The organism is Paraburkholderia sp. BR10872 (assembly GCF_040965835.1).
GTDB classification, from domain to species: domain Bacteria; phylum Pseudomonadota; class Gammaproteobacteria; order Burkholderiales; family Burkholderiaceae; genus Paraburkholderia; species Paraburkholderia nodosa_A.
On sequence record NZ_JBFRCN010000048.1, the window covers coordinates 1 to 56548 of the forward strand.

General features: G+C 65.3%; 51 protein-coding genes and 1 pseudogene (1 of these 52 cut by a window edge). 26 read left to right on the forward strand and 26 right to left on the reverse strand.

Annotated elements, in window-relative coordinates:
- The 7 genes from AB4Y43_RS29915 to AB4Y43_RS29945 form a co-directional block, all read left to right on the forward strand.
- A partial coding sequence (locus tag AB4Y43_RS29915) for an MnhB domain-containing protein (RefSeq protein ID WP_368729446.1) occupies positions 1–740 on the forward strand: 740 nt, incomplete at its 5' end.
- Complete coding sequence (locus AB4Y43_RS29920; RefSeq protein WP_133184712.1) at positions 737–1087, forward strand: NADH-quinone oxidoreductase subunit K; 351 nt, start codon at positions 737–739, stop codon at positions 1085–1087. The genes AB4Y43_RS29915 and AB4Y43_RS29920, both read left to right, overlap by 4 nt.
- Complete coding sequence (locus tag AB4Y43_RS29925) at positions 1084–2598, forward strand: complex I subunit 5 family protein (RefSeq protein ID WP_368729447.1); 1515 nt, start codon at positions 1084–1086, stop codon at positions 2596–2598. The genes AB4Y43_RS29920 and AB4Y43_RS29925 overlap by 4 nt, the downstream gene beginning before the upstream one ends.
- The gene (locus AB4Y43_RS29930) at positions 2595–4235 is read left to right on the forward strand and encodes a proton-conducting transporter membrane subunit (protein ID WP_368729448.1); all 1641 of its coding nucleotides are present in this window, start codon (positions 2595–2597) and stop codon (positions 4233–4235) included. Before AB4Y43_RS29925 ends, AB4Y43_RS29930 begins: the two co-directional genes overlap by 4 nt.
- Positions 4236–4305: 70 nt before the next feature.
- A complete protein-coding gene (locus AB4Y43_RS29935; protein ID WP_368729449.1) occupies positions 4306–5772 on the forward strand; it encodes an efflux transporter outer membrane subunit in 1467 nt (488 codons plus the stop codon).
- Positions 5773–5891: 119 nt separating this feature from the next.
- Positions 5892–7463, forward strand: coding sequence for an alpha/beta hydrolase (locus AB4Y43_RS29940; RefSeq protein WP_368619055.1), 1572 nt, complete (start codon positions 5892–5894; stop codon positions 7461–7463).
- A 213-nt stretch (positions 7464–7676) separates the two neighbouring features.
- Positions 7677–8459 carry a hypothetical protein gene (locus tag AB4Y43_RS29945; protein WP_342946635.1) on the forward strand — a complete coding sequence of 261 codons (783 nt, stop codon included), beginning with the start codon at positions 7677–7679 and terminating at the stop codon, positions 8457–8459.
- Positions 8460–8555: 96 nt separating this feature from the next.
- On the opposite strand, the gene AB4Y43_RS29950 is transcribed toward AB4Y43_RS29945, so the two are convergent.
- Both AB4Y43_RS29950 and AB4Y43_RS29955 read right to left on the reverse strand, forming a co-directional pair.
- The gene (locus AB4Y43_RS29950) at positions 8556–9512 is read right to left on the reverse strand and encodes a cation diffusion facilitator family transporter (RefSeq protein WP_368729450.1); all 957 of its coding nucleotides are present in this window, start codon (positions 9510–9512) and stop codon (positions 8556–8558) included.
- A gap of 98 nt (positions 9513–9610) precedes the next feature.
- Positions 9611–11020 carry a basic amino acid/polyamine antiporter gene (locus tag AB4Y43_RS29955; RefSeq protein WP_368729451.1) on the reverse strand — a complete coding sequence of 470 codons (1410 nt, stop codon included), beginning with the start codon at positions 11018–11020 and terminating at the stop codon, positions 9611–9613.
- 292 nt (positions 11021–11312) lie between these two features.
- Between AB4Y43_RS29955 and AB4Y43_RS29960 the strand changes: the two genes are divergently transcribed.
- The 4 genes from AB4Y43_RS29960 to AB4Y43_RS29975 all read left to right on the forward strand — a co-directional run bounded on the left by AB4Y43_RS29960 (position 11313) and on the right by AB4Y43_RS29975 (position 15718).
- The gene (locus AB4Y43_RS29960; protein WP_254315497.1) at positions 11313–11774 is read left to right on the forward strand and encodes a hypothetical protein; all 462 of its coding nucleotides are present in this window, start codon (positions 11313–11315) and stop codon (positions 11772–11774) included.
- A gap of 89 nt (positions 11775–11863) precedes the next feature.
- Positions 11864–13288 carry a basic amino acid/polyamine antiporter gene (locus AB4Y43_RS29965; RefSeq protein ID WP_069267100.1) on the forward strand — a complete coding sequence of 475 codons (1425 nt, stop codon included), beginning with the start codon at positions 11864–11866 and terminating at the stop codon, positions 13286–13288.
- Between the two features lie 21 nt (positions 13289–13309).
- Positions 13310–14680, forward strand: coding sequence for an arginine deiminase (gene arcA, locus AB4Y43_RS29970; protein WP_368729452.1), 1371 nt, complete (start codon positions 13310–13312; stop codon positions 14678–14680).
- 186 nt (positions 14681–14866) lie between these two features.
- Positions 14867–15718 (forward strand): mechanosensitive ion channel family protein, encoded by an 852-nt coding sequence (locus AB4Y43_RS29975; RefSeq protein WP_368729453.1) that lies wholly within the window; start codon positions 14867–14869, stop codon positions 15716–15718.
- 20 nt (positions 15719–15738) lie between these two features.
- Here AB4Y43_RS29975 and AB4Y43_RS29980 read toward each other — a convergent pair whose 3' ends face one another.
- Complete coding sequence (locus AB4Y43_RS29980) at positions 15739–16509, reverse strand: IclR family transcriptional regulator C-terminal domain-containing protein (RefSeq protein ID WP_069267098.1); 771 nt, start codon at positions 16507–16509, stop codon at positions 15739–15741.
- Positions 16510–16606: 97 nt separating this feature from the next.
- A complete protein-coding gene (shiA, locus tag AB4Y43_RS29985; protein ID WP_069267097.1) occupies positions 16607–17914 on the reverse strand; it encodes a shikimate transporter in 1308 nt (435 codons plus the stop codon).
- Between the two features lie 327 nt (positions 17915–18241).
- Here shiA and AB4Y43_RS29990 point away from each other — a divergent pair, with 327 nt between their 5' ends.
- Positions 18242–19369 (forward strand): 4-hydroxyphenylpyruvate dioxygenase family protein, encoded by a 1128-nt coding sequence (locus AB4Y43_RS29990; protein ID WP_368603553.1) that lies wholly within the window; start codon positions 18242–18244, stop codon positions 19367–19369.
- An 18-nt stretch (positions 19370–19387) separates the two neighbouring features.
- Here the strand turns inward: AB4Y43_RS29990 and AB4Y43_RS29995 are convergent, their stop codons facing one another.
- The 8 genes from AB4Y43_RS29995 to AB4Y43_RS30030 all read right to left on the reverse strand — a co-directional run bounded on the left by AB4Y43_RS29995 (position 19388) and on the right by AB4Y43_RS30030 (position 26306).
- Complete coding sequence (locus tag AB4Y43_RS29995; RefSeq protein WP_176732959.1) at positions 19388–19552, reverse strand: hypothetical protein; 165 nt, start codon at positions 19550–19552, stop codon at positions 19388–19390.
- On the reverse strand, positions 19549–20298 hold the full coding sequence (gene hutC, locus AB4Y43_RS30000; protein ID WP_342946251.1) for a histidine utilization repressor: 750 nt from the start codon (positions 20296–20298) through the stop codon (positions 19549–19551). The genes AB4Y43_RS29995 and hutC overlap by 4 nt, the downstream gene beginning before the upstream one ends.
- Positions 20299–20311: 13 nt before the next feature.
- Positions 20312–21925, reverse strand: a complete 1614-nt coding sequence (gene hutH, locus AB4Y43_RS30005; RefSeq protein WP_368729454.1) for a histidine ammonia-lyase — start codon at positions 21923–21925, stop codon at positions 20312–20314.
- A 19-nt stretch (positions 21926–21944) separates the two neighbouring features.
- Entirely contained in the window at positions 21945–22736 is a 792-nt protein-coding gene (locus AB4Y43_RS30010) for an ABC transporter ATP-binding protein (RefSeq protein ID WP_368729455.1), read from the reverse strand.
- A 25-nt stretch (positions 22737–22761) separates the two neighbouring features.
- On the reverse strand, positions 22762–23508 hold the full coding sequence (locus AB4Y43_RS30015) for an ABC transporter permease subunit (RefSeq protein WP_342946249.1): 747 nt from the start codon (positions 23506–23508) through the stop codon (positions 22762–22764).
- Between the two features lie 17 nt (positions 23509–23525).
- Positions 23526–24257: an ABC transporter permease gene (locus AB4Y43_RS30020; RefSeq protein WP_069267091.1), complete on the reverse strand. Its 732-nt coding sequence runs from the start codon at positions 24255–24257 to the stop codon at positions 23526–23528.
- Between the two features lie 71 nt (positions 24258–24328).
- Entirely contained in the window at positions 24329–25180 is an 852-nt protein-coding gene (locus AB4Y43_RS30025) for a transporter substrate-binding domain-containing protein (RefSeq protein WP_342946248.1), read from the reverse strand.
- Positions 25181–25571: 391 nt separating this feature from the next.
- Positions 25572–26306, reverse strand: a complete 735-nt coding sequence (locus AB4Y43_RS30030) for an ArsR/SmtB family transcription factor (protein ID WP_368729456.1) — start codon at positions 26304–26306, stop codon at positions 25572–25574.
- Between the two features lie 142 nt (positions 26307–26448).
- On the opposite strand from AB4Y43_RS30030, the gene AB4Y43_RS30035 reads away from it, so the two are divergent.
- The 3 genes from AB4Y43_RS30035 (at position 26449) to AB4Y43_RS30045 (ending at position 29907) form a co-directional block, all read left to right on the forward strand.
- On the forward strand, positions 26449–27879 hold the full coding sequence (locus AB4Y43_RS30035) for an MFS transporter (protein ID WP_368729457.1): 1431 nt from the start codon (positions 26449–26451) through the stop codon (positions 27877–27879).
- Between the two features lie 117 nt (positions 27880–27996).
- On the forward strand, positions 27997–28401 hold the full coding sequence (locus AB4Y43_RS30040; RefSeq protein WP_069267088.1) for a DUF302 domain-containing protein: 405 nt from the start codon (positions 27997–27999) through the stop codon (positions 28399–28401).
- 174 nt (positions 28402–28575) lie between these two features.
- Positions 28576–29907, forward strand: a complete 1332-nt coding sequence (locus tag AB4Y43_RS30045) for a multidrug efflux MFS transporter (protein ID WP_368729458.1) — start codon at positions 28576–28578, stop codon at positions 29905–29907.
- A 106-nt stretch (positions 29908–30013) separates the two neighbouring features.
- On the opposite strand, the gene AB4Y43_RS30050 is transcribed toward AB4Y43_RS30045, so the two are convergent.
- Positions 30014–30271 (reverse strand): hypothetical protein, encoded by a 258-nt coding sequence (locus AB4Y43_RS30050; RefSeq protein WP_368729459.1) that lies wholly within the window; start codon positions 30269–30271, stop codon positions 30014–30016.
- A gap of 660 nt (positions 30272–30931) precedes the next feature.
- On the opposite strand from AB4Y43_RS30050, the gene AB4Y43_RS30055 reads away from it, so the two are divergent.
- Positions 30932–32365, forward strand: coding sequence for a cytochrome-c peroxidase (locus tag AB4Y43_RS30055; RefSeq protein WP_368729460.1), 1434 nt, complete (start codon positions 30932–30934; stop codon positions 32363–32365).
- A gap of 93 nt (positions 32366–32458) precedes the next feature.
- Here the strand turns inward: AB4Y43_RS30055 and AB4Y43_RS30060 are convergent, their stop codons facing one another.
- From AB4Y43_RS30060 to AB4Y43_RS30095, 8 genes are all read right to left on the reverse strand, one after another.
- Complete coding sequence (locus AB4Y43_RS30060; protein WP_069267084.1) at positions 32459–32797, reverse strand: cupin domain-containing protein; 339 nt, start codon at positions 32795–32797, stop codon at positions 32459–32461.
- Positions 32798–32806: 9 nt separating this feature from the next.
- Complete coding sequence (locus AB4Y43_RS30065; protein WP_042260258.1) at positions 32807–33235, reverse strand: OsmC family protein; 429 nt, start codon at positions 33233–33235, stop codon at positions 32807–32809.
- Positions 33236–33314: 79 nt separating this feature from the next.
- Positions 33315–34112, reverse strand: a complete 798-nt coding sequence (locus tag AB4Y43_RS30070; RefSeq protein ID WP_368729461.1) for a cytochrome c — start codon at positions 34110–34112, stop codon at positions 33315–33317.
- Positions 34109–35734, reverse strand: a complete 1626-nt coding sequence (locus AB4Y43_RS30075; protein WP_368729462.1) for a b(o/a)3-type cytochrome-c oxidase subunit 1 — start codon at positions 35732–35734, stop codon at positions 34109–34111. The genes AB4Y43_RS30070 and AB4Y43_RS30075 overlap by 4 nt, the downstream gene beginning before the upstream one ends.
- Complete coding sequence (locus AB4Y43_RS30080; RefSeq protein ID WP_342946241.1) at positions 35724–36299, reverse strand: cytochrome C oxidase subunit II; 576 nt, start codon at positions 36297–36299, stop codon at positions 35724–35726. Before AB4Y43_RS30080 ends, AB4Y43_RS30075 begins: the two co-directional genes overlap by 11 nt.
- A gap of 28 nt (positions 36300–36327) precedes the next feature.
- Positions 36328–36510, reverse strand: a complete 183-nt coding sequence (locus AB4Y43_RS30085) for a hypothetical protein (RefSeq protein ID WP_028206326.1) — start codon at positions 36508–36510, stop codon at positions 36328–36330.
- A 7-nt stretch (positions 36511–36517) separates the two neighbouring features.
- On the reverse strand, positions 36518–37801 hold the full coding sequence (locus AB4Y43_RS30090; RefSeq protein ID WP_342946634.1) for a cytochrome c: 1284 nt from the start codon (positions 37799–37801) through the stop codon (positions 36518–36520).
- Between the two features lie 94 nt (positions 37802–37895).
- Complete coding sequence (locus AB4Y43_RS30095) at positions 37896–38501, reverse strand: c-type cytochrome (RefSeq protein WP_133184702.1); 606 nt, start codon at positions 38499–38501, stop codon at positions 37896–37898.
- Positions 38502–39033: 532 nt separating this feature from the next.
- Here AB4Y43_RS30095 and AB4Y43_RS30100 point away from each other — a divergent pair.
- Positions 39034–39774, forward strand: a complete 741-nt coding sequence (locus AB4Y43_RS30100) for a FadR/GntR family transcriptional regulator (RefSeq protein ID WP_368729463.1) — start codon at positions 39034–39036, stop codon at positions 39772–39774.
- 77 nt (positions 39775–39851) lie between these two features.
- Here the strand turns inward: AB4Y43_RS30100 and AB4Y43_RS30105 are convergent, their stop codons facing one another.
- Complete coding sequence (locus tag AB4Y43_RS30105; protein ID WP_342946239.1) at positions 39852–41435, reverse strand: aldehyde dehydrogenase (NADP(+)); 1584 nt, start codon at positions 41433–41435, stop codon at positions 39852–39854.
- Positions 41436–41716: 281 nt separating this feature from the next.
- On the opposite strand from AB4Y43_RS30105, the gene AB4Y43_RS30110 reads away from it, so the two are divergent.
- The 4 genes from AB4Y43_RS30110 to kdgD all read left to right on the forward strand — a co-directional run bounded on the left by AB4Y43_RS30110 (position 41717) and on the right by kdgD (position 46560).
- Positions 41717–43048, forward strand: a complete 1332-nt coding sequence (locus AB4Y43_RS30110) for an MFS transporter (RefSeq protein ID WP_368603541.1) — start codon at positions 41717–41719, stop codon at positions 43046–43048.
- Positions 43049–43087: 39 nt separating this feature from the next.
- Positions 43088–44176, forward strand: coding sequence for a lactonase family protein (locus AB4Y43_RS30115; protein ID WP_368729464.1), 1089 nt, complete (start codon positions 43088–43090; stop codon positions 44174–44176).
- Between the two features lie 65 nt (positions 44177–44241).
- Complete coding sequence (gudD, locus tag AB4Y43_RS30120; RefSeq protein ID WP_368729465.1) at positions 44242–45591, forward strand: glucarate dehydratase; 1350 nt, start codon at positions 44242–44244, stop codon at positions 45589–45591.
- 51 nt (positions 45592–45642) lie between these two features.
- Complete coding sequence (gene kdgD, locus AB4Y43_RS30125; protein ID WP_028206318.1) at positions 45643–46560, forward strand: 5-dehydro-4-deoxyglucarate dehydratase; 918 nt, start codon at positions 45643–45645, stop codon at positions 46558–46560.
- Positions 46561–46663: 103 nt separating this feature from the next.
- Here the strand turns inward: kdgD and AB4Y43_RS30130 are convergent, their stop codons facing one another.
- Complete coding sequence (locus tag AB4Y43_RS30130; protein ID WP_069267075.1) at positions 46664–46915, reverse strand: H-NS family nucleoid-associated regulatory protein; 252 nt, start codon at positions 46913–46915, stop codon at positions 46664–46666.
- An 85-nt stretch (positions 46916–47000) separates the two neighbouring features.
- Complete coding sequence (locus AB4Y43_RS30135) at positions 47001–47705, reverse strand: cytochrome b/b6 domain-containing protein (protein ID WP_368729466.1); 705 nt, start codon at positions 47703–47705, stop codon at positions 47001–47003.
- Between the two features lie 174 nt (positions 47706–47879).
- On the opposite strand from AB4Y43_RS30135, the gene AB4Y43_RS30140 reads away from it, so the two are divergent.
- The gene (locus AB4Y43_RS30140; protein ID WP_069267073.1) at positions 47880–48479 is read left to right on the forward strand and encodes a TMEM175 family protein; all 600 of its coding nucleotides are present in this window, start codon (positions 47880–47882) and stop codon (positions 48477–48479) included.
- A 54-nt stretch (positions 48480–48533) separates the two neighbouring features.
- Here AB4Y43_RS30140 and AB4Y43_RS30145 read toward each other — a convergent pair whose 3' ends face one another.
- Positions 48534–49103, reverse strand: a complete 570-nt coding sequence (locus tag AB4Y43_RS30145; protein WP_368729467.1) for a DUF4142 domain-containing protein — start codon at positions 49101–49103, stop codon at positions 48534–48536.
- A gap of 406 nt (positions 49104–49509) precedes the next feature.
- Between AB4Y43_RS30145 and AB4Y43_RS30150 the strand changes: the two genes are divergently transcribed.
- Positions 49510–50838 carry an MFS transporter gene (locus AB4Y43_RS30150; RefSeq protein WP_368729468.1) on the forward strand — a complete coding sequence of 443 codons (1329 nt, stop codon included), beginning with the start codon at positions 49510–49512 and terminating at the stop codon, positions 50836–50838.
- A gap of 86 nt (positions 50839–50924) precedes the next feature.
- Here the strand turns inward: AB4Y43_RS30150 and metE are convergent, their stop codons facing one another.
- Positions 50925–53219 carry a 5-methyltetrahydropteroyltriglutamate--homocysteine S-methyltransferase gene (metE, locus tag AB4Y43_RS30155; RefSeq protein WP_368729469.1) on the reverse strand — a complete coding sequence of 765 codons (2295 nt, stop codon included), beginning with the start codon at positions 53217–53219 and terminating at the stop codon, positions 50925–50927.
- Between the two features lie 127 nt (positions 53220–53346).
- Between metE and AB4Y43_RS30160 the strand changes: the two genes are divergently transcribed.
- From AB4Y43_RS30160 to AB4Y43_RS30170, 3 genes and pseudogenes are all read left to right on the forward strand, one after another.
- Positions 53347–54255 carry a LysR family transcriptional regulator gene (locus tag AB4Y43_RS30160; protein ID WP_368603534.1) on the forward strand — a complete coding sequence of 303 codons (909 nt, stop codon included), beginning with the start codon at positions 53347–53349 and terminating at the stop codon, positions 54253–54255.
- A 217-nt stretch (positions 54256–54472) separates the two neighbouring features.
- On the forward strand, positions 54473–55423 hold the full coding sequence (locus AB4Y43_RS30165) for a choline ABC transporter substrate-binding protein (RefSeq protein WP_368603533.1): 951 nt from the start codon (positions 54473–54475) through the stop codon (positions 55421–55423).
- Positions 55424–55597: 174 nt separating this feature from the next.
- A pseudogene (locus tag AB4Y43_RS30170) lies at positions 55598–56548 on the forward strand (APC family permease) (its annotated part continues 621 nt past the right edge of the window); the annotation flags it as partial.

Here is a 56548-nt window from a genome sequence, read left to right on the forward strand (position 1 = left end):
TCCGCGCGGCGTCGCGGCTCGAGATCACTGAAGCGGCGGCCCAGGCAGAAACGCCGGGCCTCGCGATGCGTGTCGCGGCAGGCGTGGCCGCCACGGCGGTCGCCGTCGTGATTGCCGTGAGCCTGTTGAGCTTGCCGGACCCCGCGCCGACCCTGGCGCCCGAGGTGGCGCGACACATTCAGGCCACTGGCGTCGGCAACCCGATCACGGCCGTCCTGCTGTCATTCCGCGCGATCGACACGCTGCTGGAAGCCATCGTGTTGCTGTTCGGCGTGGTCGGCGTCTGGTCGCTGGCGCCGGACCGCTGCTGGGGCGGCAGGCCGGGACTGGCGCAGGGGGTGAGTCCCAACGACATTCTGGTGTATCTCGCGCGTGTATTGCCGCCGATCGGCGTCGTGATCGGCATCTACATTTTCTGGGTCGGCGCCGATCATCCGGGTGGCAAGTTCCAGGGCGCCACGGTGATTGCCGCCATGTGGCTGCTCGTCATGATGTCCGGTTTGCGCGATGCGCCGCCGGTCAGCCGGCGCTGGCTGCGCGCCGTCCTTATCGTCGGGCCGGCGGTGTTCATCGCGCTTGGCCTGCTCGGCGCCGTCGTGGCGGGAGCGTTTCTCGCGTACCCCGATGGCTGGGCGAAGCTGTGGATCATCATCATTGAAGCCGCGCTGCTGCCTTCGCTTGCCGTGACCCTGGTCCTCCTGCTCGTCGGTCCACCGCAGCGGCCGGAGGTGAGCCCATGAACGTCTCGCAGTTGTTCGGCTTGACCGCCGCTGCCCTCGTGGGTCTCGGCCTCTATGGCCTGATCGTCAACCCGCAGCCCTTGCGCAAGGTGCTGGCCTTCAACCTCACGGGCAATGGCGTCTTTCTGGCTTGTGCCGTGATCGCGCATCGGGGAGCTGGCGCCGGCATGTCCGGCGACCCGGTGCCGCAGGCACTATTGATCACGGCGATTGTCGTGTCGTTCGCCGCTTCCGCGCTCGCAGTCGGACTCATGCTGCGCAGGTTCGCAGAAACGGGCTCGAATTCTCTGTCGGCGGACGGTGATGCGGCGTCGGGCGGGGCGCGCGCCAATACGGAGGCGAGGTGACGACGCTGGCGCTCACGGGGCAATCGACGCCGGGCGGCCTGCTGCTGACGCTCGCCGTGTTGTTGCCTTTTGCCGGGATGCTGGCAGGGTTGGCGCTCGGCGGACGCCACGCGCAACGCGTGGCCTGGGTGACGATCGCCTTCGGTTTCGGCCTCGTGCTGGAGATTGCGGCGAGGCTGCTGGTCTCGGGCGACGCATTGCGCTATCTGCTGGGCGGCTGGGCGCCGCCGCTGGGCGTCATGCTCCGCGCCGACGGCCTCTCGGTGTGCATGATGCTGGTGGTTGCCGTGGTGGTGGGGGCGGTGGCGATTTACGCCAATGGCGACTTCGGCACACCGTCCGGCACGAACGAGGCACGCGCGCCGCTGGCGTTCTGGCTGCTGCTGCTGGCGGTATGGGGAGCGCTCAATCTGGTGTTTGTGAGCGCAGACATTTTCACGCTCTACGTCGCGCTCGAACTGCTGACTTTTGCGGGCGTTCCACTCGTGTCCCTCGATGGCCGCGCCGAAACATTGCAGGCTGCGTTGCGTTATCTGTTATACGCGCTGATCGGCTCGATGCTTTATTTGCTGGGGGTTTTTCTGCTCTATGGCGCCTATGGCACGCTGGACATTGCGCTGCTTGCCGCGAGGATCGGGGCGCAGCCGCTAGCCTGGGCCGCGTTGGGGTTGATGACGGCCGGCATGCTCGCCAAAACCGCGCTGTTCCCGCTGCATCTGTGGTTGCCGCCTGCGCACGCGGGCGCACCGGCCGCCGCGAGCGCGCTGCTGTCGGCATTGGTCATCAAGGGATCGTGGTTCGTGGTGGTGCGGTTGTGGGTCGACGTCTTCGCCGGCATCGCAAGCGGGTCCTGCTCGCAACTCCTCGCAGGCCTCGGGGCGCTCGCGATCCTCTTCGGCAATGTGGTGGCGCTGCGCCAGGTGCGGCTGAAGCTCTTGATCGCTTACTCGACGGTCGCCCAGATCGGCTATCTGTTCCTGCTGTTCCCGCTTGCCGTGCAGCACGAAAGTGCTCGGGCCGTCACGGGTGGCCTGTTGCAGGCCGTATCGCACGCGAGCGCAAAAGCGGCCATGTTCCTCGCGGCCGGTCTGATCTATAGCACGCTGGGGCATGACCGTCTGGCCGACCTGCGCGGCGCGGGGCGCGCCCTGCCCATGACGCTGACCGCTTTCGCGCTGGCCGGCGCCACGTTGATCGGCTTGCCGCCTTCCGGGGGCTTTCTGGCCAAGTGGCTGCTGATGTCGGCGGCACTCGCGACGGGGCAATGGTGGTGGGCGCTGGTCATGCTGATCGGCGGCCTGCTCACGAGCGTCTACGTCTTCATGGTGGTCGTGCGTGCGATGGAGCCCGCTGCGCCCGGCTGGTCGCCGCAAAAGCAGGTGCCTCGTTACCAGCAGCTCGCCGTGCTTGGCCTCGCAACGTGTTCGTTCCTGCTTGGCCTCGCCGTGCTGCTGCCGGTCGACGTGGCCCAGATTGGCCGCACCGTGATGCCGCCAGCGGGGCTGCCATGAACGTTTCCCAGGCTCTGCTCGTCGCAGCCGTCGGGTTGCCATTGCTGATGCTGCTGCTCTGTGCGTCGGCGCCGGTTCGCAGGCGCCTGCCGTCATGGTTCGCGGTCGCTGCGCTGCCCGCGCTGGCCGCGGCCGTCGGCGCCAGCCAGAGCGAAACCCTGATGCTCGGCCACAGCCGGTTCGCCCTCAGTTTCGCGCTCGATACGCCAGGCGCGGTGTTGCTCGGCACGGCGGCGCTGTTGTGGTTCTTCGCCGGAATCTATGCCGCACGATATGTACGCGGTCGCGAAGATATCGATGGGTTCGTCGTCTGCTGGCTCATGGCCTTGACCGGCAGCGTGGGCGTGTTCCTGACGGCCGACCTGATTGGCTTCTATCTGATGCTGGCGGTGTTGAGTGTCGGCGCCAGCGGGCTGGTGCTCCAGGGCGATGGGCCCGAAGCCCGATACGCGGGCGCGCTTTATCTTGGCGTTGCATTACTGGCCGAGGCTTTCGTGCTGGGAGGATTGGTCCTGCTCGCACAGGCCACGCCTGGCGGCAGCCTGCTGATTCGCGATGCGGCTGCAGCCTTGCCGGGCTCGCCCTGGCGCAACGCCACGCTGCTATTGCTCCTGGTTGGCCTCGGCATGAAGGCCGGGATGGTGCCGCTGCATGTCTGGATGCCGCACGCCTATCGCGCGGCGCCTGTTCCGGCGGCGGCGGTGCTCAGCGGCGCGGTGGTCAAGGCCAGCGTAATCGCATTGGTTCGTTTTCTGCCATTTACTTTCAACGACGCATGGCCGCACTTTGGCATCCCTTTCGCGGCGCTGGGCATGGTCGGCGCGTTCTACGGCGTGGCGATCGGTATCACTCAGGCCCAGCCGAAAGTCGTGCTTGCATACTCGAGCGTCAGCCAGATGGGCTTCCTGATGGCCGTGATCGGCATGGGGCTCGCCGCAGGCGACCCCGCTACCGTCGTGGCAGCCGCTTACTATGCCGCGCACCATCTGCTCGTCAAAGGCACCTTGTTTCTGGCCGTGGGCGTGGTCGCGTTGACGGGTGCCGGATCGTTGCGACGAGTGCTGCTGCCCACGGCGGTCATCGCGCTTGGACTGGGCGGATTGCCGTTGACGGGCGGCGCACTGGCCAAGTACGCGGCCAAGGATCTGCTGGGCGGCGATCTGGCCGGGTCGTTGGCTGCGGCGTCTTCAGCCGCGACCACGTTGCTGATGCTTCATTTCGTGCGCTGTCTGGGTGCAGTGGCCGCGACCGATTCCCACGCGCGCGCGCCGGGGCCGTTCAGGGGGGCATGGCTGGCAATGGTCGTGGTCTCGCTCGCCGTTCCGTGGGTGTTGTATCTGCGTATCCCGGCAGGCTCGCTACCCGAGGCCCTGGCGCCCGCGGCGCTGTGGTCGGCACTCTGGCCGGTGCTCGTTGGCGCGGCGCTCGCGATTGGCTGGAACCGATGGGGCAAGACGGTGCCGTCCGTGCCTGTGGGAGATATCTCTGGCTTCCTGCGCGGACTGCAACGCGGCAGCACGGGGGCCGCACGAATTGCTGTGTGTACGGATGCGTTCGTACGCGGATGGGCCGTCTCCTGTCTGACGCTGTTGCTCGCGGCGCTGCTGCTCGGCGGCCTGCTCGCGGTGGCGGCGTGATGTGTGTGGCGCAACCGACCGCACCGTCTGCGCATACGGGACGCGGTCGCAGCAGAACCTGGAGTACGTCATGAGAACGCTGACGCGTGCTGCGATATTTGCCGCCGCTACCAGTTGCCTGGCCGGCTGCATTAGCGTGGGGCCCGATTACAGTCGCCCCGAGGTGGCGGTGCCCGCAACGTGGCGGGTCGATTTGCCCGCGGCTGAAGAAGTCGTCGACACGGCGTGGTGGGAGCAATTCGACGATCCGGTGTTGAACGACCTGATTCAAACCGCACTGCAGGGCAATCTGGACGTGCGTATCGCAGCGGCGCGTATCGACCAGTTCATCGGCTTGTTGCGCGCTGCGCGCTCGCAGGGTCTCCCGCAGATCGGCTATGGCGCCAACGTGAGCCGCAACCGGACCAGCGAGGTCGGGATGCCACCGCTGTCCCCCTTGCTCGATCCCGTATTCAATCTTTATCAGGGCATGCTATCCGCTTCCTGGCAAATCGACCTGTTCGGCCGGGTAAGACGCCTGACCGAAGCCGCGCAGGCGCAGGTCTATGCCAGCGAACAGGCCCAGCGGGGCGTCGTGCTTTCGCTGGTGACAGGCGTGGCGACCAGCTACATCACGCTGCGCGGGCTCGACCGGCAACTCGAAGTCGCACGGGCCACGGCGAGTAACTTCGGCGAAACATTACGCATATTCGAGTTGCGGTATCGCGACGGCCTGGTTTCCCAGACGGAGCTGTCCCAGGTGCGCTCGCAGTACAAGCTGGCTCAATCCGCGATACCGGCCGTCAAACAGCAGATCGCCATCGTGGAAAACGGCATTTCTATTCTGCTGGGACGTAATCCCGGGCCCATTGCGCGAGGCAAGTCGGTGAGCGAGCTGGTGCTTCCTGTCATTCCGGCGGATCTGCCTTCGACATTGCTCGAGCGGCGGCCCGATATTTTGCAGGCCGAACAGAATCTGGTCGCGGCCAATGCGAATGTCGGCGCCACGCGTGCGCTTTACTATCCCACCCTCTCGCTGACGGGGGCGCTGGGTTCGGTCAGTACCGCGTTCGGCGACTTCCTTTCCGGGCCCGCCTCGCTCTGGTCGGTCGCAGCAGGACTCACCGGGCCGATCTTCACGTCGGGTGCGATTGGTGGCCAGGTGCAGTCAGCCGAGGCACAAAAGCGCCAGGCCGAACTGGTCTACAGGCAGACGGTGCTGGGCGCGTTCAACGACACCAATAATGCGCTCGTCAGCTCACAAATGACCATCGAGCAGACCGCGCTTCAACAGCAGCGCGTCGATGCCTTGCGCGAATATGCGAGGTTCTCGCGGCTCAAGTTCGAAGACGGGTTGATCGGCTATCTCGAAGTGCTGATAGCCGAAAACGACCTGTTCTCCGCCGAGCTTGCGCTCGCCAACTTGCAGGCCTCGCGCTATAACCAGGTGATCAGCGTGTATCAGGCCATGGGCGGCGGCTGGGTGGATATCGCCGATTCGCATACGCCCGTGTCCCTGAGCGCCGACCGAAAGGGAAATGCATCGCAGGGCAGGTGACAGAGGCTTTAAAGACATAGGGCCAGGCTGCGCATCACGAAGCATCCGGTCGAATTGATACGCAGCAGAAGAAGGTCAAGGTCACTCTGTGTTTTGAAGTTGCTTCCAAGAGAAAACCCATGCTACGTACGTCGCTGAAGGTAATAAAAATATGCGTGTCGATCCTGGTCGTGCTCGCGTTACTCGCATTGGGTTTGCGGGCATGGTCTTCGCTGCGCGGCCCGCAACTATCGGTCTGGCACACCTACGTGCCGCGGGAGATGACCGTCGAAGCAATAGACGCCGGCGACTGGAGTGCGTACATGCGGGAGGAGTCGCGGCTTTTCGAGGATGTGCGCGTCAACGTCGTCGAAAAGATCGACGCATCCGAGCGTGTCCCGTCGAACCGATACTACGAAGGCTCACCGATCTATCCAGAGCACTTCGCTCAGGACTGGAACCGCTCGTACATACTGGAACCTCCCGGACCGCCGGTGGGAGCGGTCGTGCTGCTGCACGGCATGACGGACTCGCCCTACAGTTTGCGGCACATCGCGCGCAACTATCGTGACCGGGGCTTTGTCGCGATCGCCATCCGTTTGCCTGGACACGGTACCGTGCCTGCGGGACTGACCAATGTCACATGGCAAGAATGGGCCGCAGCAACGCGACTCGCGGTTCGCGAAGCGCGCCGGCGCGTGGGCCCGGACAAGCCGCTCGAACTGATAGGCTTCTCGAACGGCGGCGCGCTTGCCCTGCAATATGCAATGGACGCCATCGAGAACCCCGCGCTCACGCGTCCCACCAGGCTCGTGCTCATTTCGCCGATGATCGGAGTCACGCGTTACGCGCGGTTTGCGGGCCTCGTGGGACTACCCGCGATGTTGCCCGCGTTCGCGCGGGCCGCCTGGCTTGGCATCGTGCCGGAATTCAACCCCTTCAAATTCAACTCGTTCCCGGTGAACGCAGCGCGTCAGTCCTGGTTGCTTACCCGCGCGATCCAGGAGCAGATGGCGAGGCTCGAGCGTGAGAATCGGTTGAATTCGCTCCCTCCCGTGCTGACGTTCCAGTCGGTGACCGATTTCACGGTCAGCACCCCTGCTGTCATGTCGTCGTTGTATGACAAGCTTCCCGCAAACGGCAGCGAAATCGTGTTGTTCGATGTGAACCGCAGCGTGAGTTTCAGAACCTTCCTGCGCGTCGCGTCCTATTCGGCGCTCACACGGCTGCTGCGCATCGGGCCGCAGAACTATCGCACCACGGTCATTGCCAACGCCTCCCAGGATTCGGCTCATACGGTCGAACGCAGTGTCGATGCCGGCAGTGTGGCAACTCACGTTCGCCCTTTGGAAATTGACTATCCTCCGGATATTTTTTCCTTATCGCATGTCGCGATTCCATTTCCCGTGACGGACGCACTCTACGGCATCGAGCCGGGCGACGACGAGAACTTCAATGTCAACCTTGGTACGCTCGCGCCGCGCGGAGAACGCGGCACGTTGATTCTGACGCTCGACTCGATGTTCCGGATTGCATCGAATCCGTTCTTCCCGTATCTCCTGCAACGCGTCGACGAGGGCATCGGCAAGATGCCTCCTCCAGTTGTCGATTCACCGAGGCGCACTCATGAGACCGCTGCCGGGAAGCCGGAGGATCCCGCAGAAGCGTTGAGGGAACTGGAGCAGGCCGGAGATGATTACGTCGAGCCGTAAGCCGACGCCTGCAACAGCAACTCGACTGGAAGAATCGACAGCATCCAGATACCGGGTCGGCCGACCTTGTTACTGAGCCCGGTTTGTCCGATGATACGGGCAGGGTGCGCAAGCTCGCATGGGGCCGCCGCGGCCACCGGCTGGCCAGACGTACTCGTGGAGCACCGGCACCTGTTGAGTGTTGCGTCATACCCGGAGACGAGCACCGTGAACATGACCCGATTGCTGCTCGGCAGCATCATGCTCTTCGTGGTGGGTACGGTGTTGCAGCTGGTATGGCCGCTGGCGCAGGCGGCGTCGTATCACCACTTCGCCGACCAACGCGCGCTGGGTTTGATACCGCATGCCGCGGACGTGCTGTCGAATCTCGTCATCCTGGCGGCAGGGATCGCCTGCCTCAGTTGGGCGAAGCGCAATGCGTCGCGGCAGCCGCCAAAATTCCCCGGCATGGTAGTCGCCGGATTCGGGCTCGTGCTGACCGCAATCGGGTCGGCCTACTATCACTGGGCACCTTCCGACGCGACGCTCGTCTGGGACCGCCTGCCGATGACGATCGTCTTCGCCGGCATACTGGCGATGGTCTGGACGTCGAACACCGGGCAGCGCGTAGGCTGGGTGCCGTTGCTGATCCTGGTTGCGGTATCGCTAGGCACGATCGAGTACTGGCTCGCACTCAACAGCCTGTGGCCGTACGCGATCCTGCAGTTCGGCGGGCTCATGTTCATCGTCGGCTTGACGCTTACGCGCAAGGTGGACAGCGTATTCGGCTGGACGATGGTGATCGTTTTCTACGGGCTGGCCAAGATCTTTGAGAGCCTTGACTGGCAGGTATGGGAGCTCACTCGCCATGTGATCGCGGGGCATGCGCTGAAGCACGTATCGAGCGGCCTGGCCGGTGCCGCCCTGATTCTGGTGGCGAACGCGGCACCGCGCTTTGCAGTCGGCCCGGTTCCACCGCAGCCGGGAGCGATCGATCATTCCCAGTCGCCGCGCTGACGTGTTCGGATGACAAAGTTTCCAATGGCCGCCAGGAAGGAGCCGGACACGCCGCTGGAATACTCGCCTTCCTCGGGCGCTCTGGTGAGGCGCGCGTTATCCTGGCTGGCGTCCGTCTTCCCAGCGCGGGTCCGCGGTAATCTGCACAATGAGCCGGCTTTCCAGCGGATTAGCGCTGAGCGTTTCCCAGATGCGTTCGCGCAATTCGTCCTGCGAGGCGAGATCGCTTAGCGTGGACGTTGCGCCGACGAGCACGCTGACTTCGACAAAATTGCGCCGGCCCGCCTGGATGACGTGTGTGTGATGGCGCAGAATGCCAAGTTCGCGTTCGAGCTTCGAAAGCGCCATCTCGATCTCCGAACGCGGATTGTTCTCTTCGGGGCTCATGTGCAGCAATTCAGCAAAGCTCGTGCTCACGATCTTCACTGGCGCAAAGAAAAAAATCAGTGAGAGGCCCGCGGTCATTGCACTGTCGACATAGCGCGCCCATAGACAGTGAAAGCTTTCGGGCAATATCGAGTACACGAAAAAGCCGAGCAGTGTGGCTGCGCTGAACGAGAATTTCATGATCCATTTCCAGCCGTCGGTTTTGAGCAGCTTGGAATTGATCTGCGCGGCCGCGCGCTTTTTATAGACCACCATGGCAAAGCTGATCACGCAACTCGCGGCGCTGATCAGCATGACGCCTTGCGCATTCACCACGTGGCCGCCCGAACGTATCCCCTCAATCCCGTTCACGAAGCCATATACGCAAACGAGCAGCATCATGAGCCCGTTTATGCCGTTCACGAGCGGCTCGAGGAACCAATACCCGTATTCGAAGCGAGTCGTCGCGGGCCGGCTCACCACGGTGGCCACGAGCAATCCAAGCGCGGAACTCGCGAGATTGAGCAGATAGAAAATGGCGGTGAGCAGCAGCGTATCGGATTGCACGAAGAAGCCATAGCCGACGTTGGCCGCGAAACCGAGGCACACGACGTAAATGGAAACCTTCATCGTGCGCTGCTCGACCGCTGCGAGCCGCGCCTTGCGGAGCGCGTAGCTGATAGGCATGGTTCCTCGCTGTCGAACTTTGGAACGTTTGGATGGCAGCGGTGAGGCGAAACGCAGTCACGAGGCCGATGGATGCGGGCAGGCGCCGTGGCGCGCGGCTAACGCCACGCCGGGGTGCTCAGCCCAACGATCGCGGCGAGTCCGCCGCCCATCACCACGAGAAACGCGCACCACTCGGGCCGCGAAAATAGCGCCTCGCCACGCTCGCGACGCGCCCACATGTACAGCAGGCTGCCGGGTCCATAGAGCAGTGCGGACATGACGAGCAGTTCCAGCCCGCAAGCGTAAAGCAGGAACAGTGTATAAATCGTGGCGATGCCCGCTGTGGCATAGCGCAGTGTGCGCGTTCGCGCGCTCATGGCCGCTTGCGGCAGTGCGCGGATGGCCTTGAGCCCGAAGGTCGCCACGAAGAAGTAGGGGATGAGTGCCATCGCGCTCGTGAGGCGCAGCATGAGCGAGAAGGCGTCGGTGGACCAGTAGGTGCTGATGACGAAGGCCTGTACCACGCCGCTCGTGAGCCAGATCGCGGCGGTGGGAAGCTGCCGGGCGTTGCGGCGCGCGAAGATGGCTGGCATGGCGTCCGCTTTCGCGCTCGCATACAGCACTTCCGCGCAGATCAGCGACCACGCGAGGTAGGCGCCGAGAACGGAGACGATGAGCGCACCGCCGATGAACACCACGCCCGGCGAGCCGATTACGGCGCCAAGCACCGACGCCATCGAAGGTTGCCGCATGACGGCGATATCCACGCGCGGGAGATGCGCATAGGGCAGCAGCGTCACGAGCACGAGCAGCAACAGCACGAAGGCGAAGCCGAGTACCGTTGCCGCGCCCACGTCCGAGCGCTTCTTCGCGTAGCGCGAATAGACGCTTGCGCCTTCGATGCCGAGAAACACGAATACCGTCACGAGCATGGTCCCTTTGACCTGCGGGGCAAGCCCTCGAGCGCTTTCCGCGAGATTGTCCGTGAACGGCTCCGCACTCGCATAGACGCTCAAAATGCCGATAAAAACGAAAATGGGCAGAATCTTGACGACAGTAAGAATCGCATTGATGAGCGTGGCCTGCTGAATGCCGCGCAACAGCATCCAGTGAAATGCCCATATGCCGACCGACGAAACGGCAATGGCAATCGGTGTATTGCCGTTTCCAAACGCCGGCACGAATGCGCCGAGCGTGGATTTGATCAGCACCCAATAAGAGACATTGCCGAAGCAACCTGCCATCCAGTAGCCGAACGCGGAGAGAAAGCCGGCGTAGCCGCCGAAGCCGTCACGTGCATAAGCAAAGATGCCGGAGTCGAGGTCGGGCCGGATTTCGGCGAGAAGCTGGAAGACGCGGGCCAGCATATACATGCCGCCTCCCGCAATGCACCATGAGATGACGGCGGCCATTGGGCCCGCTTCGAGCGCGAAGTTGCGCGGCAGCGAATAGATGCCGGCGCCGACCATGGAGCCCACGACCATGGCCGTCAGGACCGGCAGCGACAATTTCTGGTCATCCGTCATGTTCGAGCCTTTTTCTGATCTTTGACCGGTCGTAATGCAAGCGCGGGAAATCGCGGATAAAAAATGCGCGCCACATTGAATCGATGAACTATTCTCGAACGAATGTCACGTTGAATACATCATGTGCGAATCGTATTCCATAATGTTCGTCAGGTGTCCGGAGGATGGAAAGCAAAAGGAGAATTACCGGGAACGTATTGGTTGAATGTTCGCTAATGACCCTATGTGAATCGTTAGCAAACAGGTCGAATGAATTAGCGAATCCGCAATGCGCCGCATTAGGGGAAATCTCATGCGATATCTCGCAGCAACACTTCTTGGCTCCGCAGTTGCTTCGCTCGCGCTTTCCGGCTGTGAGGCGCCGACTTCTGGCTCTGTCTTCACGCCAGCCCAGGCGCAGCAGGTGTTCGTGGTCGAACTCGGTGCGGTCGAATCGGTTCGGCCCGTCACGATCCAGCCGGGCCCAACGGGCATCGGCGCGATCACCGGAGGCGCGCTTGGCGGCATCGCGGCAGGCAGCAACATCGGGCGCGGCACCGGCGCCGTTGCAGCGGGCATTGGCGGCGCCGTGCTGGGCGGCGCGGCAGGCAATGCCGTGGAGCAGCGCGTCACGCAGCGGCAAGGCCTTGAAATCGTCGTGCGTCTGGATTCGGGACAACTGATATCGGTGGTCCAGGATTCGGATCAGCAATTCGTCCCCGGTGATCGTGTGCGTGTGCTGATGGGCAACAACTCGGTGCGCGTGACGCGGTGACCCTGCAGGCGCCCGAAGCCTGAACGGCGGCGCAGCGGTGCGCCGGCCGCCCGATAAAGCGAAGTTCCAAACAAAAAGCGAGGAAACCGATGGCCGATACCGAGCAGAAGATGAGTCGCGTGCAGTTGACCGCGATGGTAGTCGGGGGCATGGTGGGCGCCGGGATCTTTTCTCTGCCGCGAACCTTCGCCAATGCAACGGGGCCGGTCGGCGCGGCGATTGCGTGGCTCGTGGCGGGCGTGGGCATGTACACGCTCGCGCGCGTGTTTCAGGCGCTCGCGGAGCGCAAGCCGAATCTCGACGCCGGTGTGTTCGTCTATGCGAAAGAGGGCTTTGGCGATTACCCCGGCTTCCTCTCGGCGTTCGGTTACTGGATCGGCAGTTGCATCGGCAACGTTTCGTACTGGGTGCTGATCAAGTCCACGCTGGGCGCGTTCTTCCCGATTTTCGGCGACGGCAACACGGTCACGGCCATCGTCGTCGCGTCGATCGGCATCTGGCTGTTTCACTTCCTCATTCTGCGCGGCGTGAAGCAGGCCGCATTCATCAACACTGTCGTGACCTTCGCCAAGGTCATTCCGATCGTGGTGTTCATCGTCATCCTCCTGTTCGTATTCAAATACGGGACCTTCCACCTGAACATCCAGTCCGCGGCGCAAGAGGGCGGCCTCATCCAGCAGATTCGCGCGACGATGTTCGTCACCGTGTTCGTGTTCATCGGCATCGAAGGGGCGAGCGTGTATTCGCGCTATGCGAAGGAGCGCACGGACGTGGGTCGTGCAACGATCTTCGGCTTCGCCGGCGTGACCACGCTCATGGTGCTCGTTTCCATGCTGCCTTTCGCCGTGCTGCCGCGCGCGGACGTGGCGGGCATGCGCCAGCCCTCCATGGCGGCCGTGCTCGAGAGCGTGGTCGGTCCGTGGGGCGGGATTTTCGTGAGCATCGGGCTGATCGTTTCCGTGCTCGGCGCGTATCTGGCGTGGTCGCTGATCTGCGCGGAGGTGATGTTCGCGGCGGCGCGCAATCAGGACATGCCGGCCGTGTTCGCGCGCGAAAACGCCAACAACGTGCCGGCCAATGCGCTCTGGATCACCAATATCGTCGTGCAGTTGCTGGTCGCGAGCACGTATTTCTCGCGCGATGCGTTCTCGCTGATGCTCAACCTCACGAGTTCGATGTCGCTGATTCCGTATCTGTTCGTCGCCGCCTACGGGTTCATGGTCTCGAACCGCGGCGAGAGCTACGAGGTTCGGCCCGAGGAGCGCAGGCGCGATCTCGCGCTGGCCACGGTCGCCGTGATCTACACGTTGTTCATGATCGTGGCCGGCGGTCTCAAGTTCATCCTGCTATCGGCGATTCTTTACGCGCCTGGCACGGTGCTGTATTTCCTCGCGCGGCGCGAGCGCAAGCTGAAGGTTTTCCAGCGTACGAGCGACTGGGTCATTTTCATCGTGGCGGCCGTAGCGGCCATCGTAGGCGTCGTTGCGCTGGCCACGGGCACCATGGCGGTCTAACGAGAACGAGCGGAGATCGATATGTCCAAATCGAAGGGCGGTGGCAAGAGTGAAAGGGGCGAAAAGGTAGAAAAGGTAGAAAAGGTAGAAAAGGTAGAAAAGGTAGAAAAGGCGGAGAAAGCCGCGAAGGGCGGCAAGGGCAAGGCGAAGGAAGGGAGCGCGCTTGGCGTGTACTCGGAGGTCGGGCAACTGCGCAAGGTGATGGTGTGTGCGCCCGGCATGGCGCACTCGCGTCTCACGCCGAGCAATTGCGACGAGCTGCTGTTCGACGACGTGCTGTGGGTCGACAACGCGAAGCGCGACCATTTCGACTTCGTCACGAAGATGCGCGACCGCGGCGTCGAGGTCGTGGAAATGCACAACCTGCTCGCCGAAACCGTTGCCGTGCCAGAAGGCAAGAAGTGGATTCTCGACAACCAGATCGTGCCGAACCAGGTCGGGCTGGGGTTCATCGACGAACTGCGCAGCTATCTGGAAGGGCTCGACGATCGCAAGCTGGCCGAGACCTTGCTCGGCGGCCTCTCGATCCACGATTTCCCCGAATCGCATGGCGGCGCGGCGCTCAAGGTCGTGCGCGAAGCGGCCGGGTCCACCGAATATCTGCTGCCGCCGCTGCCGAACACGATCTACACGCGCGACACCACCTGCTGGATTTACGGCGGCGTGACGCTCAATCCGCTGTACTGGCCCGCGCGGCACGAGGAAACGATTCTAGCCGCGGCGATTTACCAGTTTCATCCGGATTTCGCGGGCAAGGTCAACGTGTGGTGGGGCGACCCCACGCAGGACCACGGCATGGCGACGCTCGAAGGCGGCGATGTCATGCCCATCGGCAACAAGACCGTGCTGATCGGCATGAGCGAGCGCACCTCGCGCCAGGCGATCAGCCAGCTCGCCGCCACGCTCTTCAAGAAGGGCGCCGCCGAGCAGGTGATCGTGGCGGCGATGCCGAAAATTCGCGCGGCCATGCACCTCGATACGGTCTTCACGTTTGCCGATCGCGACTGCGTGCTGATCGCGCCGGATTTCCTCGCACGCACGCGCACCTTCACGTACCGGCCCAGCGATCAACCGGCGGGTGTGGAGCTGCGTCAGGAGAAAAAGTCCTTTGTCGAGGTGGTGAGCGCGGCGCTCGGCATCAAGAAAATGCGTGTGGTGGAAGCGGGCGGCAACGACTACCAGCGTGAACGCACACAATGGGACAGCGGCGCGAACCTCGTTTGCACCTCGCCCGGCGTGGTGTTCGCTTACGACCGCAACACCTATACGAACACGCTGCTGCGCAAGGCCGGCATCGAGGTCGTGACGATTGTGGGCGCGGAACTGGGGCGCGGGCGCGGCGGCGGCCATTGCATGACGTGCCCGATCATTCGCGACGCAGTGGACTTCTAGCGTCGCAGGGCGAGGAGATCGTTGCGGGCGCAAGCAGCGGCGGCATCTCCGCGCCGCAATGGTGCCGGATCGATGGGGCGTGGAAGTCGAGACTTTCAAAGCTTACGGGCATGCGGACTGCTGCGCACTCCTGTGGGGTGCGCCATGCGCGCACCTCGCCCCATCGCAACCATCTGATCCCCGATCATGGACGATTTCCTCAACCGCCTTTTCCATCTGCAGCCCTCGCTGCTCGCCACGATGACGCACGACGTGATGAATGTGATCGTCGCCGTGCTGATTCTGGTGGTCGGCTGGTGGGTTTCCAATCGCGTGGCGCACGTATTCGCGAGCATGCTCGCGCACTCGCACGCCGACCCCACGCTCGCACCGATGCTCGCAGGGATGGCGGCATGGACCGTGCGCGTCATTGCGCTCGTTGCCGCGCTCAGCGAGGTGGGCATCGCCACGGCTAGCGTGCTCGCCGCGCTGGGCGCCGCCGGTCTCGCCATTGGCCTCGCATTGCAAGGCACGCTGCAAAACATCGCTGCCGGCATCATGCTGCTGATGCTGCGCCCGTTTCGCGCGGGCGACGTGATCGAAGGCAGCGGCGCGGCGGCGGGCATCGTGTGCGAAGTGGGGCTGTTCACCACGCGCATCGAGCGCGGCGACGGCAACGTCGTCTTCGTGCCGAACAGCCAGATCTGGAGCAATCCCGTCATCAACTACAGCAGCGGCGGCACGCAGCGTATCGACGTCACGGTCGATCTCGCGCGGCGCGACGAGGTGGACGCCGCCATCGGCAAGCTCAAGGAGATGGTTTCCGCCGAACCGCGCGTGCAGAACGGCACGACGCTCGCGCCGACGGTCGCCGTGGACAGCTACCCGTCCAGCGGCGGCGCGCGCTTGCTGGTGCGCGCCTGGGTGCGCAACGCCGACGCGCAATACGCCGTCGACGACATCCGCGGACATGCGCGCGAAACACTCGCCACAGCGGGACTCGCCGTGACCGGCAACGCGCGCATGGCGGCCGACCATGCGGCGCTCACGCGCTCGTGAGCCGTTGTTCAAACGTAGCGTTAAAGCACATTGAGCATGGCGAGCGCGCTTTCCTGCAGATGCGGCAGAACGCGCTGAAGGGCCGCCTCGGGACTTTCCTCGCCCATCGGCATGTTGGTGCTGAGCGCGGCGACGACTTCGCCGTTGCGATTCCTGAGCGGCACGGCAATGCCGCGCACGCCCACCTGCAACTGCTGCTCGATGAGCGCATAGCCGTCCACGCGTGCGCGCCCGATTTTCTCGCGCAGGCGCGCGCCGCTCGTGATCGTATGCGGCGTGAAGGGCGACAGTTCGACCGTATCGAGCCACGCTGAAACTGCGCTTTGATCGGCCTCGTGCGCGAGCAGCACCACGCCCGGCGAGATGAGCGGCGCGGGCACGCGCGCGCCGAGTACGAAGCCAGTCGTCATGACGCGCGACACGCCATTGCGCGCGATCACGACGAGGTCCCAGCCGTCGAGCACGCTCACATAGGCCGACTCGTTGAGCGTCGCGCTCAACTGCTGCAGATAGGGCTGCACGGTGCGCGGCAGACGCGCCGAATCGAAATAGGACCAGCCTACCCGCAGCACGCGCGGCGTAAGGCCGTACAGCCGGCCGTCCGTGTACACATAGCCCAGCGATTCGAGCGTGAGCAGATAGCGGCGCGCGGCGGTGCGCGAGAGGCCGGTGCGCTCGGCCGCCTGGGTGGGCGTCATGCGCGCGTGCTCGCTGTCGAAGGCTTCGAGAATCGCGAGGCCTTTTTCGAGCCCGGCGATCCAGTCGCGCCGGTCCAGTGGCGGTTTTTTCATCGGCGCGCAAGACCCTGTGCTGCACGGTGGCCAAAACAATGGAAAAAGCCGCCAGCGCGAAACGCCTGCGGCTTGCGAGCGAACGATCGGCTCTTGCTCACTCCGGCTTCATGCGCGCCGCCACGATCAGCGAGATCAGGCAGCCAATCGCGAGGTACGCGGCAACGAGGTGCCACGAACCGCCGCCGAAGCCCACCAGCGCCACGGCGATGAACGGGGTGAAGCCGCCGCCCACCACGCTCGCGAACTGGTAGCCCACGCCCGCGCCGCTGTAGCGGTACTCCGCGCCGAACAGCTCGGTGAAGAGCGGTTGCTGCACGCTCACGACCATGTCGTGGGCGATGTTCGCGAGCATCACGGAGAAGATCACGATCCAGATCGTGGCCCGCGCTTCGAGCGCGAGGAAGAACGGCACGGCGCTCAGGAGACCGATGAACGCGCCGATCAGATAGATGCGGCGCAGCCCGAGGCGATCGGCGAGCCACGCGAAGCAGGGGATCGTCACGCAGGAGAGCGCGCCGACGAACAGGCCGATGCCGAGAAAGAGATCGCGCGACATGCCGAGGTTGGTGGTCGAATAGCTCAGCGCGAAGGCGGTCACGATATACATCGTGAAGAGTTCGGCAAGGCGCAGCGCGATGATGTACAGGAAGGCCTTCGGGTGACGCGTGAGCGCTTCGAGCACCGGCATCTTGAGCTTGCGATGACCGTGCTCGACTTTCTCGACGAACTCGCGCGACTCGTCCATGCTCGAGCGCACCCACAGGCCGACGAGCACCAGCACCACGCTGAAGAGGAACGGCAGACGCCAGCCCCACGAACGGAACGCCGCGTCGCCGAGCAGGTGGCTCAGGAGCGCCACGAGGCCGGTGGCGAGCACGAGGCCCACGCCATAGCCCACCTGCACGCCGCTGCTATAGAACGCCTTCTTGCCGCGCGGCGCGCTTTCCACGGCCATCAGCGCCGCGCCGCCCCATTCGCCGCCCACGGCGAAGCCTTGCAGCGCGCGCATCGTGACGAGCAGCACGGGCGCCCACCAGCCGATGGTCGCAAAGGTCGGCAACAGACCGATGGCCACGGTGGAAAGGCCCATCATCATGACGGTCAGAACGAGCATGCGTTTGCGGCCGAGCCGGTCGCCGAAGTGGCCGAACACGACGCCGCCGAGCGGCCGGAAGAGAAAGCCCACACCGAAGGTCGCGAACGCGGCGAGCGTGCCCATGGTCCTGCCGACCTGCGGGAAGAACGCCACGTTGAACACCAGCGCGGCGACGATGCCGTAGAGCAGGAAGTCGTACCAGTCGACGACCGCGCCGACGAAGCTGCCGAGCGCCGCCTTGCGGGCCTGGCTGCGCGACGGGGCGAAAGGGGCGGCGTCGCCGGTGGTGTCGAGGCTTGGGGTCATCAGTTGTCTCCAGACTGTTGCGCATGTGCCATGCTGCTGCAGTATTCAGGATGCGCGCTAAACGTGAGACGCAGCATAGGGCGGCCCTCGCGGTCCGGCAATGCGTGGTGGCGCCGTTTTGCGCGATTATCGCCCAAGTGCGTGCGATTATCGAACGCTTTGCGGGTTTGCACCGAGATGGCGCGTGGACCGACCGCGCACGGCGGTCTTCGTCAAAATGAACGAAATGGTTAAAATCGGCCTGCCTCATATGCCAGATTCGCGGCCTCGAAGTCGCGACGGGGCGGCGAGGTGTCCGTTTCAGCGCTTGCGTCAGGAGCCCACTGCATGTCCAGCCCCTCTAATCCTCCGCCGCAGGCGGACAATCCGCTCGGCATGGCGGGACTCGAGTTCGTCGAGTTCGCCGCGCCCGAACCCGCCGATCTCGGCCGCCGTTTCGAGCAGTTCGGCTTCAAGGCGATCGCACGCCACGTGAGCAAGGCGGTCACGCTCTACCGCCAGGGCGAGATGAATTTCCTGCTGAACGCCGAGCCCGACTCGTTCGCCGCGCGTTACGCGCAGGAGTACGGCATGGGCGTCTGCGCGATCGGCGTGCGCGTCGACAATGCCAGGCGCGCCTTCGAGCACGCCATCTCGCTCGGCGCGTGGGCGTTCGAAGGCGAGCGTCTCGGTCCCGCGGAGCTGCACATTCCCGCGATCCAGGGTATCGGCGACTCGCACCTCTATTTCATCGACCGCTGGCGCGGCCGCGGCGGCCAGCGCGGCGGCGTGGGCGACATTTCGATCTTCGACATCGACTTCCGGCCCATCGACGTCGCCACGGCGCATACCGATCTCGATCACGGCGGCACCGGCCTCACGCGCGTCGACCATCTCACGCAAACGGTGGGGGCGGGGCGCATTGCCGAATGGCTCGACTTCTATCGCGACCTGCTGCATTTCCGCGAGATCCACGAAATCAACGCGAACTGGCACGTGTCCGAGGAGTCCCGCGTGATGGTGTCGCCCGATGGCGAACTGCGCATTCCTGTTTATGAGGAAGGCACGCGGCGCACGCAGCTATTGCACGACTATCTGCCCGAGCATCCCGGCGAAGGCGTGCAGCACATCGCGCTGGCGAGCAACGACATCCTCGCGAGCGTCGATGCGCTCAAGGCCAATGGCGTGGAGTTCGTCGAACCGCCGCCCGCTTACTACGACACCGTGGATGCGCGTTTGCCAGGCCACGGCGTGGATCTGGAAGCGCTGCGCAAGCGCCATGTGCTGATCGATGGCGAGATTGGCGAAGACGGCGTGCCGCGGCTCTTTTTCCAGACCTTTGCCAAACGCCATCCCGGCGAGATCTTTTTCGAAGTCGTGCAGCGCAGCGGCCACCACGGTTTCGGCGAGGGCAATCTCGACGTGCTCGCGCGGGCGCGCGAGGCGGGTGCGAAGCTGGGCCAGGCGCCCGGCTAAGTCCCACCGTGCACGACGTCAGCGTTCCACGCGTGACTTCGCGGCTGCGCCCGTTGTCCTGCGCGTGCGCGCGGTAGCGAGCGCGGCGGCGCGCGGCGAGACCATCGTGCGGCAGCGATGGCGAATTTCCTTGCTGAACTCGGTGCACGCCTGGGTCATCAGGTCCGTGGCACCCCGTGTCATGTCGAGACTTTGCCGACCAGATGAAAACGCGACGAGGGATGCCAAAGCTCGACGGCGGTCGCCACGGCACTGCCGACCCACGTACGCCGCCACATCAGCAGGCAGGGCTCGCCAATGTTCATCGCAAGATGGCGTCGTATATCCGCATCCGGTTTTTGCGCGTAGATCCGGAACTCCGCCCGTTGAACCGGCGCGAGCCGCATCATGTAGTGGTTCGGTGTTTCCCGTGTGAAGTCCTGTTCGAGATAACCCGGAAACACGTGGGGGTTCACGTAGCGGTCCTCGTACAGAATCGCTTCGTCTTCCTCGTAGTGGACGATACGCGAATGGAACACGGGACCGCAGCCGAGCTCGAGCGCGGCCATCGCCTGATCGTTCGAGCTCGCGCCCAGCGTCAGCACCCGCGCGCTGTGCCGGTGACCGCGCGCGGCGATTTCGTCGGCGATGTTGCGAACCTCGAGGACGGTCGATTCGACGTCGCGCGAGGCGACGAACGTTCCCGCGCCCTGAACGCGTCTGAGCACATGCTCGGCCGACAGTTCGCGCAGCGCGCGCGATACGGTCATTCGCGCGACGCCGAATTCCTTGACGAGCTCTGTCTCCGACGGAATGGCCTCACCGGGCTTCCAGGTCCCGTCCGTGATTCGATCGACCACGTAGCGCTTGATCTGCTCATACGCTGGAGCGACCTTATGCGCTGTCGCGGACTGCGTCGAGTTGTCGATCAGCGAAGATGGCGCGTTCATATATGACCTCGCTTCAGACGCCGACCGTGCCGGGAACCGCGCGGCTCGCCGGGGCCGCCGTACTGCGCGCGATTGGCGGCATGTCCAGCGCCGGTTCCCGCGAGACAGTCCCGGTGTCGTCTCGTGCCGTGCCGGGAAGTGGCGGTGGGGCGCCGTCGGCAACGAGGCGAAACGCGAAAGTCATGTCGTCGGAAAGTGGGCGGTCGTCGCGATAGGTCGGCAGCGTGGCGCGCACGCCGGCGTAGAGCGCGTCCGTATAGGGCGCGCGCGCCGCGTCGAGCGGCTGCAGATCGTAGGCTTGTGCCGCGGCGAGCAGTTCGATGCCGAGGATGCGGTTGCTGTTCTCGATGACCGCGAGCGCCTTTAGCGCGGCCGGCGTCGCATGGCACAAATGGTCTTCCTGCAGCCCCGATGTCACGCCGCCGTCGAGACTCGCGGGAGCGGCTTCACGGCGGTTCTGCGCGACGAGCGACGCGGCCGTGTACTGCGCAATCATGAAGCCCGAACGCGTGCCGCATGCGTGCGCGAGGAAGGCCGGCAGGCCGCTCACGAGCGGGTTGACCAGACGGTCGAGGCGGCGTTCGGCCATCGCCGCGACCTGTGCGATCGCGGTAGCGAGACTGTCCATGGCGAGTGCGATCGAGGCGCCGACCGCATGCGCCTGCGAGTACACCCGGGGCGACTCCGGCGTGCCCGCAACGATCGGATTGTCCGTCACCGAGGCAAGCTCGCGGTTCACGACTTCGGCCGTTGCCGCGAACGTGTCTCGCGCGGCGCCGTGCACGTGCGGTATCGTGCGGACGCTGAGCGGGTCCTGGGTGCGCCGCCCGAGCGAAATTTCGAGCAGCGCGCTACCGGCGAGCGCCGCGCGCAGACGCTCTCCCACGTGGGCGAGGCCCGGCGACACACGAAATGCAAGTGAACGGGTGTCGAACGCCGCGATCTGCCCGCCCAGATTCTCGAAGCTCATTGCGGCAACGACGTCCGCCCAGTCGAGCAAGCGCTCCGCGCGGTGAAGCGCGAGCGCCGCGAGCCCGGTCACGCATGGCGTGCCGTTCACGAGACTCAATCCCTCCTTCGCTTGGAGCGACAGGGGCTGCAAGCCGAGCCGCTGCAGGGCTTGAGCGCCGCTCACGCGCTCGCCGTTCCAGCGCACGTGTCCCGCGCCCACGCAAACGAGCGCGATGTGCGCCATATGGCTCAGATAGCCGACGGAACCGAACGCGGGCACCTCCGGCAGGCAATTTGCCTCCAGCAGCGTGGCGAGACGCTCGACGACTTCGAGGCGCACACCCGAGTGTCCATGCGCGAAGTTGTTGATGGCCGCAGCCATGATCGCGCGCGTCTCGTCTGCGCCTAGCGGTTCGCCCACGCCCACTGCGTGGCTCATGAGGATGTTGTGCGACAGGTCGTGCTGTTCGTCTTGCGAGACGATCACATCGCACAGCGCGCCCACGCCCGTGTTCACGCCATACGCGCGGATGCTCCGCGCGACGATCTGTTCGACGAGCACACGGGCGCTGCGAATGTTCGCCTGCGCATCGGCGCCGAGGATCAGCGGCTCGCCTGCGGCGACGCTAGCGATCGCGCGCCAGTCGAGTGGATTCTGGGTACGGGTGATGGCCATGGGAGTGCGTGGTGCGGGTTTAGTGAGCGTTGCGATCCTGGTGGCTCGACACGAACTGGCGGAAGCGGTCCGACTTCAGTTCGCCGAATACCTCGTCTGGCGTGCCATCCGAATCCACCTGGCCCTGGTGCAGGAACATCACGCGATTCGAAACGTGGCGTGCGAACCCCATCTCGTGCGTGACGACGAGCATCGTGCGGCCTTCGTCGGCGAGCGTGCGCATCACGCGCAGCACTTCGCCGACCAGCTCGGGGTCGAGCGCCGAGGTCGGCTCGTCGAACAGCATCACCTTCGGATGCATCGCGAGCGCGCGTGCAATCGCCACGCGCTGCTGCTGGCCGCCCGACAGGTGTGCGGGGTAGTGGCCGCGCTTGTCGGCAAGGCCGACCTTGGCGAGCAGCGCCTCGGCTTCTTCGACCGCCTCGGCGCGGCTGCGCTTGAGCACGCGCATGGGGCCTTCGATCAGGTTCTCCAGCACGGTCATGTGCGACCACAAGTTGAAGTTCTGAAACACCATGCCGAGTTGCGAGCGCACGCGGTCGACCTGACGGCGGTCGCCCGGTTGCAGCTTGCCGTCGCTGCGGCGCTTCATCTTGAGTTCCTCGCCTGCGAGCGCGACCGAGCCGTCGTCCGGCGTCTCCAGCAGATTCAGGCAGCGCAGGAACGTGCTCTTGCCCGAACCGCTCGCGCCGAGAATCGAAATGACGTCGCCCTCGTGCGCGTCGAGCGAAATGCCCTTGAGCACGTGATGGTCACCGAACGACTTGTGGATGTTGCGCACCGACAGCGCAATGGGTGCTGACGAATTCATCAATCTCTCCAGGTAGGGCGGCGGGTCACGACGCGGCGCGCGTGGCTTCGAGCGGCGCGGCGGGTTTGCGCGGGGCGGGCGGCGCCGCGCGCAGGTGGCGCGACAGCCGTTGCTCGACGAAGCCGATCACGCGCACGACCACGAAGTTCAGGAACAGGTAGATCAGCGCGGCGCACGTAAATACCTCGGTGGTGCGATAGGTCTGCTGAATGATCTGCTGCGCGACCCCCGTCACTTCCCAAACGGTGACAAGGCTAGCCAGCGCCGTCGACTTGACGAGCAGCACGGCTTCGGTCGAATACGCGGGCAGGCACTGACGCAGCGCGATCGGGCCGATCACGCGGCGCAGCAGGGCGAAGCCGGAAAGGCCGATCGAGTAGCCGGCTTCGATCTGCCCGACGGGCACCGCCATGAGGCCGCCGCGGATGATCTCGGCCGTGTATCCCGCCGTGCACAACGCGAGCGAGAGGACCGCGCAGACATAGGGTTCGCGCAACACGGGCCACAGAAAGCTTTCGCGAATCACGCCGAACTGACCGAGGCCGTAATAGACGAGGAACATCTGGATCAGCAACGGCGAGCCGCGAAACACGAGAATGTAGGCGCGCGCAAAACGGTTCGGCAGCCAGTGCGGCGAGACGCGCATCGTGACGATCACGAGCGAGAGCAAGCCGCCCAGCACGAGCGACGCGAAGAAAAGGCCGAGCGTCGTCGGCACGGCGCCGATGAGCTGGCGCATCGTGTCGAGCAGGAACGCGAAATCGATATGCATGAGTGTGCGCTCCCCGATCAGTTGCGCGCGAAGTTGCGCTTGAACGAGCGGCCAACGACCGCTTCGGCGCGACCGAAGACACGGTTCGACACACCCGTCATGGCGAGATAGAGCAGACCGCCGACGACGAAGAAGAGGAAGTACTGGTGCGTCGAGCCCGCGGCGATCTGGCTCGCCCGCAGCAACTCGGCGAGCCCGGTGACCGAAATCAGCGCGGAATCCTTGAGGCTCAGTTGCCAGACGTTGCCGATGCCGGGCAGCGCGTAGCGCAGCACCTGCGGGATCAAGATCCGGCGAAACAGCGTGAGCGTCGGCATGCCTATCGCGCGAGCGGCTTCGAGTTCGCCGCGTGCAACGGCGAGCACGGCTGCGCGATAGACCTCGGCCTGATAAGCGCCCGAAATCATGCCGACCGCGAACGCGCCGACGGCGAAGGGCGGCACGCCGACGAATCCGTCGGCGCCGAACCACTGACCGACGGTGGTGACCAGGGAAGAGCCGCCGAAGTAAAACAGATAGATGACGAGCAGTTCGGGCACGCCGCGAAAGACGGTCGTGTAGAAGTCGCCGAAAACGCGCAGCACGCGCAAGCGCGAGAGTTTTGCCGCGGCAATGAGCGCACCGAACACGGCGCCGATTGCCAATGCGGCGAGCGTGAGCACGACGGTCATCAACGCGCCGAGGAGCAGAACGCTGCCCCAGCCGTCCGGACCGAGGCCGAGTGTGTTGAATAGCGATAACAGAGACATGGCAGGGATCCAGGCGGGTCGGGAAGCGAAGGCGCGCGTCAGGCGCGGCGCGCGCCGCCAGGGTGCGATGCTTACGGCGTCACGTCGGTCTTGAACCACTTCAGTGCGAGCTTCTTCACGGTGCCGTCGGCAAGGGCCGCCGTGATCGCGCTGTCGAACTTCGCCTTCAGGTCGGCGTCCTGTTTGCGGAACGCGAGACCTTCGCCCGGTCCCCAGATCGGACCGGCAATCATCGTGCCGGCGATTACCACGGGCGACTTGTCGGCGTTGGCGGTGTAGTAGGTCACGTCGTCGAACGTGGCGTCGATGCGGCCGTTCGTGAGATCGAGATCACGCTCGGGCGCGGTCTTGTACACGCGCACTGACGCGACGTCCTTGAAGTTGGCGTTGATGAAGCCGGTGTACACCGTGCCCGACTGGATGCCGATCGTCTTGCCCTTCAGCGCCTTGCGCATCGACTCGATGGCGGGCGCGTTGCTGCGCGAGTCGGCGTCGAGCTTCAGAGGCGTCGTGTTCGGGCCGCCCTTGGGCAGGATCTTCGGATCGGAGACGGCGAAGGTTGCCGGGGTGGCCGCATAGGGCTTCGAGAATGCAATGATTTTCTCGCGATCAGGCGTGATCGAGATCGCATCCATCAGGACATCGAACTTGCCCGCCTGCAGGCCCGGAATCATGCCGTCCCAGTCCTGGGCGACGAGCTTGCACTGGATTTGTGCACGCGCGCACAGGTTTTCGACGAGTTCGGGTTCGAAGCCGCCAAGCTTGCCGCCCGGCAATGTCAGGTTCCAGGGCGCATAGCTGCCGTCGAGCGCGATCGTCACGCTTTTCCATTCCTTCGCGCCGGCACTGCCGCTTCCAAGCAGCGTGACGCCGAGTGCTGCGCCAATCAGCGCTTTTGCCAGCCGGGTGTACTTCGCCTGCATGACCATGCTCCTTTGTCGGTGGGTACCGTGGACCCGTGGGGACGTTCATTCGTTCGTGCGACTTGCATAGACAAGCATGGAGAGAAAAGAATTTGAGCGCAAGAGAATTTCATAAATCCCGACTCATGGAAAACCCTGTGAATGGGCGTGGACTTTCGATGAATTCGCGCTTGTGGCAAGTCGAGTCGTCGTTGCGACATGGGCTGTTGCGGTCATTGGAATACCTCCTTAATTGTCTAGTCATTTCAAAAGTGAGACCTGCCTGGGAGTTCGGCGGCTGCATGGTGCACAACCCCGGCTACGACTTCAACGACCAGGTGCTGCCGCTCGGCGCGGCGTGCTGGGTGCGGCTCGCGCAGCGGTTTCTCGTCGCGTGACGCGGCGCAAGTCGTTAGTCGTTCGAATCATCGGCGTGGGCGGCCAGCAGATCGGGCGTCAGGCCCAGCCGCTCGCGCAGATCGGCCCAGCCGCGCGGCGTGACCTGCACCGCGCGCGACGCACGCGTACGCCGCATCCAGCCGCGTTCGCACAGCAGCGTGAGAAAGGCCACGCCGAGCGGCCCGGCCAGATGATGCTGGCGCTCGGTCCAGTCGAGGCATTGGCGCGCAATGCCGTGACGCCCCGGCTTGAGCGCGGCGACGTCGAGCCCGAGTTCGCCGAACCATGTCTGCCCCGCGGGCGTCACCGCGAAGCGTTTGTCCGCTTGCGCCGTGATGAGCCCCGCATCGGTGAGGCGCTCTGTGATCGCCACGCCGACCTGGCCCGCGAGATGGTCGTAGCAGCAGCGCGCGAAACGCAGGTCCCGCGCCTCGCGGCCAAGCGGCTTGCGGCGCACCGGCGCGCGCGCGCCGACCGCCGCGAGGTTTTCGAGCAAGGTGGCGACCTGGGCGTCCGCGAGCCGGTAGTAGCGGTGGCGGCCTTCCTTTTCCACGGCCAGCAGCCCGCCGTCGAGCAGTTTCGCCAGATGGCTGCTCGCCGTTTGCGCGGTCACGCCGGCCGCGTAAGCCAGTTCGCCGGCGGGCAGCGCGCGGCCATCGGCGAGCGCCATCAGCATCGCGGCGCGCGCGGGGTCGGCGATCAGGAAGGCCGTGGCCGACACCCTCGGGTGCGTGTTCGTGCCATTCATGCGTTTCTCCAAATCATACGCATAGCGTAACGCGCGAGCAGGATCGCATGTTTCGATACGCATCGAAGCATCGCCACTGCCGCGCGTCCGATACTGGGCTCGTGACCGGCGCCCAACGCGCGCCGGCGTAGCGGGAGAGCCTATGCAAATGCACGAGACGCACCGGACTCAAGAGACGCACAGCCGGGAACAGCAACGCCGGGTGCTCTGGGCCACGAGCATCAGTTATGTCGTGGTGATCCTCGACACCTCGATCGTCAATGTCGGGCTCGAGCGCATCGGTGCGAGCCTTGCGGGCGGCGTGGCCGGCCTGCAATGGGTCGTGAACGCCTATACGCTCGCGTTCGCGAGCCTGCTGCTTTCGGGCGGCACGCTCGGCGACCGGCTCGGCGCGCGCCAGGTCTACACGGCCGGGCTCGCGGTCTTCACGGCGGCTTCGGCGTGGTGCGGCGCCGCGCCGAGCCTCGCGCTGCTCACGCTCGGACGCGTGCTGCAGGGCATGGGGGCGGCACTGCTCGTGCCTGCATCGATGGCGCTCATCAACGGCGCATGCGCCAACGCGCGCGAGCGTGCCGCCGCCTTCGGGGTGTGGGCCGGGCTGGGCGGCGTCGCGATGGCGGCGGGTCCGTTGCTGGGCGGCGTGCTGATCGGGTTCGTCGGCTGGCGCAGCATCTTTCTGCTCAACGTGCCGGTGTGCCTCGCGGGCATCGTCATGGCCGCGCGCGTGGCGCCGCAGCCGCGTCCGGGCGCGCCGCGCCGGCTCGATCTCGCGGGCCAGGCGGCGGCCATCGCGGCACTGGCGCTGCTCAATGCCGCCATCATCGAGGCGCCTGCGCACGGCTGGCGTGCCCCGGTCGTTGCGGGCGGTCTCGTGCTGGCGTGCGGAGCGGCGATCGCTTTCGTCGTGCTCGAAAAGCACCGCGCGCAGCCGATGCTGCCGCTCGGCTTCTTCCGCGAGAGCGTGTTCAGCGCGGCCGTGCTGCTCTCGATGATTTCGGCGTTCACGTTTTACGGTCTGCTATTCGGACTCAGTTTGTATCTCCAGCAGGAGCGCGGCTATGCGCCGTTGCACGCGGGCCTCGCCTTCCTGCCGCTCACCGTGGTGGTGCCGCTCGGCAGTCTGCTGTCGCGGCGCGCCGTGGCGTGGCTCGGGCCGCGCGCGCTCGTCGCGCTCGCCTGCCTGCTCGCGGCGGCGGGCTATCTCGGCGCGGCGGCGTGCGGCACGACGGCGCGCTACGACTTGCTGGCCTTGCCGCTGCCGGCCATCGGCTTCGCCGCGAGCCTGATCACGCCCGCGGCCACGGCGGCGCTCATGGCGACGGTCGATCAGGGCCGCGCTGGCATTGCCGCTGGCGTACTCAACGCGGCCCGGCAGACCGGTGCGGCGCTCGGCGTGGCCGTGGCGGGCGCCATGATCGCGGGGCGCGCGTCGATCGGCGCGGGCATGCGCGTGAATCTGCTGATCGCCGCCGTGCTTTCGGCAGGCGCGGCGTGGGTGTGGTGGCGTGCGTGGTCGCACCAGGCGGCGCACGGCGCCCGGTCGCATGGCGCGAAGAAGGCGCGTGGCGGGTAGCCTTGCGCCTGACGCCTCACCCGCGCGCCCTGGATCATCCGCTGCGGATTCTGGGATAAAGTGCCGTTGCATGCATCGCGCATTCGCGCGGACCGTGCGCCATAGGAGGAGTTTGTCATGGCCGAATACGGGCAACATCCCTCATCCGTGCTGGCGCTCAAGAGCGTCCACGACTTCGACACGACGATCGCGCGCCTGAAGACCGCGCTGGCCAAGGCGGGTGCGGATATCTTCGCCGACGTCGACCAGCGCGAAGCCGCCGAGACCGCCGGGCTCAGCCTGCGCCGCACGCGCCTCATCCTGTTCGGCAATCCGAAGGCGGGTACGCCCGTCATGGCGGCCAACCCGCACGCGGCGGTGGAGTTGCCGCTGCGCATGGTGATCTGGGAAGACAACGAGGGGCACACGCGGCTCGACTATCGCGACGTCTCGCAGACGCTCGGCCCGCTCTACGGCATCGACGCCGAAGTGCTCGTGCCGCTGCAGCGCGTGGTGGGGCTGCTGCAGACCGCCGTGCAATAAGCGGCAAACGAACTGCGCGCCTCACGCCAGTCCCTTGGGCCGGCGCCTGCGCCCCCATCTTCGGCAGGCGCTTAAAAAATTGACAGCCGCGGCGCGCTTCGCTTAACGTAGGTGCCTTGCGACTTCGCCCGGCAAGCGGGCGAACGCGTAGCCCGCCGCTGCCTCGATCCGCCGATGACCTCCCGCGCAGAAGACCCCGACGATCCGCCACGCGATCGCGCCGGGGCGTCCGACTCGACTCCCGCTTCCCCACTCACGGCATCGCCTGCGGCTGCCGCCACGCAGCGACTCCCCCGAAATCCGCACGATGCCGATGTCGAGCAACACTGGCGGCGCAATCTCGCGGTCTGCGTGGTGGGCTCGTTCACGACGCTCGTCGCCATGACGCTGATGCTGCCGTTCCTGCCGCTCTACGTGGAAGAACTGGGCGTGCACGGCCACGCGTCGATCGTGCAGTGGTCGGGCATCGCGTACAGCGCGACGTTCTTCACGGCCGCGCTCGTCGCTCCCCTGTGGGGACGCCTCGGCGACCGCTACGGCCGCAAGCCCATGCTGGTGCGCGCGAGCCTCGGCATGGCGGTCACGATGTCGCTCATCGGCATGTCGCGCAATATCTGGCAGCTCGTGGCGCTGCGTTTGCTCGCGGGTTTCGCCGGCGGCTATTCGTCGGGTTCGACCATCCTCGTCGCCACGCAAACGCCGCGTCACCGTTCGGCGTGGGCGCTCGGCGTGCTGTCGTCGGGCGTCATGGCCGGCAATCTGATCGGGCCGCTCGTGGGCGGCACGCTGCCGCCGCTCATCGGCCTGCGCGCCACGTTCTGGGTGGCCGGCGCAACGATCTTCGCGGCCTTCATCGCGACCTGCGTGTTCGTGAAGGAAGCGCCGCGCCCCGCGCGCGTAGCGCATGCGGCGCAGAAGGGCGGCTGGTCGGCGCTGCCCGACAAGCGCCCGATCGTCGCCATGCTCGTGACCGGCATGCTGCTGATGCTCGCCAACATGTCGATCGAACCCATCATCACCGTGTATGTGGCGACGCTCGTGCACGACCCTGCGCGCGTGACGTTCGTCGCGGGCCTCGCGATGTCGGCGGCGGCGCTCGGCAGCATCGTCGCGGCTTCGCGACTCGGGCGCGTGGCGGACCGTGTGGGGCACGCGAAAGTGATCGTCGCGGCCTTGGCGGCCTCGGCATTGCTGCTCGTGCCGCAGGCGTTCGTCACGGCGGGCTGGCAACTCGTCGTGCTGCGCTTTCTCATGGGCGTGTCGCTCGCGGCGCTGCTGCCGTGCATCGCGACCGTCATTCGCCACAACGCGCCGGACCATGCCGCGGGCAGCGTGCTCGGCTATTCGGTGTCGGCGCAATTCGCGGGGCAGGTGCTCGGGCCGCTGATCGGCGGCTTCGTCGGCGGGCATCTGGGCATGCGCGCCGTGTTCCTCGGCACGAGCCTGCTGATGCTGGCGGGCGCGCTGTTTACGTGGCGCGCGGTGGGTTTCGCCCGGCGCGCGTAACGCGGCGGCGATGCCGCGCGCAGGCATTCGAAGTGTGAGAGGCGAGGGCGGCGGATCTTGCGCGCCGCCGCCTCGGGTTCATCGGCGCTCGTTCAGCGGGCGCGCTTCAGTGACCAAAAAACACGTCGCAGTCGGGACGCGGCCAGCACATCTTGCCCGTGCGATGGCCCGAGGCACTATGCGTATCGGGCGTGCCGCCATACGACATGTCGGTGCTGGCTTGAGCCGAAGCATCGGCGTCGTCGGTCATCGTCTGATGCGCGCGTTCCTGCGAAACGGGTTCGTCCTTCGCGCGCGCCGTGCCGGGCGCAACGGCTGCCACGGCCGCCACGCATGCGGCGATCAATGCCAGGCGTAATGTCATATCAACCTCCTTTCTCGAGTTCGTGAGTGCGCCTTCGCGGCAATGACGACGTCACTGCGGGATAACGGCGGAATGAATCCGCGGCGAAGGTGCGCGCGAGCGAGAGGCAAAGCCTGAAGCCGCACACTCATCTGGAAAGTCGGGATGCCTGCGCGCAGCGCACGGCTGCCGAACGTCTTAGCTCACTGCTCACGAAAGAAGCGCGCCCACGCATTCGGGGGCGGCACAGCGCGGCGCGGCGCAAGAAGAAGGGGCGCGCGGGCGCAGAGAACATCCGCACTGTGCTTTCAGTTATAGCTCGCGCCGCACGGAGTGCAATCGGCTCAATCCCGGCCCCGCGCGCGGAGCGAATCCAGGGCCGAATCCAGAACCCCGCACACACCGCCCCTCCAGCGATTCTTTCGGTTCTGAAAATAACTGAAAGTATTCGGAAATTAAACGGTCGCCGTGTAGTCATCTTGCGATGCTGTAATGCGCTCGCTCTGATGTGAGAGGCGCATTGGCGCCCGTTCGCAGGATGGATGGGCGCCGCCTGTACGGCGCGGCGCCAGGGCGCACTGATGCGCGCCGCGTCTGAGGGACTCTACGCCGGGCACGCAGTTGAACTCCGCGGCGTTCGGCTTTTCCTTTTCGTGGTATTTCGCAAAGCTAGATCGAATCATGTCCGAGCTCTCCACTTCGCCGACACCGTCTTCACCCAAACCGCGCAGTGCGGCGAGCCCCACGCGGGTCGTCCTGCGCGCCGCCGCTGCCGTGATCGCGGTCGGCGCACTGGGTTTCTGCGCCTACGCCGTGGCGTTTCCGGCCAACGTGCCCGAAGCCGTGGGCGAGGTCGTCGAGAACCTGACGGGCGCGAATCCGCACCCGGTGGTGCTGCAGCGCCCGCCAGTCGCACCGCTTTCGGCGATGGCGCAGCTCGGCAAGCAGCTCTTTTTCGATCCGGCGCTCTCGGGCTCCGGTCAGCAGTCCTGTGCTTCGTGCCATAGCCCCGATCGTTCGTACGGTCCTCCCAATGGGCACGACGTGCAGATGGGCGGCCTCGCGATGAACCAGCAGGGTTATCGCCCGCCGCCTTCGCTCATGTATCTGTACCGCCAACCGAACTTCAGCATCGGTCCGGACCAGGGTGAAGCCGATGACGCGCCGACGGTCGTCCAGCAGGCCAGCGCCGCCGCCGACGTCGTGAAGTCGCAGAAGGTGGCGGGCGGCGCATCGACCTCCGTGGAGATGGTGCCGCAGGGCGGCCTGTTCTGGGACGGCCGCGCCGACACGCTGCAGCAGCAGGCGTATGGCCCGCTGCTCAATCCTGTGGAAATGGCGGACACGAGCATCGAACAGGTGGCGACGAAGCTCGAGAAGGCGCCGTATGCGAAGCACTTCACGGAACTGTTCGGCGACCGGATCTTCAGCGACCCGAAGCTGGCCGTGGCGGAGGCGATGTTCGCAATCTCGCGCTACCAGGTCGAAGATCAGTCGTTCCACCCGTATAACAGCAAATACGATCGCTGGCTCGAAGGCCACGCGCGCCTCTCGCAAGCGGAGCTGCGCGGCCTGCGTCTCTTCAACGACCCGAACAAGGCGAACTGCGCGGGCTGCCACCTCTCGAAGCCCGGCAAGGACGGCCTGCCGCCCATGTTCACGGACTACCAGTACGAGGCGCTGGGTGTGCCGCGCAACAACAAGCTCGCGCAGAACAAGGACCCGCACTTCTTCGATCTCGGCGTGTGCGGCCCGTTCCGCTCGGACTTCAAGGACCAGACGCAGTACTGCGGCATGTTCCTCACGCCGACGCTGCGCAATTCGGCCACGCGCACGGTGTTTTTCCATAACGGCGCGTACCACAACCTCGACGACGTGATGGCGTTCTACAACGATCGCAATACGGACCCGGGCAAGTTCTATCCGCACGGCCCCGACGGCAAGATCGACAAGTACGACGATATTCCGCCGCAGTTCCGGAAGAACGTGGACGTGACCGATGCGCCGTTCGACCGCAAGTTCGGCGACAAGCCCGCGATGACGCCAGGCGACATTCAGGACATCATCGCGTTCCTCAAGACGCTCAACGACGATCCGGTGCCATCGAAGCAATGAGCGGGGCGGGGCAACCCGTCCTCGCAAAGTAAAAGGAGCGTGTCCGGCATTCGCCAGGACACGCTCCTTTTTTTACCTATGCGCCACCAGCCCTTACTTGTCCCCATGGGCAAGATGAATCGTGACGATCACGGAGGCGTCGTCGAGCGCTTCCAGCGCATGCGTTTCGCCGCCGCCGAGCAAGAGCATGTCGCCGGCGTGCATGGTGCGCGGGTCGCCGTTCACGAAGAAGCGGATCACGCCTTCCACGCACTGCACCGTGATCTCGCCGGGCACGCTGTGCTCGGGCAGGCGCTTGCCTGCGGGCAGCACGATGCGCATGACTTCGAGTTGCTGCGCGCGGATCAGGGTGGTCGACTTCGCATTCTTGAGCGCGCCGCCTAGCGGTCGCACGTCGAAGACCTCACCCGGCGCGGCATGGGGGATGGCCATGACAGCCTCTCAAACGAGCTTCGCGTTGAGCGTGATCTTCGCGTTGTTGGCGAAGAGCTTCGACACCGGGCAGTTCTCCTTGGCGCCCTTCGAAAGCTCGTCGAACTTCGCTTGATCGATGCCGGGAATCTTTGCCGTCATGTCGAGCTGGCAGCTCGTGATGGCGAAGCCTTCGCCCACCTTGTCGAGCGTAACGGTCGATTTCGTCTCGATGCTCTCGGCCGTGAAGCCCGCCTGGGTGAGAAAGAGCGAGAACGCCATGGTGAAGCAGCCCGCGTGCGCCGCGCCGATCAGCTCCTCGGGATTGGTGCCGGGACCGCCTTCGAAGCGCGAGGCGAAACCATAAGGCGCTTCCTTGAGCACGCCGGTTTGCGTCGAGATCGTGCCCTGTCCGTCCTTGATGCCGCCGTGCCATTTTGCCGATGCCGTCTTTTGCATGATGTCGCTCCGCGAGGTTGGGTGAAGGACGTGCAGGGCGCGCAATTTGCGTACCGCCGCAAGTCCTGCAGGGTTGGGTTCAGGGTTGCTTCGGCTGCCATTCGCCCGCGTACCAGGCGGAGGCCGCGTCGATTTCCTCGGGCGTCATGTTGCGCGCGATGTTGCGCATCTGTTCGGAGATGTCGTTATGGCGCGTACCGTTCGCGAACGCGAGCAACTGCGCCTTCGTGTACGCGGCCGGGAGGCCGTCGAGCCACGGGCTGCCGATCTTGCTGTCCACGCCGCCATGGCAGGACGCGCATGCGGGAATATTGCGCAGTGGTGCGCCGTGCGCCACGATGGCGGGCGCGCCGCCATGCAGGTGTGCGATCGGCTGCAGCGAGGCGTAGTAGGCGGCGAGGTCGCGCATGTCCTGGTCGGACAGATCGCGCGCCATGGGCGACATCACCGCGTTCTGGCGGGCGCCCGTCTGGAAGTCGTGCAGCTCCTTGAAGACCACGATGGCGAACTGGCCCGCCAGATTCGGCGAATTGGCCATGCTGATGCCGCGCGGGCCATGGCACATCGTGCAGCGCAGGGCGAGCGTCGCGCCGCGGCCAACCGAGAGCGTCGTCGCGCCATCGAGCATGTGCGGCGTGAGTTCGACCTGGCTCAGCGGGTAGCCCGGCGGCACCGCCGATCCGACCGGGTGCCAGTCGCGCGGCACGCCGGCCGCGCTGCAGATCGCCGTCCAGATGCCCTGAAAATACGGGTCGCTCTTGGCAGAAGGCAGCCAGATGAAGCCGATCAGCACGGAGACGACGAACACGACGATCGCCGTGCCCACGCCCGCGCGAAACCACACATTGCGAAACGAGAACAGGCGTTCGTCGCTCATCGCTGTGCTCCAATCGGGATCGCGGGCACGGCCGATTCGGGCGTTGCCAGCAGTTGCGCGATCGGGTAGCCATAGTTGGTGATCGTGAGGGCGACCATCAGCACGACCCACAGCCCGAAGCTATTGAGCGCCACCGGCAGCGTGGCCGACTCGTGCACCGGCTTGCTGAAGCGATATTCCTCGGGCGCGGCGGCCTCGCTGCGATGCCCCTGCAGCAGCACGAGGAAGAACAGCACCGCCGAGGTTACGAGGATCAGGCCGCCAATGGCCGAGAGCACCACGAGCGCGCCCTGGCCCGCGAGCGCCGGGTCGCTGTAGTCGTAATAGGCCATGCGCCGCGGCATGCCCATGAGGCCGACCAGGTGCCACGGGAAGGTCGTCACGATCATGCCGATGAACCACAGCCACAGCTGCCAGCGCATGAGGCGCCAGTTGTTGAGCGCGCGGCCCGTGATCTGCGGCCACAGGTCGTAGGCGATGGCGAAATACATGATGACGATCGCGCCGCCATAGATCAGGTGAAAGTGGCCCGTGATCCACTGCGTGTTGTGTACGGGCTGGTCGAGCTGGTAGCTCATGTTGATGAGGCCGCCCGCGCCGCCAAACCCGAGCATGACGAACGAGAACGCCACGGCCAGCATTTGCGGGTTTTGCCACGGCAGCTTCGCGATCCAGCCGAACGGCCCCTTGCCGCCGCGCAGCCGCCCGGCGATTTCGAGCGACGCGCAGATCGTGAACACGGTGAGAAGCGTGGGCACCGAGACGAGCGCCGTGAACACCGACTGCACGAACTTGAAGCCCGAGCCCACCTGCGGATCGGTGAACAGGTGGTGAATCCCGATGGGCATGGCCACCACGAGAAACAGGATGAACGAGATGCGCGCCATCACGTCGCTGTAGAGCCGGCCGCCGATCGCGCGCGGGACGATCGTGTAGTAGGCGATATAGGCGGGCACGAGCCAGAAGTAGACGATGGCGTGCAGGGTCCAGGAGAAGAACACGCGCGCGAGGCCCGCGTCGATCGTATTGCGCCAGCCGAAGGCCACGGGCAGGATCTGGAACAGCACTTCGATGGCTGCGCCCACCGCGGTCCAGCCCCACAGATACGCGCCCGCCGTAGTCGCGAACATGGCGAGCGGCAGCGGTTTGCCGGGATTCTCGCGTTTCCATTTCGCGGTGTTGATGCCCATCAGCGCGACCCAGACCCACGAACCCACCACGACGAGCACGACGCCCAGGTAATAGAACACGTTGCCGATCATCGGCGGGTAGAACGTGTAGAGCACGGAGGCGAGGCCGAGCGCCACGGGCACCGAGGCCGTGACGGCGCCGAGCGCGAGCAGGATGAAGCCAAGCCAGGCCCACTTCACGCCCACGAGCGGGCGCTTGAGCGCCAGTTCGCTGACCGCGTAGCCGAAGCCCATCGCGATGAGCGTGGGAAACACATAACCCATCACGGTGCCGTGCTCCGTGACCGAGCGGTAGTACAGCTCGGGGTCGTTGAGCCACGGATGCAGCGGGCTGCGCACGAACATCTGCCACGCGCCGAGCAGCAGCGCCACGCCGAAGACGATGAACGCGAGCCAGAAGTGGGCGAGTACGAGTCGCTTGTTATTTAACACAGCTGAGTCTCCGCGCGGAATTGCCTGCCTGATTCGCCATCTGCATGAAGGCATCGCGGTCGATGACCTTCACGTGGGCCCACATGCCCTGGTGGCCCGTGCCGCAGTATTCGTGGCACGGCATGAGGTGGTCGGAGGGTTTGTCGAAAGTCGTGCGGAACGTCGAGATGTAGCCCGGCTCGACCATCGAGTTCAGGTTGGTATCCGTGACGAGGAAGCCGTGCACGACATCGGCGCTCGTCGCGCGGAACGTAATGGGCGTGTTCGCCGGGACGAGAATGCACTGCGGCGTGAACGAATATTGCTGGGCGAGAATGCGCACCGTCACGGAGCCGTCGGTTTCCACGGCGCTGCCGAGGTTCGATTCGACGAATTCGCCGGACACGTGCAGCGTTTGCGGATTGACGAGCTCCACGCGCGAGGGCGGCATCATGGCCCAGTGCAGGCCCGTGAATACCACCATGGCCACGAGCAGGCAGACGAACGCCACCATGAGCGTCGCCCAGCGGCGCTCGACGCGCGCGGCGACTTCGGCACTGGCATGGTTATCGAGCGGATTCGACATGAGGCCGGCCTTTTCTTGTCTGTCTGATCTATTGGATGACGCCGCGCGGCAGGAACACGACGAAGTAGAAGATGAACCAGAGCGCGGCGACGATCGCCGTGGCGATGCCCGCTACCGCGAGCGCGCCGCCCGGGCCGCTGGCTACGATCTCGTCGACCTGTTCGTGTTGCGGGCGCTCGCCCGGTTGTTCTGGTACGGGAGTTTCGATCATCGCAGCCTCAGAAAAGCGGCGCGGAACGCAGCGCGTTCACTTCGTGTTCGGAAACCGGCGTGCCGTGATTGCCCCACGCCGTGCGGATATAGGTGACCACGGCCGCCACTTCTTCATCGGAGAGCGACTGCGCGAACGGCGGCATGCCGTAGGGCATCGGGTTCTTGCGCGTGCCCGGCGCGTAGCCGCCGTTGAGCACCATGCGGATGGGGTTCACGGCCGAGTTCATCTGGATCGACTGGTTGTCGGCGAGCGGCGGGAAATGCGGCGGCTTGCCCTGGCCTTCGGTGGCGTGGCAGACCGCGCACTGCGACTCGTAGATCTTCCTGCCGAGCGGCACGAGGCGCTGGGCTTCCTCCGTCACGAACGTGCTCTTGGGCGACTTGTCGACTTCGTTGTTGCGGCCCGGCAACGACTTCAGATACACGGCCACGGCGCGTACGTCGTCTTCGGTGAGGTACTGGAAACTGTCGTAGACCACTTCGGCCATCGGGCCGTACACGGCGCCGCGCTTCGACACGCCCGCGTGCAGCAGATCGACGATGTCCTCGATGCTCCAGTCGCCAAGCCCCGCCTCCTTGTTCGAGGTGAGCGAAGGCGCGTACCAGTTCTGCACCGGAATCAGACCGCCCTCGAATGCCTTCGAGGGCGAGTTGCCGCCCAGCGCGTTGATGGCCGTATGGCACATCGTGCAGTGGCCGAGACCTTCCACGAGATAGGCGCCGCGATTCCATTCGGCAGACTGGGTCGGGTCGGGCTTGAACTCGCCCTGGCGGAAGAACAGCGTGCGCCAGCCGAGCAGCAGCGCGCGCTTGTTATACGGGAAGCGCAGGTCGTGCGGGCGGTTTTCCTTGTGCACGGGCTGCGTGGAAAGCAGGTACGCGAATATCGCGTCCGAGTCCGCGCGCGTGACCTTGGTGTACGACGCGAACGGCATGGCCGGATAGAGCAGCGTGCCGTCGCGCGACTTGCCCTCGTGCAGCATGCGGTAGAACTCGTCGGCGGTCCACGAGCCGATGCCGAAGGTCTTGTCCGACGAGATGTTCGGCGTGTAGAGCGTGCCGAACGGCGTTTCCATCGGTCGCCCGCCGCCGAACATCTGCTCGGAAGGCACCGTGTGGCACGCAATGCAGTCGCCGGCGCGCGCGAGGTATTCGCCGCGCGCGATCAGTTCGGCGTTGCTCGGGACCGGCTTCGCGTTGGCCGTCGCTGCCGCTGCGGCGGCTCTCGCCGCGTCCGCTGCGTTCGCGCTGGGCGCGGCCGTTTGCGCGAGCGCGACCGCGGCGCCCATGCAGAGCGTGGCGGCCGCGAGCGAGAGGCGCGTCGCGAGTGGCCTGGGCGATGACGGGAGAAGGGATCGAAGTCTGCGCACGTCGAGGCCCCGGCTAGTTATGGACGCTACCGCACGCGAGCGGCAGCGGCGAGGCCGCCGCCGGCGTCGTATCGGCGGGCGCGGGTTGCGACGAGAGCCAGGCCGCGATCGCGGTGATGTCGCGGTCGGCGAGACGGGTGGCGATGTCGTGCATGCAGTCGGGCGCGGCAGCCCGGCGCGTACCGTAGCGGAACGCGCCGAGCTGCGCGCTGATGTAGTTCGCATGCAGGCCCACGAGGCCCGGAATGGCCGGCTGCATGCCAGTGAGCGAGGCGCCGTGGCAGCCTGCGCAGGCGGGCACGTTGCGCTTGCTGTCGCCGTTCATGACGAGCGTTTTACCGAGGGCGAGCGTGGCCGCGTCGACCGTGGGTTTGGCGGGCGGCGGATAGGGCGGGTGCTGCTGCGAGAAGAATTCCGCGATCTGCTTGAGGTAGGCGTCGGGCAGATATGCCAGCAGATAGTTCATGGGCGGGTAGCTGCGGCCGCCGTCGCGGAAGGCGACGAGCTGGTTGAACAGATACCCCGCTGGCTTGCCCGCGAGACGCGGGAAGTAGTCGTTGTCGGTGCCTTCGCCGTGTGCGCCGTGACAGGCCGCGCAACCCATTACGCGGGCTTGCATCGTGTCAGGCGCGGGCTCGGCGGGCTGCGCCGCGAGGAGCGGCGCCCACGGCAGCGCGAGCGCAAGGATGATCAGGACGATGCGGGTTCTCAATGATTCCCTCGTTGCGGATGGTAACGACACAAACGCGTTGCGATTCGATATCAGTTGAGGCGTCGTCCGTGGGGGATTTTCATTGTGCAAGACGGCCGGGCGCGCACCTTTTCGAGGAGATTATCGGAGAACGCCGACTTGTGCAGCCAGGATGTGCAAATAAATCTGCCGGATTATTGCATCGGCATATGTTTGCTAACACAACGACAGGCGCGTCTTGCTACAGATTATCGTGGCGCGAATTGCATCGGAATGCGAAATAAAATGAGGATCGTTTGAGGAGCGATATCGTGTGGTCTTCGGGCCTGCGCGGGTGGAGTCCATTGTATGGTCGTAGGATGTCCTCGGTCGCGTGTGTGCGTGCTTTTCCAGCGGTTGTCCGACAACGTATAATGGAATGACATGACTTACGCACGCATATCGAGCCAAGGAGATCCACATGGCGGAGTCGCTTGCCACGCCCATCGCCGCGCGTAGCCGCAATCTCGCCGAGCAGGTCGTCAACTTCATCAGCGAGCAGATCGCCACGCGCGCACTCAAGCCCGGCGACAAATTGCCCACCGAAAGCAACCTCATGACGCAACTGGGCGTGAGCCGCACGGTGGTGCGCGAGGCGATCTCGCGTCTGCAGGCCATGTCGGTGATCGAAACGCGTCACGGCATTGGCAGCTTCGTGCTGGAGCCGCGCCGCGAGCCGTTCGATCTCGACGTCGTCCCGGCCAGCACGCTGGACGACGTGCTTTCCGTGCTCGAGTTGCGCATCAGTCTCGAAACGGAGGCCGCGGGCCTTGCCGCCCAACGTGCGAGCGAGCGCGACCTGGCCGGCATGCGCGGCGCGCTCGAGACGCTCGACGTCGTCATCCGCACGGGCGGCGACAGCTCGGGCGCCGACCTCGAATTCCACATCTCGGTGGCGCGCGCGACGGGCAACCGCTATTTCGTCGACATCCTCACGCAGATGGGCGCGGCGTTGATCCCGCGCCGTCGCGTCGATTCGGCCGGCATCGCGCATCGCGATCCGCAGGCTTACGCCGAGCTGGTGAACCGCGAGCACGAGAGCATTTTCGACGCCATCGCCCGTCACGATCCCGAAGGCGCACGCGCGGCCATGCGCATGCATCTGTCGAGCAGCCGCGAGCGGCTGCGCCGCGCGGCGGCGGAGTCGGGTGAGAAGGCATAGCGCGTAGCATGCATGGAAAACAGCGGCCGTTGGCCGCTGTTTTCATTGGCGATGCGCGTAGGTGATACCGAGCTAAGTCAGCCTCGCACCATCTCGCCATTCTTGCGCCGCCAGAGGTCGAGCGGATTGGCGTCCATCAGCGCCTGCGGCAGCAACTCGGCCGGGAAGTCCTGATAGCACACGGGCCGCAGGAAACGCTCCATCGCGCTCGTGCCCACCGAGGTCGCGCGGCTGTCGGACGTTGCCGGGAACGGGCCGCCATGCACCATCGCATGCGTGACTTCCACGCCGGTCGGGAAGCCGTTCACGAGCAGGCGGCCGGCCTTGCGTTCGAGGATCGGCACGAGACGCATCGCGGCGGGCACGTCGGTGCGGTCCATCTGGATCGTCGCGGTGAGCTGGCCCGCGAAGTGTTCGGCCACGGCGAGCAGTTCGGCTTCGTCCTTGCAGCGCACGAGCGTCGAGGCCGGCCCGAACACTTCGTCTTCGAGGGCGGGTTGCGCAAGGAAGGTTTGCGCGTCGGTCACGAAGAGGGCGGCGAACGCCTGGTTCGGGCCGCTCGCGCTCTGGCCTTGCGCGAGGGCGCTCACGCCCTGGGTTTCGGCGAGGCGCCGCGCGCCTTCTTCATACGCCGCATGGATGCCCGCCGTGAGCATGGTCTGCGCGGGCTTGATGCCCAGCGCCTGCGCCGCGGCCTGCGCGAACTGGTCGAGCGCCGGTCCCTCGATGCCGATCGCCAGGCCCGGATTCGTGCAGAACTGACCCGCGCCGAGCACGAGCGAATCGACGAAGCCCTGCGCGATGGCCGCGCCCCGCGCCGCGAGTGCCTCGGGCAGCAGGAACACGGGATTGATGCTGCTCATTTCCGCGTAGACGGGAATGGGCTCGGGCCGGTTCGCGGCGATGCGCATGAGCGCCGTGCCGCCCGCGCGCGAGCCGGTGAAGCCCACGGCCTTGATGGCCGGATGCGCGACGAGCGCCTCGCCCACGGTGCGCCCCGCGCCGACGATGAGCGAGAACACGCCCTCGGGCAGCCCCATCTCCTGGACGGCCTGCTGGATCACGCGGCCCACCATCTCCGAAGTGCCGAGGTGCGCGCCGTGCGCCTTGACGATGACCGGGCAGCCCGCCGCCAGCGCCGCGGCCGTGTCGCCGCCCGCCACCGAGAACGCGAGCGGGAAGTTGCTCGCGCCGAATACGGCGACCGGGCCGAGCGCGATTTTCTGCAGACGCAGGTCGGCGCGCGGCAGCGGCTTGCGCTCGGGCAGGGCGGCGTCGAGCGTGGGCGTGAGCCACAGGCCCTGGCGCACTTCCTGGGCGAACAGCTTGAGTTGGCCGACGGTGCGGCCGCGCTCGCCTTCGAGGCGCGCCTTGGGCAGGCCGGTTTCCGCGTGGGCGCGTTCGGTGAGCGCGTCGCCGAGCGCGGCGATGCCGTCGGCGATACGTTCGAGGAACGCCGCGCGCACGGCGAGGGGCAGCGTGCGGTACGCGTCGAACGCCTCTGCGGCGAGCTGGCAGGCGGCGTCGACGTCGGCGGCCGTGCCGCTGCCGAAGGCCGGCGCGGGGATCGCTTCGCCCGTGGCGGGATTGAAAGCCGCGAGCGGCTTTTCCGAGCCGCGCACGGCGCGGCCTCCAATGAGCATGTCGCCAGTGATTTGCATGATGTCTCCGAGTCTCGTTGCAGTGAGTTAAGTCATCGTACAACTATCATACGCCAGATCGTCGCCGCCGCACACCCGAGGCGGGCGCCTTTGGCAATCGGGAGGCGCTACAGGCGCGCAACTTCAAGCGTTGTCGGTTATGATTCCCGTTCCATGGCAGGGTAAACACGACATTGGCTCCGTCGGCGGGCAAGCCTAGAATGTCGTCAGACAACGTACCACAAAGCATTCAAACCGCGATCCAATCCGCGCGCCGCCCGCGCCAAAAGGAGACAACCCCGATGTCCGCCCCCGCCAACCGTTACGAGGACCTGCTGGAGTCAGCCAGCGCCAAGGTCCTGAGGCACGTGCTCCCGCTCTTCCTCATCATGTTCATCGCGAACTATATCGACCGTGTGAACGTCGGTTTCGCCGGCGCGCACATGAAAGCCGATATCGGTCTTTCGGCGGCGGCGTATGGGTTCGGCGCGGGGCTATTCTTCGTGGGCTACGCGATCTTCGAGGTGCCGTCCAACATCCTCATGCAAAAGTATGGCGCACGCGCATGGCTTACGCGCATCATGGGTACGTGGGGCGTCGTGGCCGCCGCCATGGCGTTCGTGCACAACGACACCTCGTTCTACGTGCTGCGCTTTCTGCTAGGCGTTGCCGAAGCGGGTTTCTTTCCCGGCGTGATCTATTACTTTGCGCAGTGGCTGCCGCAGAAAGAACGCGGCAAGGCGGCGGCCGTGTTTCTCGCGGGGTCGGCGTTCGCCTCGGTGCTCTCGGGTCCGATCACGGGCGCGCTGCTGTCGGTGCGCGGCCTCGGTCTCGCGGGCTGGCAGTGGATGTTCCTGATCGAAGGCGGCTTTTCCATCGTGCTGTGCGGCGTGAGCTGGGTGTTCCTGAAGTCGCGCATTCGCGATGCCCACTGGCTCACGAACGACGAACAGGGCGCGCTCGAAACGTACATGGTTCGCGAGCAGGCCGAGCGCGAAGCCGCCACGGGCGCGCACGTGCCGGTCCTGCGTCTCCTGAAGGACCCGCAGATCGTGCTGTTCTGCCTCCTCTACTTCGCGATCCAGCTCACGATCTACGCGGCCACGTTCTGGCTGCCCACGATCATCCGCAAGATGGGTGATCTCAGCGATTTCCAGGTAGGTCTCTACAACGCCATTCCGTGGATGATCGCGATCGTCGCGATGTACTGCTTCGCGCTGCTCTCGGCCAGGTACCGCTTTCAGCAGGCGTGGCTCGCCGTCGCACTGGTGATCGCGGCCTGTGGCCTGTTCGCTTCGACCTCGTCAGACCCGGTGTTCTCGTTCGTGGCGATCTGCTTCTCGGCCATCGGCTTCAAGGCGGCTTCGTCGCTGTTCTGGCCGATGCCGCAAGGCTATCTCGACACCCGCGTGGCCGCCGGCGTGATCGCGCTCATCAATTCGCTCGGCAACCTGGGCGGGTTCTTCGCGCCGGCCACCTTCGGCTATCTTCAACAGCATACGGGCTCGATTACGGGCGGCCTCTACGGCCTCGGCGTGACCTCGCTGATTGCGGCCGCCGCCGCGTTCCTCGCCCGCAACAAGCCGTCGCGCCGCGCCTTTGCCGACGATTCGGTTCGCAGCGGCGCGCACTGAGCCCGCGCGCACTCCTCAATCGAGAAGGAAACCCACACCATGAACCAGCCGAACCCCGAACGCTTCTTCGTCTACGTCGCGAATTCGAAAGACGGCGACATTCGCGTGTTTCATCTCGATGCGCGCAATGGCGCGCTCGCGCCGCAGGCCCGCGTGGCCGCGCAGGACAACGTGATGCCGATGGCGCTCTCGCCCGATCGCCGCCGCCTTTACGCGGCCACGCGCGGCGCGGACAAGCGCATCAACGACTACGCCATCGACGCGCAAAACGGCAGTCTCGCGCCGCGCGTGCAGACGCCGATCGAATCGAGCCTCGCGTATCTGTGTGCCGAGCCGCAGGGGCGTTTCCTGCTGGGCGCTTCGTACGGCGAGCATCGCGTGAGCCTGTATGGCGCGAACGAGCTCGAGAGCGGCAATGGCGCACCGCTGCAGGTGATCGACGATATCGAGCACGCGCACGCCGTGATCGTTTCCGCCGACGGGCGCTTCGCCTATGCGTCGTCGCTCGGCAGCGACCGCGTGTTTGCTTTCGCGCTGGAAGACGCGGGGCGCCTCGTCGAAATCGGTGCGGTCGATCTCGGTACGGGCTTCGGTCCGCGGCATCTGCGCTTTTCGCCCAACGGCGACGTGCTGTACGTGCTGAGCGAATTCCGCGCGACAGTGGCGGCTTTCGCGCGCGACGCCGCCACGGGCAAGCTCGCGGCGCTGCACGTTTCGCCGCGCGCGCCGGTGCTCGCGCATCTGAACGACGGCTTTGCGCGCCCGAGCCCCACGGACCCCGTGCAGCCCGACCCCGCCGTGCTCGCGAAGCTCGTCTGGGCCGCCGATATCCACGTCTCGCCCGATGGGCGCTTCGTCTACGTGTCCGAGCGCACGACGAGCCAGATTCTCGCGCTGCGCGTGGCTCAAGACGGCGCGCTCGAATACGTCGGCGCGACCGCAACGGAAACACAGCCTCGCGGTTTTCGCATCGACCCGACGGGCCGGTTTCTCGTGGCGTGCGGAGAAAAATCGCAACACGTGTCGGTCTACGCGATCGATGCGGCGAGCGGCGCGCTCGCAGCCGCCTCGCGCGGCGAGGGCGGCAACGGCGCGAACTGGGTGGAGATCGTCGCCGCCCACGCTTGACCGCTTCAATCCAGGGTTTCGATAGTCAGGGCGCAGCGCGCCGCACTTTTACAGGTAATCCGTTCATGTCTACACAAACCGTTCAACCGAACGCCACGCCCGTTGTGACTGAGTTGCGCGTCGTGCCCGTGGCGGGCCGCGACAGCATGCTCCTGAACCTCTCCGGCGCGCACGGTCCGTTCTTCACGCGCAACGTCGTGCTGCTGCGCGACAGCGCGGGCAACACCGGCATCGGCGAAGTGCCGGGCGGCGAGGCGATCCGCAAGACGCTCGAAGACGCGCGCGCGTTCGTGGTCGGCCAGTCCATCGGCAATATGCAGTCGGTGCTCAACACCGTGCGCAAGCAGTTCGCCGATCGCGACTCGGGCGGCCGCGGCCTGCAGACCTTCGACCTGCGCACCACGATTCACGCGGTCACGGCGCTCGAAGCCGCGCTGCTCGACCTGCTCGGCCAGCATCTGAACGTGCCCGTTGCCGCGCTGCTTGGCGAGGGGCAGCAGCGCAGCGAAGTGGAAATGCTCGGCTACCTGTTCTTCATTGGCGATCGCAACAAGACCGATCTGGCCTACGCGAGCGGCGCCGATGGCCGCGACGACTGGGAGCGCCTGCGCACCGAAGAGGCGATGACGCCGGAAGCCGTCGTGCGTCTGGCCGAAGCCGCGCAAGCGCGCTACGGCTTCAACGATTTCAAGCTCAAGGGCGGCGTGCTGGCGGGCGACGCGGAAATGGAAGCGGTCACGGCGCTGGCCGAGCGCTTCCCCGAAGCGCGCGTGACGCTCGACCCGAACGGCGCGTGGTCGCTCGCAGAAGCCATCCGCCTGTGCCGCGACAAACACGATGTGCTCGCCTACGCGGAAGACCCGTGCGGCGCGGAGAACGGCTACTCGGGCCGCGAAGTGATGGCGGAATTCCGCCGCGCCACCGGCCTGCCCACGGCCACCAACATGATCGCGACCGACTGGCGCCAGATGGGCCACGCGATTCAGCTGCAATCGGTGGATATCCCGCTCGCCGACCCGCACTTCTGGACCATGCAGGGCTCCGTGCGCGTAGCGCAGATGTGCAACGACTGGGGCCTCACGTGGGGCTCGCACTCGAACAACCACTTCGACATTTCGCTCGCGATGTTCACGCATGCAGCCGCCGCGGCGCCCGGCAAGATCACGGCGATCGACACGCACTGGATCTGGCAGGACGGCCAGCGCCTCACGCGCGAGCCGCTGCAGATCGTGGGCGGCAAGGTGCAGGTGCCGCAAAAGCCCGGCCTTGGCATCGAGATCGACATGGACGAGCTCGAAAAGGCCCACGCGCTCTACCAGGAGCGCGGCCTCGGCGCGCGCGAGGACGCGATCGCCATGCAATACCTCATTCCCAACTGGAAATTCGACAACAAGCGTCCGTGCCTCGTGCGCTGAACGCCGTCTTCGACTGAACACCTTTACTGACTTCGCAACAGGATCAAGACCATGACCACGCCGCAAGAACTCAAGCAAATCGTCTCCGAAGGCCTGCTTTCGTTCCCCGTGACCGACTTCGACGCGCAGGGCAACTTCCGCGCGAGCACCTACGCCGAGCGCCTCGAATGGCTGGCCCCGTACGGCGCGAGCGCGCTGTTCGCAGCGGGCGGCACGGGCGAATTCTTCTCGCTCACGAAGAGCGAATACTCGCAGGTCATCAAGACGGCCACCGAAACCTGCAAGGGCAAGGTGCCGATTCTCGCGGGCGCGGGCGGCGCCACGCGCGTGGCCATCGAATACGCGCAGGAAGCCGAGCGCAACGGCGCGCAGGGCATTCTGCTGATGCCGCACTACCTCACGGAAGCGTCGCAGGAAGGCATTGCCGCGCACGTGGAGCAGGTCTGCAAGGCCGTGCCGAAGATGGGCGTGATCGTCTACAACCGCGCCAATTCGAAGCTCAACGCCGACATGCTCGAGCAGCTCGCCGACCGCTGCGAGAACCTCATCGGCTTCAAGGACGGCGTGGGCGAGATCGAGGCGATGGTGACGATTCGCCGCCGTCTGGGCGACCGCTTCTCGTACCTGGGCGGCCTGCCCACGGCCGAAGTCTACGCGGCGGCGTACAAGGCGCTGGGCGTGCCCGTGTATTCGTCGGCGGTGTTCAACTTCATTCCGAAGACGGCCATGCAGTTCTACCGCGCGATTGCCGCCGACGATCACGCGACGGTGGGCAAGCTCATCGACGAATTCTTCCTGCCGTACCTCGCCATTCGCAATCGCCGCGCGGGCTACGCGGTGAGCATCGTGAAGGCGGGCGCGAAGCTCGTGGGCCGCGATGCGGGCCCGGTGCGCGCGCCGCTCACCGATCTCACGCAAGAGGAAGTGGCGCAGCTCGACGTGCTGATCAAGAAGCTCGGCGCGCAGTAACGCGTTCGGTGTTCACGCCATGCTCGCGCCAGCCGGCGCGCGGCATGGCTGCTTGCGACAGGGGCCTTGCTGCCCTGTTTGCTCGTTGAGGGCGTGGCGCCGGTCAGGCGTTGTCGCCGAACAGGTCCAGATTGGCGCGCTCGCGCTTTTTGCCTTCGGTGCCTTCGGCCTTGCGCGTGCGGCGCGCGGTCTTTTCGCGGCGCGGCTTGCCGAACACCTCGTCGGGCGTGAAGCCGAATTCGGCGATTGCCTCGCGCACATTGGCCAGCGCCTCGTGCGCCGCTTCGGCGCGCGCGGCTTCGATGCGCTCGTCGAGTTCGCGCTTCTGGGCGAGCAATTCGAGGTAGGTAGCCATCGATGATTCTTGTCGAGTGAAAACGAGCCGCTGATTTTACGCGTTGTGCGGGCTTCGCGTGGGCTTTACACCGCAATTTCCGGCATCAAAGATACTCGGCGAGCAGCGCCACCACGACGCCCGACAGCCCCATCAGCAACGCCGCGAGCCACAGCGACCCGCGCGCTGGCGCGCGCACCGAGGCGGGCAGGCGCTTTTTCCCGCTCACCATCGGGCCGACCAGATTGTGGCCTTTCACGAGGGCATAGACGGCAATCGCGCACACGTGCAGCACGACCGCGGCCGCGAGCAGGTCCCAGCCCCACGCGTGCAGGCCGGCTATCGCATTGGCGATTTTCGCGGGCACGATTTCGCTGAGCGGGCCTTCGTCGGCGATGTCGTTGTTGTCGTAGAGACCGGTGAGCGTTTCGACCAGCAGCAGCGCGAGCAGCAGCAGAACCATCCAGCCGCCGGCCGCGTTGTGACCGACCTGGACGTCGGGCTCGCGCCGCAACAGATGGCGCAGATGCTCGATCGCCTTGCGCGGCGAGGCGACGAAGCGCGAGAAGCGCGCGGTCTCGCTGCCGAAGCACCCCCACAGGATGCGAAACAGCACGAGCGCGAGCAGCGTCTCGCCGAGGCGCACGTGCATCTGCATCCAGTTCATGCGCTGCGTGATGTAAGCGGCCGCCACGAGCACGACGGTCAGCCAGTGGAAGAGGCGCGTGGGCAGGTCCCAAACGGGCACGCGGCGCTCGGACCGCTCAGGGTGCTCGGGACGGTGGCGGGTTACGGAGGTCGTGGAGTTCATGATTCGAGGCGAGCGGCCGGGCGTGGCGCTCGAGGCCATCATAGGCCAGGAACGCGCGCGCCATGTACGGCGCAATATACGCACCTGCGATCCCTCAGCGCCTACGTGGCGTCGTGCGGCGACTTCGGCGATACTTGCCGCTCGCCTTACATCTCTTGCAATTTGATTCCGCAGATGGAAAAGAACCGACTCGAAGCCTTCAGCGATGGCGTGCTCGCCATCATCATCACGATCATGGTGCTGGAACTCAAGGTGCCGCACGGCAATGATCTCGCTGCGCTCGCGCCGCTGTGGCCGGTTTATCTGAGCTACGTGTTGAGCTTCATCTACGTGGGGATCTACTGGAACAACCATCACCACATGCTGCAGGTGGCGCGCCGCGTGAACGGCTCGGTGCTCTGGGCCAACCTGCATCTGCTGTTCTGGCTGTCGCTGCTGCCGTTCACCACGGGCTGGATGGGCGAGAACGAGTTCGGGCGCTGGCCGACCGCGCTCTACGGCGTCAACCTGCTGCTCTGCGCGCTGGCTTACGTCGTGCTGCAATTCACGCTGGTGCGCTACCACGGCATGCAGAGCCCGCTTGCCGTTGCGCTGGGCAATGACGTGAAGGGCAAGATTTCGCCGGCGCTGTATCTGGCGGGGTTTGCGCTCGCGGCGTTCGACTATCCGCGCATTGGCGCGATCTTCTACTTCATCGTGGCGCTGCTCTGGCTCGTGCCCGACCGGCGTATGGAACGGCTCGCCCTCGCTGCCGGCGAAAAGAAGGAAGAGTAAACAGCAGTGGGGCCGGCGCGCGCGCGGCCGGCCCCTTCGAACATCACATCGTCATCAGCCTGCCAGGTGCTTGCGCTTGGCGAGTTCCTGAGCCTTGGCATAGTCGGCCTGGATCACGGGCAGACCTTCCGTGGCAGCCTTCTTCAGGCCCGCGTCGCGGCCCGAGGCGATCTCCGCCTGGAATGCCGAGAGCGTCTTCTGCTGGCCAGCCAGCGCGACCTGCTCGATATACGTCTTGTCGAAGTCCGCGCCGCGCAGGTTATTGATGCTGCTGATCACGGCCGCATCCGGGTAGTTGCGCGGCACGTCCACGCCGCGCGGGCTCGCCGCGCGCATCGAGTCGGACAGCTTCGTATAGTCGGCCACCAGTTTTTCCGCGAAAGCCTTCACTTCGCGATCGGTCGAGCGCGAATCGGCAATGCGTGCGGCATCGCGCTGCGTGGCGACGGTTTGCGTGCCGTCCGCGATGAAGGCTTTGTCGGCTTCGTGCAGCTTGCCGGGTGCGGCCGAAGTCGAGGCAGAAGCCGCGGTGGGCGCGGGGGTCTGCGCATGGGCGCTCAGCGTCACGGCGCAAAGGCTGGCGGCCGAAGCCGCGATGAGCGAGGCAAGCGAGAGGCGAGTCATGTGAACTCCTTTCTGCGTAGTTGGTATCGATTGCCGCGCAGGGCTGTGTCATGCGGCTTTTCGTGCGGCTCTGCGCGGGACCGTTGTGGCGAGGCGCCTTGCTGCTCAACGGTCTGGGGAATTCTATGAAGTCGTTCGCCGTTCAGGTGAAACGATTGCTTCGCTTGTGTAACGGTTGGTAAGAGAGCATGCGACAGAGATAACGAACCGCGTAGTCACATCGACGTCATGCGTTTATGCCAATACGGCGTTTTCCGTTCGCGCCAACCGGCGCACAATGTCCCTCGCGCGCGTCGTTGCTGCTACAGCGAAAAGTCCCACGATCTGGGCACGAACGCGGTTTGAGTCTCACGAGCGTGCGCAAAAGCGCACGCAAAAAAACGTAGGCCAACGAGGAGGAGACAGGATGGACGACGAGCTGGTTGCAACCGCATCCACCACACAATCGACTGCCGCAGCCACCACCGCCGCGAATTTTCGCTGGCGCGTGCTGATCTGGCTGCTGTTCGGCGGCATCATCAACTACCTCGATCGCGCGAATCTCGCGATCGCCGCGCCCGGCATGATTCACGACCTGGGCCTCACGCGCACGCAAATCGGCTTGCTGGGCACGGTGTTCGCGTGGACCTACGCCGTGATGCAGTTGCCGGCGGGCTGGATCATCGACCGCTTCGGTGCGAAGCGTGCCTATGCAGTGGGCATGATCTGGTGGAGCGTGGCGACGTGGCTCACCGGCGTCGTTGGGTCGATCTCGGGCCTCATCGTCATGCGCGTGCTGCTCGCCGTGGGCGAGGCGCCGTGCTGGCCGACCTCCGCCAAGATCACGGCCGCGTGGTTTCCCGCCAAGGAGCGCGGCTTCGCCACCGGCATCTGGGATTCGTCGTCGAAGTGGGGCCCCGCGCTCGCGCCCGCCGTGCTGGTAGCGTTGATGATTGCCTTCGGATGGCGCTCGCTGTTTCACGTGACGGGCGCCATCGGCATCGTCTTCGCCGTGCTGTTCCTGTTTCTCTATCGCAACCCCGCGCAAAGCAAGCGGCTCACGCGCGAGGAATTCGCCTATATCGAAGCGGGCGGCGGCGGCCACGAGCGCTCGCTCACCACGGCGCCCATTCGCTGGCGCGCGCTGTTCGCCTCGCGCAGCGTGTGGGGCATGATCTTCGGCTACTTCTGCGCGATCTGGCTGTGGAATATCTTCCTCGTGTTCCTGCCGCTCTATCTGCTCGATCGCTTTCATATTTCGTTCGCACAACTGGGTATCTACGCGAGCATTCCGTGGTTCGGCGGCGCGGCGGGCGAGATCGTCGCGGGCTGGATCGCGAAGAAACTCGTGGATCGCCGCATAGCTTCGCCCATGGTCGCCAAGCGCATGCTGATCGTGGTGGGTGCAATCGGTGCGGGCGTGTGCGCGGCGGCGCTGCCATTGGCGAGCACGATAGGCGCGAGCGTCGCGCTGATGACGTTGGGGCTGGCGTTCATCGCCGCCACCATTGGCAACGCGTGGGCGCTCGCGGCCGACATCGCCCCGTCGTCGATGGTCGCTTCCGTGAGTTCGATCCAGAATTTCGGCGGCTATTTCGGCGGGGCGTTCTCGCCGGTCGTGGCGGGCTTTATCGTCGACCGCACCGGATCGTATTCGCTGGCGTTCATCATGGGCGGCGCGATTGCGGGCTGCGCGGCGCTGTTCTACTGGTTCATGGCGCGCAGCACGGTGGGCCAGCCGGCGGACGCGGCTTGAGGAGACGAACATGAACGCCTGCGAACGCTTTCCCTGGCGCGCGCATCGAGCCGAATCCCCGCCATGGCTCGGGGCGCTTCAGCGCCTTATTGCACCTGGCTGCGCAGCGCCTTGGCGGCAGCGACCATGTTGGTCAGCGCCGGAATGACCTCGGCCCACTGTCGTGTCTTCAGACCGCAGTCCGGGTTGACCCACAGGCGTTCTGCCGGAATGCGCCCGGCGGCCTTCTGCATCAGTTGCACGATGTGCGCTTCGGTCGGGATGTTCGGAGAGTGAATGTCGTACACGCCCGGCCCGATTTCGTTCGGATACCTGAAGTCGTCGAACGCGTCGAGCAACTCCATGTCCGAGCGCGAGGTCTCGATCGTGATGACGTCCGCGTCCATATCGGCGATCGACGCAATGATGTCGTTGAACTCCGAATAGCACATGTGCGTGTGGATCTGCGTTTCGTCTTCCACGCCGTTCGCCGTGATGCGGAACGATTCCACGGCCCAGCGCAGATACTCGCCCCACTGCGCGCGGCGTAGCGGCAGACCTTCGCGCAGCGCGGCCTCGTCGATCTGGATCACGCCCACGCCGGCCTTCTCCAGGTCGAGCACTTCTTCGCGAATGGCGAGCGCGAGCTGGTAGCACGAGACCGAACGCGGCTGGTCGTCACGCACGAAGGACCAGTTGAGGATCGTCACCGGGCCCGTGAGCATGCCCTTCATGGGCTTGTTCGTGAGCGACTGCGCGTAGGTGATCCACTCCACCGTCATCGCCTTCGGGCGGCTGATGTCGCCGAACAGAACAGGCGGTTTCACGCAGCGCGAGCCGTACGACTGCACCCAGCCGAACTGGCTGAACGCGTAGCCGTCGAGCTGCTCGCCGAAATATTCGACCATGTCGTTGCGCTCGGCTTCGCCGTGCACGAGCACATCGAGACCCAGTTGCTCCTGCTCTCGCACGCTGCGCTCGATTTCGGCGCGCATGGCGGCCTGGTAGCCCGCGTCGTCGAGCGCGCCGCTCTTGAACTGGCTGCGCGCCTGGCGGATTTCCGCCGTTTGCGGGAACGAGCCGATCGTGGTGGTCGGGAAGGCGGGCAGCTTCAGGCGTGCGGCCTGCTTCGCGGCGCGCTCGGCATAGGCGTGCTGACGATTGCCGAGCTGTGCATCGATGCGGGCGATCGCGGCCTTCACGGCGGGGTTGTTCACGCGCGGCGACTCGCGGCGTGCCTGAACGGCGGCGGCGTTTGCCGCGAGTTCGGCTGCGACCTTGCTGCGGCCGGCATTCAGCGCCGTGGCGAGCACCTTCACTTCGTCGAGCTTTTGCAGCGCAAACGCGAGCCACGAACGGATTTCGACGTCGAGCTTCTCTTCGCTCGCGAGGTCCACCGGCACGTGCAGCAGCGAGCACGACGGCGCGATCCAGAGGCGCTCGCCCAGTTGCTTTGCGAGCGGCTCGAGCCATTCGAGCGTGGCGTTCAGATCCGTCTTCCAGATGTTGCGGCCGTTGATCGCGCCCACCGAGAGCACGCTCTGTGCAGGCAGCTTTTGCGCGGCCAGCGCGACTTCTTCGCGGGCGTTGATCGCGTCGATATGCAGACCGTCGACGGGCAGCGAGCACGCGAGGTCGAGATTGTCCTGCAGCTGGCCGAAGTAGGTGGCCAGCAGCAGCTTGACGCTACGCAGCTCGAAGCCTTCATACGCCGTCGCAAACGCGGCGCGCCAGGCCGGATCGAGTTCGGTCGCGAGAATCGGCTCGTCGATCTGCACCCATTCGACGTCCATCACGCGGAAGTAGTCGAGCAGTGCGCGATAGACCGGCATAAGGCGCGGCAGCAGCGCCAGCTTGTCCGAGTCGTCCTTGGCCTTGCCGAGCCACAGGTAAGTGAGCGGCCCGACGATCACGGGCTTGGCCTTCACGCCCAGTTCGCGGGCTTCGCGCAGTTGCTCGGAAAGACGCGAAGTGTCGAGGTTGAACTGCGTGTCGGCCGTGAATTCGGGGACGATGTAGTGATAGTTCGTGTCGAACCACTTCGTCATTTCGCCGGCCGCGACGCCGCCGCAGCACGCGGCATGGTCCTCGGCGCCCGCCGCCGAGCGGCCACGCGCCACGCGGAAGTAGTTGTCGAGCTTGTCGCCGTGGAAGCCCTGCACGCGCTCGGGCAGGTTGCCGAGCGTGAAGCTCATGTCGAGCACCTGGTCGTAGAACGCGAAGTCACCGGCCGGCACGAAGTCTAGACCCTTCTGGTTTTCCCAGTGGCGCTTGCGCAGTTGCGCGCCGAGCGCCTTCAGTTCGTCGCGCGAGGATTCGCCTTTCCAGTAGCGTTCCAGACCGGATTTGAGTTCGCGTTTCGCGCCGATGCGCGGAAAGCCGAGATTGTGCGTGGTGACCATGTGCGGTGCCGTCCGAAATGAAAGTGCTGAAAACGATCCAGAGTGGCAGCGATGATAGACGTATCCGATGATGAAGAAAAATGGCATTATTTCATCCATCCATTAGTTTTTTTCATCTGGTCGCCTGATGCTCGAACGCGTTCACCTTGTCATCGTCCGCGAAGTCGCCCGCCAGGGCTCACTGACCGCAGCGGCGGAATCGCTTTTCCTCACGCAGTCGGCGCTGAGCCATACGGTCAAGAAGATCGAGCAGCAACTCGGCACGCAAATCTGGGACCGCGAGGGGCGCAGCCTGCGGCTGACGCAGGCCGGGCAATATCTGCTCTCGCTAGCCGAGCGGCTTCTGCCCCAGTTCGAACTCGCGGAAGAGCGCATGAAGCAGTACGCCGCGGGCGAGCGGGGCACGTTGCGTATCGGCATGGAATGCGCCCCGTGCTATCAGTGGCTGCTCAAGGTGGTCTCGCCGTATCTGGCGCGCTGGCCCGACGTCGACGTGGACGTGAAGCAGCGTTTTCAGTTTGGCGGCATCGGTGCGTTGATCGGCTACGACATCGACGTGCTGGTCACGCCCGATCCGCTCAACCGGCCCGGACTGCGTTTCGATCCGGTGTTCGACTACGAGCAGGTGCTGGTGGTCGCGGAAGACCATCGGCTCGCGAACGTGCGCTACGTGAAGCCCGAGCAACTCGTCGACGAAACGCTCATCACGTACCCCGTGGATACCGACCGGCTCGATATCTACAACCAGTTTTTGCGGCCCGCGAACATCACGCCACGCCGTCACAAGACGATCGAAACGACCGACATCATGCTGCAGATGGTCGCGAGCCATCGCGGCGTGGCCGCGTTGCCGCGCTGGCTCGCGGAGGAATACGCAGACCGTATGCCGCTCGCGATCGTGAAGCTCGGCAAGCAGGGCATCGCGAAGCAGATCTTTCTCGGCACGCGCGAAGGCGACGCCGTGGTCGACTACCTGAAATCGTTCGTCGAATTCGCACGCGACCCGGTCTGGCAACAGCCCCGTGTGCGAGGCTGATGGTCACGTTTTGAAATTGAAAGGAACGTCGTACAAGTTCGTATATTGATCGTTCAATTAACTTAAAGTCGCTGTTCATCGGTACTCGCTGGAATCGCTTGTCGCTTCTGCGCAATTGCTCGTCGCAATTGCTACGTTAGTCGGCTTTTTGCCGGACAACCATGTGTCATGAGCCTTCATGACCCTGCGACGCAGTTCGATTCCTGAGGAGATGACGATGTGCCGATTCCCCCTGCTTAAGACAGGCGCGCTCGCGTGCGCCGCCATTCTCTGCACCAGCGCCTACGCGGCCGATCCCGCCGCATGCAAGGACGTTCGCTTCGCCGACGTGGGCTGGACCGATATCGCGGCGACCACGGGCGTGGCGTCGACGATCCTCGGCGCGCTCGGCTATGCGCCGACCAAGACGATCGCCTCGGTGCCGATCACGTTCGCAGGGCTCAAGAGCAAGCAGATCGACGTGTTCCTCGGCTACTGGTCGCCGACCATGGACCCCATCATCGAGCCGTTCACGAAGTCGGGTTCGATCAAGGTGCTCTCGACGCCCAATCTCACGGGCGCGAAATACACGCTTGCCGTTCCCGATTACGTCTACCAGGGCGGCCTCAAATCGTTTCAGGACATCGCGAAGTACGCGGACAAACTGCAAGGCCGCATCTACGGCATCGAACCCGGCAACGACGGCAATGCGCTGATCCAGAAGATGATCGGCGCGAACCAGTACGGCCTCGGCAAATTCAAGCTCGTCGAATCGAGCGAGGCGGGGATGCTCGTGCAGGTGAACCGCGCCGTGCGCGAGAAGCAATGGATCGTGTTCCTCGGCTGGGAGCCGCATCCCATGAACGTGCAGATGAAGATCGACTATCTCTCGGGCGGCGACGCGGTGTTCGGGCCTGACTACGGCGCGGCGCGCGTGCTGACCGCGGAACCGCCCGACTATGCCGCGCGCTGCCCGAACGTGGCGAAGTTCGTCTCCAACCTGCAGTTCACGACCGCCATCGAGAACCATTTGATGGTGCCGATCGCCAACAAGGAGGACCCCAACAAGGCCGCCGCCGACTGGTTGCGCAGCAACCCGCAGGTGCTCGACAACTGGCTCGCCGGCGTGACCACGCTCGACGGCAAGCCGGGCCTGCCTGCCGTGCGCGCCTCGCTGGGCGTGCACTGACGTGCCGTTGTCCGCGGCGAAAGCGGCGGACAACCCTGCGGTACATCCCTATTTGCGCGGCAATTTTGGTTGATTAGCGTTCAAAAGAGGAGGAGGCAGATGGAGCAAGCAGGAATCGGTACGCATGGCGCAGAGGAGAGCGCCGCACGAGGCGGTCATGGCCATGCGCTGCAGCGCGGCCTCACATGGAAAGATGCGTTCTGGGTGACGAGCGGCGTGCCCGCGGGCGTGCTGTTCACGATTGGCGGCGTTTGCGCGACCATCGGCCAGCCGGCCTGGGCCATCTGGATCGCATCGATCACGATGGGCCTCGTGCAAAGCGCCACTTACGCCGAGATTTCAGGGCTCTTTCCGCACAAGTCGGGCGGTGCTTCGGTGTACGGAGCAATCGGCTGGGTCCGTTACAGCAAGATGATCGCGCCGGTTTCCGTGTGGTGCAACTGGCTCGCGTGGTCGCCCATGCTGGCGCTGGGCTGCGGACTCGCCGCGAATTACGCGCTCGCCACGCTGTTCGCGCCCGAAGCGGCCATCCTGCAGTGGCACTGGACGCTCGCCAACCTGGACTTCATCAAGCCGGGTCTCACGCTGCGCATCAACGCGACGTTCCTGATCGCCGCGGCGTTCCTGCTCATCACGTTCCGGCTTCAGCACAGCGGCGCTTCGAAGGCCGCGAAAACGCAGAAGATTCTCGGCATCGCATCGCTCACGCCGTTGTTGATCGTCGGGCTCGTGCCCTTCGTCACGGGCGATGTTCCCGCCAAGCATCTGTTTCCGCTGCTGCCGCTCGGCCACGACGCGCACGGCAATCTCACCGCGGCGGTGTTCGGCACGTGGAACGGGCAGGGCGTGGTCATGGCGCTGGGCGCGATGTTCATGGCGGGATGGGCATCGTACGGCTTCGAAACGGCGGTGTGCTACACGCGCGAGTTTCGCGACCCGCGGCGCGATACGGCGCGGGCGATCTTCTGGTCGGGCGCGCTTTGCCTCGTCGTGATGACGCTCGTTCCGCTCGCGTTTCAGGGCTCGCTGGGTACGGCGATGATGCTCGATCCGCGCATCGGCGACGGCACCGGTGTGGGCACCGCGATGGCCGCGATGGTGGGCGGCGGCGCCTGGGTGGGCAAC

Coding starts and splice junctions, on each gene's coding strand:
- AB4Y43_RS29980 (WP_069267098.1), bottom strand. CDS start 16,509: ATGAAAAAACCGCCACTGGACCGGCGCGACTGGATCGCCGGGCTCGAA.
- hutC (WP_342946251.1), bottom strand. CDS start 20,298: ATGAACGCGCCATCTTCGCTGATCGACAACTCGACGCAGTCCGCGACA.
- arcA (WP_368729452.1), top strand. CDS start 13,310: ATGTCCAAATCGAAGGGCGGTGGCAAGAGTGAAAGGGGCGAAAAGGTA.
- AB4Y43_RS30040 (WP_069267088.1), top strand. CDS start 27,997: ATGGCCGAATACGGGCAACATCCCTCATCCGTGCTGGCGCTCAAGAGC.
- AB4Y43_RS30160 (WP_368603534.1), top strand. CDS start 53,347: ATGCTCGAACGCGTTCACCTTGTCATCGTCCGCGAAGTCGCCCGCCAG.
- AB4Y43_RS30130 (WP_069267075.1), bottom strand. CDS start 46,915: ATGGCTACCTACCTCGAATTGCTCGCCCAGAAGCGCGAACTCGACGAG.
- AB4Y43_RS29930 (WP_368729448.1), top strand. CDS start 2,595: ATGAACGTTTCCCAGGCTCTGCTCGTCGCAGCCGTCGGGTTGCCATTG.
- hutH (WP_368729454.1), bottom strand. CDS start 21,925: ATGGCCATCACCCGTACCCAGAATCCACTCGACTGGCGCGCGATCGCT.
- AB4Y43_RS30080 (WP_342946241.1), bottom strand. CDS start 36,299: ATGTCGAATCCGCTCGATAACCATGCCAGTGCCGAAGTCGCCGCGCGC.
- AB4Y43_RS30140 (WP_069267073.1), top strand. CDS start 47,880: ATGGAAAAGAACCGACTCGAAGCCTTCAGCGATGGCGTGCTCGCCATC.
- AB4Y43_RS30135 (WP_368729466.1), bottom strand. CDS start 47,705: ATGAACTCCACGACCTCCGTAACCCGCCACCGTCCCGAGCACCCTGAG.
- AB4Y43_RS29990 (WP_368603553.1), top strand. CDS start 18,242: ATGTCCAGCCCCTCTAATCCTCCGCCGCAGGCGGACAATCCGCTCGGC.
- AB4Y43_RS29995 (WP_176732959.1), bottom strand. CDS start 19,552: ATGACACGGGGTGCCACGGACCTGATGACCCAGGCGTGCACCGAGTTC.
- metE (WP_368729469.1), bottom strand. CDS start 53,219: ATGGTCACCACGCACAATCTCGGCTTTCCGCGCATCGGCGCGAAACGC.
- AB4Y43_RS30035 (WP_368729457.1), top strand. CDS start 26,449: ATGCAAATGCACGAGACGCACCGGACTCAAGAGACGCACAGCCGGGAA.
- AB4Y43_RS30065 (WP_042260258.1), bottom strand. CDS start 33,235: ATGCAAAAGACGGCATCGGCAAAATGGCACGGCGGCATCAAGGACGGA.
- AB4Y43_RS30015 (WP_342946249.1), bottom strand. CDS start 23,508: ATGCATATCGATTTCGCGTTCCTGCTCGACACGATGCGCCAGCTCATC.
- AB4Y43_RS30145 (WP_368729467.1), bottom strand. CDS start 49,103: ATGACTCGCCTCTCGCTTGCCTCGCTCATCGCGGCTTCGGCCGCCAGC.
- AB4Y43_RS30090 (WP_342946634.1), bottom strand. CDS start 37,801: ATGGGCGCCGCGGTCGCGCTCGCGCAAACGGCCGCGCCCAGCGCGAAC.
- AB4Y43_RS30100 (WP_368729463.1), top strand. CDS start 39,034: ATGGCGGAGTCGCTTGCCACGCCCATCGCCGCGCGTAGCCGCAATCTC.
- AB4Y43_RS30050 (WP_368729459.1), bottom strand. CDS start 30,271: ATGACATTACGCCTGGCATTGATCGCCGCATGCGTGGCGGCCGTGGCA.
- AB4Y43_RS29950 (WP_368729450.1), bottom strand. CDS start 9,512: ATGCCTATCAGCTACGCGCTCCGCAAGGCGCGGCTCGCAGCGGTCGAG.
- AB4Y43_RS29955 (WP_368729451.1), bottom strand. CDS start 11,020: ATGACGGATGACCAGAAATTGTCGCTGCCGGTCCTGACGGCCATGGTC.
- AB4Y43_RS30070 (WP_368729461.1), bottom strand. CDS start 34,112: ATGAGCGACGAACGCCTGTTCTCGTTTCGCAATGTGTGGTTTCGCGCG.
- AB4Y43_RS30030 (WP_368729456.1), bottom strand. CDS start 26,306: ATGAATGGCACGAACACGCACCCGAGGGTGTCGGCCACGGCCTTCCTG.
- AB4Y43_RS30105 (WP_342946239.1), bottom strand. CDS start 41,435: ATGCAAATCACTGGCGACATGCTCATTGGAGGCCGCGCCGTGCGCGGC.
- AB4Y43_RS29975 (WP_368729453.1), top strand. CDS start 14,867: ATGGACGATTTCCTCAACCGCCTTTTCCATCTGCAGCCCTCGCTGCTC.
- AB4Y43_RS29920 (WP_133184712.1), top strand. CDS start 737: ATGAACGTCTCGCAGTTGTTCGGCTTGACCGCCGCTGCCCTCGTGGGT.
- AB4Y43_RS29945 (WP_342946635.1), top strand. CDS start 7,677: ATGACCCGATTGCTGCTCGGCAGCATCATGCTCTTCGTGGTGGGTACG.
- AB4Y43_RS30150 (WP_368729468.1), top strand. CDS start 49,510: ATGGACGACGAGCTGGTTGCAACCGCATCCACCACACAATCGACTGCC.
- AB4Y43_RS30020 (WP_069267091.1), bottom strand. CDS start 24,257: ATGTCTCTGTTATCGCTATTCAACACACTCGGCCTCGGTCCGGACGGC.
- AB4Y43_RS29940 (WP_368619055.1), top strand. CDS start 5,892: ATGCTACGTACGTCGCTGAAGGTAATAAAAATATGCGTGTCGATCCTG.
- AB4Y43_RS30110 (WP_368603541.1), top strand. CDS start 41,717: ATGTCCGCCCCCGCCAACCGTTACGAGGACCTGCTGGAGTCAGCCAGC.
- AB4Y43_RS30085 (WP_028206326.1), bottom strand. CDS start 36,510: ATGATCGAAACTCCCGTACCAGAACAACCGGGCGAGCGCCCGCAACAC.
- AB4Y43_RS30045 (WP_368729458.1), top strand. CDS start 28,576: ATGACCTCCCGCGCAGAAGACCCCGACGATCCGCCACGCGATCGCGCC.
- AB4Y43_RS30060 (WP_069267084.1), bottom strand. CDS start 32,797: ATGGCCATCCCCCATGCCGCGCCGGGTGAGGTCTTCGACGTGCGACCG.
- AB4Y43_RS29935 (WP_368729449.1), top strand. CDS start 4,306: ATGAGAACGCTGACGCGTGCTGCGATATTTGCCGCCGCTACCAGTTGC.
- kdgD (WP_028206318.1), top strand. CDS start 45,643: ATGACCACGCCGCAAGAACTCAAGCAAATCGTCTCCGAAGGCCTGCTT.
- AB4Y43_RS30165 (WP_368603533.1), top strand. CDS start 54,473: ATGTGCCGATTCCCCCTGCTTAAGACAGGCGCGCTCGCGTGCGCCGCC.
- shiA (WP_069267097.1), bottom strand. CDS start 17,914: ATGACCCCAAGCCTCGACACCACCGGCGACGCCGCCCCTTTCGCCCCG.
- AB4Y43_RS30095 (WP_133184702.1), bottom strand. CDS start 38,501: ATGCAAGCCCGCGTAATGGGTTGCGCGGCCTGTCACGGCGCACACGGC.
- AB4Y43_RS30115 (WP_368729464.1), top strand. CDS start 43,088: ATGAACCAGCCGAACCCCGAACGCTTCTTCGTCTACGTCGCGAATTCG.
- AB4Y43_RS30025 (WP_342946248.1), bottom strand. CDS start 25,180: ATGCAGGCGAAGTACACCCGGCTGGCAAAAGCGCTGATTGGCGCAGCA.
- AB4Y43_RS30010 (WP_368729455.1), bottom strand. CDS start 22,736: ATGAATTCGTCAGCACCCATTGCGCTGTCGGTGCGCAACATCCACAAG.
- gudD (WP_368729465.1), top strand. CDS start 44,242: ATGTCTACACAAACCGTTCAACCGAACGCCACGCCCGTTGTGACTGAG.
- AB4Y43_RS29965 (WP_069267100.1), top strand. CDS start 11,864: ATGGCCGATACCGAGCAGAAGATGAGTCGCGTGCAGTTGACCGCGATG.
- AB4Y43_RS29960 (WP_254315497.1), top strand. CDS start 11,313: ATGCGATATCTCGCAGCAACACTTCTTGGCTCCGCAGTTGCTTCGCTC.
- AB4Y43_RS30055 (WP_368729460.1), top strand. CDS start 30,932: ATGTCCGAGCTCTCCACTTCGCCGACACCGTCTTCACCCAAACCGCGC.